Annotated in this window: 53 protein-coding genes (2 of these 53 running past the window's edge); 19 read left to right on the top strand and 34 right to left on the bottom strand. The window is 70.6% G+C overall.

The genetic code is table 11. The features are described 5' to 3' along the window. From H293_RS0133965 to H293_RS0133930, 8 genes are all read right to left on the bottom strand, one after another. On the bottom strand, positions 1-295 hold the 5' end (the start) of the coding sequence (locus H293_RS0133965; protein ID WP_020122276.1) for a PHP domain-containing protein. The gene continues 1,373 nt to the left of window position 1, outside the view; only the first 295 of its 1,668 coding nucleotides appear in the window; the start codon lies at positions 293-295; its stop codon lies off the left edge, out of view. Between the two features lie 23 nt (positions 296-318). After that, positions 319-2,154 (bottom strand): LamG-like jellyroll fold domain-containing protein, encoded by a 1,836-nt coding sequence (locus tag H293_RS0133960; RefSeq protein WP_020122275.1) that lies wholly within the window; start codon positions 2,152-2,154, stop codon positions 319-321. A 48-nt stretch (positions 2,155-2,202) separates the two neighbouring features. Continuing rightward, on the bottom strand, positions 2,203-5,151 hold the full coding sequence (locus H293_RS0133955; protein WP_020122274.1) for a glycoside hydrolase family 2 TIM barrel-domain containing protein: 2,949 nt from the start codon (positions 5,149-5,151) through the stop codon (positions 2,203-2,205). Further along, entirely contained in the window at positions 5,148-6,107 is a 960-nt protein-coding gene (locus tag H293_RS0133950; protein ID WP_020122273.1) for an alkaline phosphatase family protein, read from the bottom strand. The genes H293_RS0133955 and H293_RS0133950 overlap by 4 nt, the downstream gene beginning before the upstream one ends. Before the next feature lie 28 nt (positions 6,108-6,135). Next, positions 6,136-7,005: a carbohydrate ABC transporter permease gene (locus H293_RS0133945; RefSeq protein WP_020122272.1), complete on the bottom strand. Its 870-nt coding sequence runs from the start codon at positions 7,003-7,005 to the stop codon at positions 6,136-6,138. Further along, positions 7,002-7,922: a carbohydrate ABC transporter permease gene (locus H293_RS0133940; protein ID WP_397895757.1), complete on the bottom strand. Its 921-nt coding sequence runs from the start codon at positions 7,920-7,922 to the stop codon at positions 7,002-7,004. Before H293_RS0133940 ends, H293_RS0133945 begins: the two co-directional genes overlap by 4 nt. An 88-nt stretch (positions 7,923-8,010) precedes the next feature. Beyond that, complete coding sequence (locus H293_RS0133935; protein ID WP_020122270.1) at positions 8,011-9,288, bottom strand: extracellular solute-binding protein; 1,278 nt, start codon at positions 9,286-9,288, stop codon at positions 8,011-8,013. 65 nt (positions 9,289-9,353) lie between these two features. Further along, positions 9,354-10,370, bottom strand: a complete 1,017-nt coding sequence (locus tag H293_RS0133930; RefSeq protein WP_020122269.1) for a carbohydrate kinase family protein — start codon at positions 10,368-10,370, stop codon at positions 9,354-9,356. A 128-nt stretch (positions 10,371-10,498) separates the two neighbouring features. On the opposite strand from H293_RS0133930, the gene H293_RS0133925 reads away from it, so the two are divergent. Genes H293_RS0133925 through H293_RS0133910 form a run of 4 tightly spaced genes read left to right on the top strand, consistent with a single transcriptional unit; the run spans position 10,499 to position 16,957 of the window. Continuing rightward, positions 10,499-11,263, top strand: coding sequence for a DeoR/GlpR family DNA-binding transcription regulator (locus H293_RS0133925; protein ID WP_020122268.1), 765 nt, complete (start codon positions 10,499-10,501; stop codon positions 11,261-11,263). Then, a complete protein-coding gene (locus H293_RS0133920) occupies positions 11,260-12,597 on the top strand; it encodes a 6-phospho-beta-glucosidase (protein ID WP_020122267.1) in 1,338 nt (445 codons plus the stop codon). Before H293_RS0133925 ends, H293_RS0133920 begins: the two co-directional genes overlap by 4 nt. Positions 12,598-12,655: 58 nt before the next feature. Beyond that, entirely contained in the window at positions 12,656-15,703 is a 3,048-nt protein-coding gene (locus H293_RS0133915) for an alpha-mannosidase (protein ID WP_020122266.1), read from the top strand. Positions 15,704-15,706: 3 nt separating this feature from the next. Further along, the gene (locus H293_RS0133910; protein ID WP_020122265.1) at positions 15,707-16,957 is read left to right on the top strand and encodes an alpha-L-fucosidase; all 1,251 of its coding nucleotides are present in this window, start codon (positions 15,707-15,709) and stop codon (positions 16,955-16,957) included. Positions 16,958-17,004: 47 nt separating this feature from the next. Here the strand turns inward: H293_RS0133910 and H293_RS0133905 are convergent, their stop codons facing one another. Together H293_RS0133905 and H293_RS0133900 are read right to left on the bottom strand one after the other, a co-directional pair. After that, positions 17,005-18,681, bottom strand: a complete 1,677-nt coding sequence (locus H293_RS0133905; RefSeq protein WP_020122264.1) for a carbohydrate binding domain-containing protein — start codon at positions 18,679-18,681, stop codon at positions 17,005-17,007. 142 nt (positions 18,682-18,823) lie between these two features. Further along, complete coding sequence (locus H293_RS0133900; protein WP_020122263.1) at positions 18,824-19,957, bottom strand: ATP-grasp domain-containing protein; 1,134 nt, start codon at positions 19,955-19,957, stop codon at positions 18,824-18,826. A gap of 263 nt (positions 19,958-20,220) precedes the next feature. Here H293_RS0133900 and H293_RS0133895 point away from each other — a divergent pair, with 263 nt between their 5' ends. Then, positions 20,221-21,081: a metallophosphoesterase family protein gene (locus H293_RS0133895; protein ID WP_020122262.1), complete on the top strand. Its 861-nt coding sequence runs from the start codon at positions 20,221-20,223 to the stop codon at positions 21,079-21,081. Then, the gene (locus tag H293_RS0133890) at positions 21,078-21,758 is read left to right on the top strand and encodes a 4'-phosphopantetheinyl transferase family protein (protein ID WP_020122261.1); all 681 of its coding nucleotides are present in this window, start codon (positions 21,078-21,080) and stop codon (positions 21,756-21,758) included. The genes H293_RS0133895 and H293_RS0133890 overlap by 4 nt, the downstream gene beginning before the upstream one ends. Positions 21,759-21,784: 26 nt before the next feature. Here H293_RS0133890 and H293_RS0133885 read toward each other — a convergent pair whose 3' ends face one another. Beyond that, positions 21,785-22,024, bottom strand: a complete 240-nt coding sequence (locus tag H293_RS0133885) for a hypothetical protein (protein WP_020122260.1) — start codon at positions 22,022-22,024, stop codon at positions 21,785-21,787. A 209-nt stretch (positions 22,025-22,233) separates the two neighbouring features. Here H293_RS0133885 and H293_RS0133880 point away from each other — a divergent pair, with 209 nt between their 5' ends. Further along, positions 22,234-23,256, top strand: a complete 1,023-nt coding sequence (locus H293_RS0133880; protein ID WP_020122259.1) for an alpha/beta fold hydrolase — start codon at positions 22,234-22,236, stop codon at positions 23,254-23,256. 29 nt (positions 23,257-23,285) lie between these two features. On the opposite strand, the gene H293_RS0133875 is transcribed toward H293_RS0133880, so the two are convergent. Together H293_RS0133875 and H293_RS0133870 are read right to left on the bottom strand one after the other, a co-directional pair. Continuing rightward, the gene (locus H293_RS0133875; RefSeq protein WP_028808437.1) at positions 23,286-23,816 is read right to left on the bottom strand and encodes a hypothetical protein; all 531 of its coding nucleotides are present in this window, start codon (positions 23,814-23,816) and stop codon (positions 23,286-23,288) included. Positions 23,817-23,848: 32 nt separating this feature from the next. Further along, positions 23,849-24,505 carry a helix-turn-helix domain-containing protein gene (locus tag H293_RS0133870; protein ID WP_007386039.1) on the bottom strand — a complete coding sequence of 219 codons (657 nt, stop codon included), beginning with the start codon at positions 24,503-24,505 and terminating at the stop codon, positions 23,849-23,851. A gap of 224 nt (positions 24,506-24,729) precedes the next feature. Here H293_RS0133870 and H293_RS0133865 point away from each other — a divergent pair, with 224 nt between their 5' ends. Continuing rightward, positions 24,730-25,380 (top strand): MmyB family transcriptional regulator, encoded by a 651-nt coding sequence (locus H293_RS0133865; protein ID WP_020122257.1) that lies wholly within the window; start codon positions 24,730-24,732, stop codon positions 25,378-25,380. Positions 25,381-25,475: 95 nt separating this feature from the next. Here H293_RS0133865 and H293_RS0133860 read toward each other — a convergent pair whose 3' ends face one another. Together H293_RS0133860 and H293_RS50510 are read right to left on the bottom strand one after the other, a co-directional pair. Next, positions 25,476-26,234 (bottom strand): cache domain-containing protein, encoded by a 759-nt coding sequence (locus H293_RS0133860; RefSeq protein ID WP_020122256.1) that lies wholly within the window; start codon positions 26,232-26,234, stop codon positions 25,476-25,478. Between the two features lie 39 nt (positions 26,235-26,273). Then, positions 26,274-27,014 (bottom strand): FadR/GntR family transcriptional regulator, encoded by a 741-nt coding sequence (locus H293_RS50510; RefSeq protein ID WP_020122255.1) that lies wholly within the window; start codon positions 27,012-27,014, stop codon positions 26,274-26,276. A 121-nt stretch (positions 27,015-27,135) separates the two neighbouring features. Between H293_RS50510 and H293_RS0133840 the strand changes: the two genes are divergently transcribed. The 10 genes from H293_RS0133840 (at position 27,136) to H293_RS0133795 (ending at position 39,268) form a co-directional block, all read left to right on the top strand. Beyond that, a complete protein-coding gene (locus tag H293_RS0133840; protein ID WP_020122254.1) occupies positions 27,136-28,173 on the top strand; it encodes an ABC transporter ATP-binding protein in 1,038 nt (345 codons plus the stop codon). Between the two features lie 13 nt (positions 28,174-28,186). Beyond that, a complete protein-coding gene (locus H293_RS0133835; RefSeq protein WP_020122253.1) occupies positions 28,187-29,392 on the top strand; it encodes an ABC transporter substrate-binding protein in 1,206 nt (401 codons plus the stop codon). Between the two features lie 3 nt (positions 29,393-29,395). After that, complete coding sequence (locus H293_RS0133830; RefSeq protein ID WP_020122252.1) at positions 29,396-30,274, top strand: ABC transporter permease; 879 nt, start codon at positions 29,396-29,398, stop codon at positions 30,272-30,274. A gap of 11 nt (positions 30,275-30,285) precedes the next feature. Further along, positions 30,286-31,101, top strand: coding sequence for an ABC transporter permease (locus tag H293_RS0133825; protein ID WP_020122251.1), 816 nt, complete (start codon positions 30,286-30,288; stop codon positions 31,099-31,101). Positions 31,102-31,171: 70 nt separating this feature from the next. Next, positions 31,172-32,167 carry a LacI family DNA-binding transcriptional regulator gene (locus H293_RS0133820; protein WP_028808433.1) on the top strand — a complete coding sequence of 332 codons (996 nt, stop codon included), beginning with the start codon at positions 31,172-31,174 and terminating at the stop codon, positions 32,165-32,167. Positions 32,168-32,288: 121 nt separating this feature from the next. Further along, a complete protein-coding gene (locus H293_RS0133815; RefSeq protein WP_020122249.1) occupies positions 32,289-33,635 on the top strand; it encodes an ABC transporter substrate-binding protein in 1,347 nt (448 codons plus the stop codon). Positions 33,636-33,638: 3 nt separating this feature from the next. Continuing rightward, positions 33,639-34,595 carry a carbohydrate ABC transporter permease gene (locus H293_RS0133810; RefSeq protein ID WP_020122248.1) on the top strand — a complete coding sequence of 319 codons (957 nt, stop codon included), beginning with the start codon at positions 33,639-33,641 and terminating at the stop codon, positions 34,593-34,595. After that, a complete protein-coding gene (locus H293_RS0133805) occupies positions 34,592-35,452 on the top strand; it encodes a carbohydrate ABC transporter permease (protein ID WP_020122247.1) in 861 nt (286 codons plus the stop codon). Before H293_RS0133810 ends, H293_RS0133805 begins: the two co-directional genes overlap by 4 nt. A 33-nt stretch (positions 35,453-35,485) precedes the next feature. After that, positions 35,486-37,075, top strand: a complete 1,590-nt coding sequence (locus H293_RS0133800; protein WP_020122246.1) for a glycoside hydrolase family 13 protein — start codon at positions 35,486-35,488, stop codon at positions 37,073-37,075. A gap of 54 nt (positions 37,076-37,129) precedes the next feature. Further along, complete coding sequence (locus tag H293_RS0133795) at positions 37,130-39,268, top strand: galactose-binding domain-containing protein (protein ID WP_259294583.1); 2,139 nt, start codon at positions 37,130-37,132, stop codon at positions 39,266-39,268. Here H293_RS0133795 and H293_RS0133790 read toward each other — a convergent pair. From H293_RS0133790 to H293_RS0133700, 19 genes are all read right to left on the bottom strand, one after another. Next, positions 39,237-40,061, bottom strand: coding sequence for an ABC transporter ATP-binding protein (locus H293_RS0133790; RefSeq protein ID WP_199790227.1), 825 nt, complete (start codon positions 40,059-40,061; stop codon positions 39,237-39,239). The two genes, H293_RS0133795 and H293_RS0133790, sit on opposite strands and share 32 nt — an antisense overlap. A 26-nt stretch (positions 40,062-40,087) precedes the next feature. After that, positions 40,088-40,867: an ABC transporter permease gene (locus H293_RS0133785; protein WP_020122243.1), complete on the bottom strand. Its 780-nt coding sequence runs from the start codon at positions 40,865-40,867 to the stop codon at positions 40,088-40,090. Beyond that, the gene (locus tag H293_RS0133780) at positions 40,864-41,637 is read right to left on the bottom strand and encodes an ABC transporter permease (protein WP_020122242.1); all 774 of its coding nucleotides are present in this window, start codon (positions 41,635-41,637) and stop codon (positions 40,864-40,866) included. The genes H293_RS0133785 and H293_RS0133780 overlap by 4 nt, the downstream gene beginning before the upstream one ends. Then, positions 41,634-42,605, bottom strand: coding sequence for an ABC transporter substrate-binding protein (locus H293_RS0133775; protein WP_020122241.1), 972 nt, complete (start codon positions 42,603-42,605; stop codon positions 41,634-41,636). Before H293_RS0133775 ends, H293_RS0133780 begins: the two co-directional genes overlap by 4 nt. Before the next feature lie 126 nt (positions 42,606-42,731). After that, positions 42,732-43,670 carry a PDR/VanB family oxidoreductase gene (locus H293_RS0133770; RefSeq protein WP_020122240.1) on the bottom strand — a complete coding sequence of 313 codons (939 nt, stop codon included), beginning with the start codon at positions 43,668-43,670 and terminating at the stop codon, positions 42,732-42,734. Further along, positions 43,667-43,870 carry a hypothetical protein gene (locus H293_RS0133765; RefSeq protein ID WP_020122239.1) on the bottom strand — a complete coding sequence of 68 codons (204 nt, stop codon included), beginning with the start codon at positions 43,868-43,870 and terminating at the stop codon, positions 43,667-43,669. The genes H293_RS0133770 and H293_RS0133765 overlap by 4 nt, the downstream gene beginning before the upstream one ends. Beyond that, the gene (locus H293_RS0133760) at positions 43,867-44,940 is read right to left on the bottom strand and encodes an aromatic ring-hydroxylating dioxygenase subunit alpha (protein ID WP_020122238.1); all 1,074 of its coding nucleotides are present in this window, start codon (positions 44,938-44,940) and stop codon (positions 43,867-43,869) included. Before H293_RS0133760 ends, H293_RS0133765 begins: the two co-directional genes overlap by 4 nt. A 128-nt stretch (positions 44,941-45,068) precedes the next feature. Further along, positions 45,069-45,791 carry a FadR/GntR family transcriptional regulator gene (locus H293_RS0133755; protein WP_020122237.1) on the bottom strand — a complete coding sequence of 241 codons (723 nt, stop codon included), beginning with the start codon at positions 45,789-45,791 and terminating at the stop codon, positions 45,069-45,071. Beyond that, positions 45,782-46,849, bottom strand: coding sequence for an aldo/keto reductase (locus H293_RS0133750; RefSeq protein WP_259294582.1), 1,068 nt, complete (start codon positions 46,847-46,849; stop codon positions 45,782-45,784). Before H293_RS0133750 ends, H293_RS0133755 begins: the two co-directional genes overlap by 10 nt. Before the next feature lie 7 nt (positions 46,850-46,856). Beyond that, entirely contained in the window at positions 46,857-47,960 is a 1,104-nt protein-coding gene (locus H293_RS0133745; protein WP_020122235.1) for a sugar kinase, read from the bottom strand. Next, positions 47,957-48,598 carry a bifunctional 4-hydroxy-2-oxoglutarate aldolase/2-dehydro-3-deoxy-phosphogluconate aldolase gene (locus tag H293_RS0133740; protein WP_020122234.1) on the bottom strand — a complete coding sequence of 214 codons (642 nt, stop codon included), beginning with the start codon at positions 48,596-48,598 and terminating at the stop codon, positions 47,957-47,959. The genes H293_RS0133745 and H293_RS0133740 overlap by 4 nt, the downstream gene beginning before the upstream one ends. Further along, the gene (locus H293_RS0133735; RefSeq protein WP_020122233.1) at positions 48,595-49,356 is read right to left on the bottom strand and encodes an SDR family oxidoreductase; all 762 of its coding nucleotides are present in this window, start codon (positions 49,354-49,356) and stop codon (positions 48,595-48,597) included. Before H293_RS0133735 ends, H293_RS0133740 begins: the two co-directional genes overlap by 4 nt. Beyond that, a complete protein-coding gene (locus H293_RS0133730) occupies positions 49,353-50,396 on the bottom strand; it encodes a zinc-dependent alcohol dehydrogenase (RefSeq protein ID WP_020122232.1) in 1,044 nt (347 codons plus the stop codon). Before H293_RS0133730 ends, H293_RS0133735 begins: the two co-directional genes overlap by 4 nt. After that, positions 50,393-50,824, bottom strand: a complete 432-nt coding sequence (locus H293_RS0133725; protein ID WP_020122231.1) for an RbsD/FucU domain-containing protein — start codon at positions 50,822-50,824, stop codon at positions 50,393-50,395. Before H293_RS0133725 ends, H293_RS0133730 begins: the two co-directional genes overlap by 4 nt. After that, positions 50,818-51,717, bottom strand: a complete 900-nt coding sequence (locus tag H293_RS0133720) for an amidohydrolase family protein (RefSeq protein WP_020122230.1) — start codon at positions 51,715-51,717, stop codon at positions 50,818-50,820. The genes H293_RS0133725 and H293_RS0133720 overlap by 7 nt, the downstream gene beginning before the upstream one ends. Then, entirely contained in the window at positions 51,710-53,035 is a 1,326-nt protein-coding gene (locus H293_RS0133715; RefSeq protein WP_020122229.1) for an L-fuconate dehydratase, read from the bottom strand. Before H293_RS0133715 ends, H293_RS0133720 begins: the two co-directional genes overlap by 8 nt. A 94-nt stretch (positions 53,036-53,129) precedes the next feature. Beyond that, a complete protein-coding gene (locus H293_RS0133710; protein ID WP_020122228.1) occupies positions 53,130-54,170 on the bottom strand; it encodes an ABC transporter permease in 1,041 nt (346 codons plus the stop codon). Further along, complete coding sequence (locus H293_RS0133705) at positions 54,163-55,728, bottom strand: sugar ABC transporter ATP-binding protein (RefSeq protein ID WP_020122227.1); 1,566 nt, start codon at positions 55,726-55,728, stop codon at positions 54,163-54,165. The genes H293_RS0133710 and H293_RS0133705 overlap by 8 nt, the downstream gene beginning before the upstream one ends. A gap of 47 nt (positions 55,729-55,775) precedes the next feature. Further along, positions 55,776-56,840, bottom strand: coding sequence for a sugar ABC transporter substrate-binding protein (locus H293_RS0133700; protein ID WP_020122226.1), 1,065 nt, complete (start codon positions 56,838-56,840; stop codon positions 55,776-55,778). Positions 56,841-57,292: 452 nt separating this feature from the next. Here H293_RS0133700 and H293_RS0133695 point away from each other — a divergent pair, with 452 nt between their 5' ends. Beyond that, positions 57,293-57,671, top strand: partial view of an alpha-L-fucosidase gene (locus H293_RS0133695; RefSeq protein WP_020122225.1) — the 5' portion only. Its footprint extends 1,853 nt past the window's final position; 379 of the gene's 2,232 nt are visible here — the first part of the coding sequence; its start codon is at positions 57,293-57,295; the stop codon falls past the right edge of the window.

Raw genomic sequence — 57,671 nt, 5'->3', positions numbered from 1 at the left:
AGTCGAGGCCGTACTTCGCGGCGGCCTTCGCCTGCTGGGAGAAGGTGTACTTGGCGTCGTGGCTGTAGACGGAGTGGACGTGGTGGTCGCCGACGAGGTAGGCGAGCCGGGGGTCGTCGCCGCCGAAGCCGGGGCGGCTCGAAGCGGCCAGTGCCGGAGTGGCCGACCCCAGCGTGAACGCTGCGCCGAACAGGCCCGCTCGGCGCAGGAGTCCGCGTCTCGACACGCCCTGGGCGTCGAGATCGGTGGGGGAGACGGAGGGGTCGGCCCAGGAGGGGAGCTGCTGCTCGGTCATGGTGATCCTCGCGAAACAGGGGGTCAGTGAGTCATGAAGGAGGAGACGGGCAGCGCCCGCGACACGATCCGGACGTCGCCGAGCCGTCCGTGGAAGATCTGGTCGATCCTGTCGGCGTAGGTGTAGCCGCCCACCAGCCACGGCAGCCCGACCGAGGTGATCCCGACGGCGGACGCCTTCGGATTGCGGACCACCGGGCAGCCCTGGACGTACAGCGTGGTGTGCCGGCCGTCGTTGACGACGGCGAGGTGCCACCAGGTCTCCAGCGGTGTCTCCTGGCCCCAGTTGGTGGCGATGCCCTCCTGGTTGAGCGGCCGCATGGCCCACTGCGGCTCCCGGTCGTTGGAGAGCGACAGCGTGGCGAGCGGTTCGTCGGGGTCGTCGCCGGTCTTGCCGGCGGCGCCGCCGGTTCCCCGCCGACTGACCAGTCCCGCCCAGGCGTTGTGGTCCGGGTCCCAGTCGGCGGGCATGCGGTAGAACACCTCGATGGTGTAACCGTCCTTGAACACCGCCGAGTTGAGCGGTGCCTTGTCGACCGTCCGCAGATAGGCGCCCTTCAGGGGCGACTTGTAGCCCTGGAACTCCAGGCTGCCGTGGCCGGGCTGGTCGGGGTGGTGGTCCGCGGACCAGCCGAGCGAGCCGCCGCCGACCGACACCACGGTGAGGTCGTTGCCCTTGCCGGACTGGTCGCGGACCGTGCCGGAGAGCGCGGAGTCGAAGCGCCAGTAGGCGGCCGTGCCCGGGATCAGCAGGCGGGACGCGGGGCGGGCCGCGCGGGCGGGCACCGGGTCGAAGCCGGCGAAGCGCGTCGCGAAGTCGATGTCGACCGAGAACCGGTCGGCGTCGCCGCTGAGTTCGATCTCCTGCCGCTCCAGCTCGTTGAGGCCCTTCCCGGCCCGGCCGAGGATCCACGGGGAGACCGTCTCCACGTCGATCACGCCACGGTCGAGGTCGAAGCGGTACAGGCGGATCATGGCCGCCCCGCCGAAGTACCGGTTCTGGTAGTTCGTCAGGTGCAGGTGGACGTCGTGGCCCGCCGTGTTCGTGCGGGTCGCCCGGCCGGCGGGCCAGTAGTGGCCGTTGAGGGTGAGGAAGATCTGGTCGTGGTCCTTGACGAGCTGGTCCCACAGCTGCTGACCGTAGTCCGAGAGGCTGTCGTCCTCGACGACCAGCTCGTGCGTGGTCAGGATCACCGGGGTCTTCGGGTGGGCGGCCAGGACGCTCTTCGCCCAGGCGTACCCCTTGTCCGACAGCCGCCAGTCCAGGGCGAGCACCATCCACTCGCGGCCCGCGGCCTTGAACAGGTGGTACGTGTTGTAGCCGTCCGCGGAGGCGCCCCCGAACGACTTGTGGCCCTTGAAGCGGTCCGGACCGAACACGTCCAGGTACGGTGTCGCACCGCGCTGGTCGGTGGTGGACGACTTCACGTCGTGGTTGCCCGCGAGGACGCTGTAGCCGACCCCGCGCCGGTCCAGCAGCCTGAACGCCTCGCCGATCGCGGCGAACTCGGGCGCCGCGCCGTTCTGGGTGAGGTCGCCGAGGTGCGACAGGAAGACGATGTTCTCGTCGTTCTCGTCCTTGCAGTGCTCCAGCAGGTAGCGCAGCGAGGCCTCGACCGGGGCCTTGTCGATGCTCGGCCCGTCGAAGAGGTACTGGGTGTCGGGCATGACGGCGAGCGTGAACCGCCGGCTCTCCGTGTCAGGACGCCAGGACGCACCCGAGGCGGCCTCGGCCACCGTGGGCAGCGCGACCCCGGCCGTGGCGGCCGCGCCCAGCAGCGCCGTCGCCCGCAGGAAACCGCGTCTTCCGGCACCGGCCTGCGCGGCCTCGGCCTGATTCTGGTCATGCGAAGTGCACACGTGTGCTCCGTAGCGAGGACGTCGAGGAAGTTCGGAGATCGGGGGGGATCAGAGCGCGCGCAGGGTCCAGCTCCAGCGATGGACGCCCGGCGCGACGCGATAGGAGGCGAAGGTGTCGGGGCCGCACGAGGCGGTGCCGAGGCCGCGGTGGGCCGCGTCGATGTGCACCACACAGCCCGCCCCGGGGACGAGCTCGTCGTGGTGCGCCACAGCGGTGAGGTCCGCCGCGCGGTACCGGGTCACGCCGACCTGCCGCGGTTCGTCCAGGGCGACCGCGAGGCCGGTGGCGTCCGGCGCGGACAGCGTGAAGTGCCGGACCCCGTGCCGGCCGCCGCTCTCCTGCGGGCGCAGATAGGGGGTGAACAAGTCGTCCACCGGTACCGCGTGGTGGCCGACCGGCGCCCCGAAGCTGCGGTCCGGATACGACTCCCAGGGGCCCTGTCCGTACCACTCCATCAGGTCGAGCCCGGCGACCGTCTCGAACACGCAGCCGACCCGCGCCACGTCGTCGAGCTGGTCCGGCAGCTCCGCGGACTCCTCGACGTGGACACCGCCCTCGACGGCCGTGAAGACCTGCGCATGACGTACGACTCCGGCCTCGCAGGCGTACTCGGCATGGACGGTGACCCGTCCGGGGGTCCGCCGTACGTCGGTGACCTTGCGCACCAGCGCGTCGAGCCCCCAGTCGCGCCAGCGCGGTGCCATCCCGCCGAGCTCGTCGTTGTCGGTGGGCGCCCGCCACAGGGAGAGCGTGGGGGCGCGGGTGAGCAGGGGGTGGACCAGGAGACCGTCGTCGTCGACCTCGACGAAACGGTTCCGCACGGCCATCGGCGCTTGCGGCACCGCCTCCCGCAGCCGCACCTGCGGCACGCACAGCACCGTCCCGCGCGGGGCCCAGGGCTCGTCCCCGGCCGTGCTCACCCGCAGCGTCAGCCACGCCTCGCCGCCGTCCTCGGGCAGGTCGAACGGCAGCGGCACGGCCGCCGTCTCCCCGGGCCGCAGATCGGGCAGTTCGGCGGGCGCGGTCAGGGTGCGGCCGTCGGCCAGGGACAGCTCCCACTCGCCGGCCAGCCAGGCCAGGCCCCGGAAGTGCTGGTGGTTGCCGAGCACGATGCCCTCGTGCCGGAAGCACTCGATGCGCACCGGTGCCGCGATCTCCCGGTGCTCGTACATCACCGGCTTGGGCGTGCGGTCGGGGAGGACCACGCCGTCCGCGATGAAGGCGCCGTCGTGCAGGGCCTCACCGAAGTCGCCGCCGTACGCCCAGCGATGTCCGGGCGCGGCGACACCGTTGTCATAGAGCCCGACGCCCCCACGTCCGACCGGTCTGCCGTCGTTCACACGCTGGAGAATGCCGTGGTCCCAGAACTCCCAGATGAACCCGCCCTGAAGCCCCGGCGTTGACTCGATGGCCGCCCAATGGTCCGCGAGCGTGCCGTTGCTGTTGCCCATGGCGTGCGAGTACTCGCACCAGATGAGCGGCTTGGTCTGCCGCCCGGACAGGGCGTGGTCCACGCACTCCTCCAGCGAGGCGTACATGGGGCAGGCGATGTCGGTGGCGTCGCCGGTCGCCGCCCAGTCGAGCTTCGCCGCCCCCTCGTACTGGACCGGCCGCGTCGGATCGTGACGGCGCACCCAGCCCGCGGCCGCGTCGTGGTTCGCCCCGTAGTCGGACTCGTTGCCCAGCGACCAGACGATGACCGACGGATGGTTCTTGTCCCGCAGCACCATCCGCGAGACCCGGTCCACGAAGGCGTTCAGATAGCGCGGGTCGTCGGCGATCTCGTGGGCGTGGTCGTGCGACTCGATGTCCGCCTCGTCGACGACGTAGAGACCGAGCTCGTCGGCGAGGTCGTAGAGTGCGGGATCGCCGGGGTAGTGGGAGGTGCGGATCGCGTTGAACCCGAACCGCTTCAGCGTGACCAGGTCCGCGCGCAGGTCGTCGTAGGACACGGTCCGCCCGGTCAGCGGGTGGAAGTCGTGCCGGTTGACGCCCCGGATGAAGACCCGCTCGCCGTTGACCAGCAGATCCCGGCCGGTGATCTCGACGTCCCGGAAGCCGATCCGGTGCCGAGAGGTGTCGGCGACCGTGCCGTCGGCGCGGTGCAGCCGGACGGTGAGGTCGTACAGCTCGGGCTGCTCGGCGTTCCAGGTGCGGACGTCCGCGACCGTCGCGGTCAGACGTGCCTCGCCCAGGAAGTCCGAGACCCGCTCGTCCTCCTGGTTGAACCGGTCGAACTCCGCGTCCTGCGCGAGCAGTCGGCCGTCCAGCTCCCCGCTGACGTACCACCCCTCGGGCAGTGCCCCGCCCGCGTCCCGCACCCGGCAGTCGACCCGCAACGAGCCGTCGAAGGAGGCCCGCACGGTCACATCCGACAGATGCAGCGGATCCGTCGCGTACAGCAGCACCGAGCGGGTGATCCCGCCGTGCCACCACTGGTCCTGGTCCTCGATGTGCGAGGCGTCCGACCACTTGACCACGGTCAGCCGTACGACGCTCCGCGCGCCGGCGCGCACCAGCCCCGTCAGGTCGAACTCGGCCGCGAGATGGGAGTCCTTGGAGACCCCGACGGGCCGCCCGTCCACGTGCACGAGGAGCACGCTCTCGGCGGCCCCGACCTGGAGGACGATCCGGCGTCCGGCCCACTCTGCGGGGACGTCCACCTCACGCTCGTAGACCCCTGTCGGGTTGGCGGCCGGGGAGTGCGGCGGGAACTCCGGGAACGGCATACGGACGTTGAGGTACTGCGGCAGGTCGTCCGTGCCCTGCATCGTCCAGACGCCGGGGACGTACGCCGAGGACCAGGCACCGCCGACCGGCGCGTCCGGAGTGGGCAGCAACTGGAAACGCCAGTCGCCGTCCAGGGGGAGTGTTCCGGAGCGCCGGTCGACGGCGTTCATGGGCAGCCGCCCCCAGGAGGTCACCTCGGGTGCCTCCCAGGGGCGCAGGGCGACGAGGGGGTCGGTGGGGCGGGGGCCGCGGGGTGCGTCGGTCATGACCGTTCCGAAGTCGGTGGCGGGGTGGGTGGTGCCGGGATGTGGCAGGACCGTCCGTGGCCGTGCAGGACCCGGCCCTGCAGGCCCCAGGCCGGGTCGACGGGGACGCCGAGCCGGTCCAGGACGGTGGGGGCGATGTCGATGAGCCGCGGGGTGTCGAGCCGGGTGCCGCCGGGCATGCCGGGCTCGGCCAGGACGACGAACACCTCGCGCTCGGCGCGGGTGTCGCCGCCGTGGCCGCCGGTGTCGAGGTGCCCGTGGTCCGTGGTGACCAGCACGGTCCAGCGCTCCCGCGCGCGGGCGGGGTCCGAGCGCCGGGCGTCGATGGCCGCGAGGAGCCACCCGAGGTGGGTGTCCTGCGTGAGCAGGGCCCGGTCGTAGGCCAGGCTGTGCGGGCCCATGGCGTGGGCGGCCTCGTCGGTGGCGCCGAAGTACACGAACACGGCGTCGGGATCGTCCTGGCCGATCCAGCGCTCGGCGGTGCGGGCGGCAAGGCGGTCCGCGGTGCCGTAGCCGTCCGTCTCGCCGTCGTAGCGCACCCGGCGGCCGATGGCGGGACCGAGGGTGCCGCGCCGGATCAGCTCCGGCCAGGACACCACGGCCGCGGTGCGCAGCCGGCGCCGGGCGGTGACGGCCCGGCTCAGGAAGTCGGGGTAGCGGCCGTACTCGGCACCGGCGAAGTCATTGCCGCGCACGCCGTGCCGGTCGGGCCACACCCCGGTCAGCACGCTCGACCAGCCGGGCCCGGAGTCCGTGTAGGCCATGCTGGTGGACGGACCGTCCGGGGCCTGGCCGTCCACCTCGCCGTAGGGCAGCAGGCTGGTGCCGTGGGCGCCCGCCGCCATCAGTGCGTGCAGCACCGGTGCCGTGGCCGGCGAGCGGGTCAGCAGGTCGTAGCGCAGCCCGTCCATGCCCACGACGAGCACCTTCCCGGGCCCGCCGATGTCGTACGTCACCGCCCACCCCCTTTCTCACGGCACCGGGTCAGGAGCCCTGTACCGCTCCCTCGGTGGCGCCCGCGATGAACCCGCGGGCGAAGATGCTGAAGACGATGACCAGCGGGAGCGCCGCCATCAGGACACCGGCCATGACCATGCTGTAGTCGGTGGTGTGGCCGACGTTGAGCTGGGCGAGCTCCACCTGGAGGGTCACGTGACCCGGGTCGGTGAGCACGACGAGCGGCCAGATGTAGTCGTTCCAGCAGTTGACGAAGGCGAAGATGGCGAGGAACGACAGCGCGGGCCTGATCATCGGCAGCGCGATGTTCCAGTACTGACGGAAGAACCCGGCGCCGTCGATGCGGGCGGCGTCGAGGAGTTCGTCGGGCACGCCGTTCTGGATGTACTGGTGCAGCCAGAAGATGCCGAAGGCGTTGGCGAGGGAGGGCAGGGCCAGTGCCTTGAGCATCCCGACCCAGCCGATCTTCGACATGAGGATGAACTGCGGCAGGATCGCCAGCTGCAGCGGCAGCATCATGAACAGCAGCAGCGTGCCGAAGAGCAGCTTGCGTCCGGGGAAGTCGAACTTGGCGAAGGTGAAGGCCGCCAGGGAGTCGATGAACAGCACCAGGACGGTGGTGACGGTCGCGACCATCACCGTGTTGAGCATCGACCCGAAGAAGTCGATGGTGTTCAGCACGTGCCGGATGTTCTCCAGCAGATGGGAGCCGAAGGTGAACTTAGGCGGGCTCTTGTAGATGTCCTGCGTGGTGTTGGTCGCCATGACGATCGTCCACGCGAAGGGGAAGACCGAGAGCAGGACGGCCACGATGAGGATGATGTGCGCGGTCAGGCCCTTGGGGCGGCGTCGCTTCCTGCCGCCCGTGGTCGGCCGTGCGGTGTCGATCGCCGTCATGCCTTCCTCCCTCGTGTGGTGATGCGCCAGTTGACGGCGACGAGGACGATGATCAGTACGAAGAAGGCCCACACGATGGCCGCGCCGTAGCCGTAGTCGTTGTTGAGGAAGGCCGACTGGTAGAAGTACAACAAGGTCGTCAGACCCGCCTGGCCCGGGCCGCCGAGGTTGGCGTTGGCGGCGTTGCTGGCGAACAGGACCTGCGGTTCGCTGAAGCTCTGCAGGCCGTTGATGGTCGAGATGATCACCGTGAACAGGATGATCGGCCGCATGATCGGGATGGTGATCTGGAAGAAGGTGCGCACGGGCCCCGCGCCGTCCATCTTCGCCGCCTCGTAGATCGAGGTCGGGATCGCCTGCAGACCGGCCAGATAGATGATCATGTTGTAGCCGGTCCACTGCCAGGTCATCAGCAGCGAGATGACCACCTTGATCAGCCACGGGTTGCTCAGCCACGGGACCGGCGAGATGCCCACCACGCCCAGGATCGCGTTGACCAGACCGAAGTTGTTGCTGAACACCGCGCCGAAGAAGATCGCCACGGCGACGATCGAGGTCACGTTCGGCACGTACAGCGCGATGCGGTAGAAGCCCTTGAAGCGGCGCACCGAGTGCAGCAGCGTCGCCAGGACCAGGGCACCGAACAGCGTCGGCACGGTGGACAGCACCCAGATGACCAGGGTGTTGCGGATCGACAGCCAGAAGACCGGGTCGTCCCACAGGAACCGGAACTGCTGCAGGCCCACGAACTGCATGGTGCCCATGCCGTCCCAGCGCTGGAAGGCCAGGTACAGCGAGTAGAAGACCGGGAAGAAGGAGAACGCGGCGAAGATCAGGTAGAACGGGGAGATCGCCAGGTACTGCCGCCAGTACGACAGCGGTCCCCGTCGCTTGGGCCGAGCGGTACCCACGGGCACGGCGCGCCGCGGGCGGAACCGGGCCGGGCCCGGCCCGCCGCGGTGCGAGGGCACCGCGGCGGGGCCGGTGACCGGAGGTGACGTCACCTCAGTTCACCCCCTGCCGCCGGGCGATCTGCTTGGCCTGGCTGACCGCGTCCTTCCATGCGTCGTCGGGCTTCTTGCCCTTGGCCTCGATGTTGGTCAGTTCCGTCTTGTAGGGGGCCATGACGGCGGCGTCGGCCGGGGCCTCGTACGCGATCGGCACGGCCTTGGCGGCAGGACCGAAGACCTCGATGATCTTCTGTCCGCCGAAGAAGGCGTCGGGGCCCGTCATGGCCGGCATGGTGTAAGCGGCCGGGGCGGCGGGGAAGATGGCGGCGTCGGTGAAGCCGCGGGCGTCGTTGGCGGGGCTGAGGATCCAGCTGATGATCTTGAACGCCTCTTCGGGGTTGCGGCACTGCTTGGGCAGGGCCAGGTAGGAACCGCCCTGGTTGGCCGGTCCGACGGGCATCGGGCACACCCGCCATTTGCCCTTGGTCTGCGGGGCGGCCTGCTCGATGTCCAGCGCGTGCCAGGCCGCGCCGAGTTCGGTGAGGAGGTTCTTGCCGACGGCGGCGTTCCAGGTGTTGTCGTTGATCTTGGCGTCGAGACCGAGGGTGTAGGGGCGCACCGACGTGGTCCACGCGGCGCGGATGTGGTCCTGGTCGCCTATGAAGTGGTTGTTCTTGTCGATGAACCGCTGGGTGCCCTGACCGACGGTCATGTCGAACATCGAGCCGAGGTTGTTGACCAGATAGGTGCCGGGGTTCTTCCCCTGCAGCTCGGTGCCGAGCTGGAAGTAGTCCTCCCAGGTCTTGACCAGGGCGGCGACCTTGGCGGGGTCGGTGTCCACCCCGGCCTTGGCGAACAGGTCCTCGCGGTAGAAGAGCGCGGTGGGGCCGATGTCGATCGGGAAGCCGATCTGCTTGCCGTCCTCGGTCTGGGCGAGCTTGGTCTTCCAGTCCAGGTACTGCGAGGAGAGCTTCTTGAAGCCGAGGTCGTTCAGGTCGAGGAAGCGGTTCGCGTTGGGCAGGAAGGACGCGATGTCCTCGCCCTTGATGCCGGTGATGTCGGGCACCGAGGTGCCCGCCGCGAGGGTGGTGGTGAGCTTCTGCTTGAAGTCGCCGCCGATGGAGGCCGTGGTCAGCTTGATCTGGCTGCTGAAGTGGGTCTTCGCCTCCGCGACCACCTTGTCGCTGAGCGCGCCGCCCCAGTACCACAGGGTGAGGTTCTTGCCGTTCTTGGTGCCGCCCGAGCCCGAACCGCCGCCGCAGGCGACGGTCAGTCCGGAGGCGGCCGCGGTGAGCGCGGCGGCCTGGAGGAAGCCTCTACGTGAAAGGTCCACGGGTCACTCCTGTTGTTCCTGTTCGTGGTGGAGAGGGGTGTCGGACTGTGGGGGCGTTGTGAGGGTCAATGCGGCCGGGGCGGGGTGACCGGGGCGTGGCGCACCGGTGGGCCGACGTCCGCCGGCAGGCGGTCGGCCAGGAAGCCGTACGCCTTGCGCAGGTCGGGATCGGTCAGGGAGCGCCACCAGTGGTCGACGCCGTACCAGCCGGGGGCCGCGAGGGCGCCGCCGTGGTGCCGGACGGACAGTCCGGCCGCGAGGACGGCGAACCGCAGCCGTTCCTCCAGCGGCCAGCCGCCCAGCGAGGCGGCGACGAACGAAGCGCCGAAGACGTCACCGGCGCCCGTGGCGTCGAGCACGTCGACGGGCAGGGCCGGGACGTCCGCGTACTCGCCGGTGACCTGGTCCACGGCGATCGCGCCGTCCCCGCCCCGGGTGACGACGGCGACCGGGACCAGCTCGGAGAGCGTGCCGAGGGCCGCGACCGCGCTGTCGGTGCGGGTGTAGGCCATCGCCTCGCCCTCGTTGGGCAGGAAGGCGTGGCACAGGGCCAGCTGGTCGAGGAGGTCCTTGGACCACTCCTGGGTGGGGTCCCAGCCGACATCGGCGTAGATGTGCGTGCCGTTCGCGGCGGCCTTGGCGAGCCAGGCACGCGGCTCGGCCTCCAGGTGGACGAGGGCCGTGCGCGCCTCGGGCGGGTCGCCCATCAGCGTGTCCTGGGAGTACGGCGGTTCCCGGCCGTGGGTGACCAGGGCCCGGTCGTGACCGTGAGCGAGCGCGACGGTGACGGGGGTGTGCCAGCCGTTCGCGACCTGGGAGAGCGAGAGGTCGACACCTTCCTGACCTGCGAGGATCTCCTGGCAGTAGGCGCCGTAGAAGTCGTCGCCGAAGACCGTGGCCAGGGAGGTCCGAAGGCCGAGGCGGGACGCGGCGACCGCCAGGTTGGCGATGCCGCCGGGGCCGCAGCCCATGCCGGCCGTCCAGATCTCCTCGCCGGGCGTCGGCGGCTTCCCGAGCCCGGTGAGGACGAGGTCGTAGAAGAGCAGCCCGGTCAGGAGCACGTCGGGCCTGTCGTCGTCCACGCGATGAGCCTCTCGTCAAAACTCGTCAATTTCGATGACGGGAATCGTGCGCTGCTCCGGGAGATTGGTCAATACCCGAGCAGAACTGAGCATAGATTTGATTGAAGATGACGAGTAGTGTTCACGCCGTGCTGGCAGAACGACGACACCAACTCATCCTGCGGGCCCTGCGCTCCGGTGGCCCCGCGTCCGTGACCGATCTCTCCGAGCAGCTGGGTGTGAGCCCCGCCACGATCAGGCGCGACCTGGTCAGACTGGAGGAGGACGGGCTGCTCACGCGTGTCCACGGCGGCGCCGTCGTGGAGGAGGGCGACCAGCCCTTCGCCGAGGTCGCCGAGGTGCGCGTGTCCGAGAAAGACGCCATAGCCGAGCGCGCCGCCGCCATGGTCGCCGACGGCCAGACGGTGCTGCTGGACATCGGCACCACCGCCTTCCGGCTCGCCCGGCAGCTGCACGGCCGCCGCCTCACCGTGATCACCAGCAACCTGGTGGTCTACGAGGAGCTCGCCGACGACGAGGGCATCGAGCTGGTGCTGCTCGGCGGCATGCTCCGCCGTGAGTACCGCAGCCTGGTCGGCTTCCTCACCGAGGACAACCTGCGCCAGCTGCACGCCGACTGGCTCTTCCTCGGCACCAGTGGAGTGCGCCCGGGTGGGCAGGTGATGGACACGACGGTCGTCGAGGTGCCGGTGAAGCGAGCCATGATCAAGGCCGGCGACAAGGTCGTCCTGCTCGCCGACGCCGCCAAGTTCCCGGGGACGGGCATGGCGAAGGTCTGCGGTCCCGAGGAGCTGGACGTGGTGGTCACGAACGCCCCGGCCGACCCGGTGACCCGCTCCTCCCTGGAGGAGGCGGGCGTCGAGGTGGTCGAGACAGGAAAGGTGCAAGAGTGAAGCTGACGATTCTGGGCGGCGGCGGGTTCCGCGTGCCGCTCGTGTACGGCGCCCTCCTGGGCGACCGCCGCGAGGGCAGGGTCACCGAGGTCGTGCTGCACGACCTGGACGCCGGCCGGCTGTCCGCGGTGACCCGGGTCCTCGCCGAGCAGGCCGCCCAGGTCGAGGACGCCCCACGGGTGAACGCCACGACCGACCTCGACGAGGCCCTGCGCGGCGCCGACTTCGTCTTCTCGGCGATCCGCGTCGGCGGCCTGGAGGGCCGTGCCGAGGACGAGCGGGTGGCCCTCGCGGAGGGCGTCCTCGGCCAGGAGACGGTCGGCGCGGGCGGCATCGCCTACGGCCTGCGCACGGTCCCCGTGGCCGTGGACATCGCCCGGCGTGTGGCCCGGCTGGCCCCCGACGCCTGGGTCATCAACTTCACCAACCCGGCGGGCCTGGTCACCGAGGCCATGTCCCGCCACCTCGGCGACCGGGTCATCGGCATCTGCGACTCCCCGGTCGGCCTCGGCCGCCGTATCGCCCGTGTGCTCGGCGCCAACCCCAACGAGGCCTGGATCGACTACGTCGGCCTCAACCACCTCGGCTGGGTCCGCGGCCTGAAGATCGCCGGCCGCGACGAGCTGCCCCGGCTGCTCGCCGACCCCGACCTGCTCGGTTCCTTCGAGGAGGGCAAGCTCTTCGGCGTCGACTGGCTCCAGTCCCTCGGCGCGATCCCGAACGAATACCTGCACTACTACTACTTCAACCGCGAGGCCGTCCGCGCCTACCAGCAGGCCGAGAAGACCCGCGGCGCCTTCCTCGCCGACCAGCAGGCGCGGTTCTACGACGAGGTCGGCGCCCCCGGTGTGAAGGCGCTGGACGTCTGGGACCGCACGCGGGCCGAGCGCGAGGCCACCTACATGTCCGAGAACCGGGAGACGGCCGGCGCCGGCGAACGCGACGCCGACGATCTCTCCGGCGGCTACGAGAAGGTCGCCCTCGCCCTGATGCGGGCCATCGCGCGCGACGAGCGCACCACCCTCATCCTCAACGTCCGCAACCAGGGCACGCTCTCGGTGCTGGACAGCGACGCCGTCATCGAGGTGCCCTGCCTGGTCGACGCCAACGGCGCCCACCCGGTCTCGGTCGCCCCGCTGCCCGACCACGCCACCGGCCTGGTCTGCTCGGTCAAGGCGGTCGAGCGGGAGGTGCTGGCCGCCGCCGAGTCGGCCTCGCGGGCGACCGCGGTGAAGGCCTTCGCGCTCCACCCGCTGGTCGACTCCGTCAATGTCGCCCGCAAGCTGGTCGAGGGGTACACCTCGGTGCATCCGGGGCTCGCGTACCTTAAGTAGCGCCCGCTTCCTGGAAAGCGCTTTCTCGAAGCCCTTTCGCTCTCTCTGGAGACCTTTCATGCACGACGAACGCAACCGCATCGAGGAGCGCGTCCAGCGCGCGCACGACCAGCGCATCAAGCCCGCGATCTACGCGGCCACCGTCCCCTTCGAGGTCGAGGCCTGGCAGGCGCCGGGTGAGCCGGTCTCCTTCGAGGAGGCCGCGGCCGCCCGCTACACGCCCTTCGCGATGGACACCCCGTGGGGCCCGCCCTGGGGGACCACCTGGTTCCGGATGCGCGGCCAGGTGCCCGCCGAGTGGGCCGGGCGGCGCGTCGAGGCCGTCATCGACCTCGGCTTCGTCGGCGACTGGCCCGGCAACCAGGCCGAGGCCCTGGTCCACCTGGCCGACGGCCGCCCCCTGAAGGCCGTCAACCCGCTCAACCAGTACGTCCCCATCGCGAACCCGGCGAACGGCGGCGAGCAGATCGACTACCTGGTCGAGGCCGCCTCCAACCCGGACATCCTCAAGGACAACTTCTCGAAGATCACGCCGATGGGCGACAAGCTCACGGCCGGCTCCGCGCCGCTCTACACCTTCCAGCGCGCCGACCTCGCCGTCCTCGACGAGGAGGTCTTCCACCTCGACCTGGACCTTCAGGTGCTGCGCGAGCTGATGGTCCACCTCGCCGAGCACGAGCCCCGCCGCCACGAGATCCTGCACGCCCTGGACCGGGCCATGGACGCCCTCGACCTGGACGACGTCGCCGGCAGCGCGGCCGCCGTCCGCGAGGTCCTCGCGCCGGTACTGGCCAGGCCCGCCCACGCGAGCGCCCACACGATCTCCGGCGTCGGCCACGCGCACATCGACTCGGCGTGGCTGTGGCCCATCCGCGAGACCAAGCGCAAGACGTCCCGCACCTTCTCCAACGTCACCGCGCTCGCCGACGAGTACGACGACTTCATCTTCGCCTGCTCCCAGGCCCAGCAGTACGAGTGGGTGCGCGACAACTACCCGCACGTGTGGGCCCGCATCCAGGACTCGGTGAAGAAGGGCCAGTGGGCGCCGGTCGGCGGCATGTGGGTCGAGGCCGACGGCAACCTGCCCGGCGGCGAGGCCATCGCCCGCCAGCTCATCCACGGCAAGCGCTTCTTCATCGAGCACTTCGGCGTCGAGACCAAGGGCGTCTGGCTGCCCGACTCCTTCGGCTACACCGCCGCTTACCCGCAGCTCGCCAAGCTGGCGGGCAACGACTGGTTCCTCACCCAGAAGATCTCCTGGAACCAGACCAACAAGTTCCCCCATCACACCTTCTGGTGGGAGGGCATCGACGGCACCCGCATCTTCACGCACTTCCCGCCCGTCGACACCTACAACGCCCGCTTCAGCGGCGAGGAGATGGACCGCGCGGTCCGCAACTACAACGAGAAGGGCGGCGGCTCCCGCTCACTGGCCCCCTTCGGCTGGGGCGACGGCGGTGGCGGCCCCACCCGCGAGATCATGGAGCGCGCCCGGCGCCTCGCCGACCTGGAGGGCTCGCCCAAGGTCGTCGTCGAGCACCCCGACGAGTTCTTCGCCAAGGCCCGCGAGGAGTACCCGGACGCCCCCGTCTGGGTCGGCGAGCTCTACCTGGAGCTGCACCGCGCCACCTACACCTCCCAGGCCCGGACCAAGCAGGGCAACCGCCGCTCCGAGCACAAGCTGCGCGAGGCCGAGCTGTGGGCGACCACGGCCGCGCTGCACGCGCCGGGCTACTCCTACCCGTACGAGAAGCTCGACCGGCTGTGGAAGACGGTCCTGCTCCACCAGTTCCACGACATCCTGCCCGGCTCCTCGATCGCCTGGGTGCACCGCGAGGCCGAGGCCGAATACGCCCGTGTGGCCGAGGAGTTGGAGGCCCTGACCGCCGAGGCCGTGGCCGCGCTCGGGGCCGGCGGCACGCGGGCCTTCAACACCAGCCCGTTCGACCGGGCCGAGGTGGTCCGCACGTCCGAGGGCGCTCTGGCGTACGTCGAGGTGCCCGCCAACGGCAGCGCGCCGCTGGCGGGCGCGGAGCCCGCCCGGCCCGTGAAGGCCGAGGGCCGCGTCCTCGACAACGGCCTGGTGCGCGTCGAGGTGGCGGAGGACGGCACCCTGTCCTCCGTGTACGACCTGCGTGCCCGGCGCGAGGTCCTGGGCGACAAGGGCAACCTGCTCCGCCTGCACACCGACCTCCCGAACTACTGGGACGCCTGGGACATCGACAAGCACTACAACAACCGCTACACGGACCTGCTGGAGCCCACTTCGGTCGAGCTCGTCTCCGAGGACCCGCTGCTCGGCGCGATCCGCGTGACCCGGTCCTTCGGCAAGGGCTCGACGATCACCCAGACCATCACCCTGCGTGCCGACAGCCCCCGGATCGACTTCGAGACCGACATCGACTGGCACGAGGCCGAGAAGATCCTCAAGGCCGCCTTCCCGGTGGACGTGCGCGCCGCGCACTCCTCCGCGGAGATCCAGTTCGGCCACATCCAGCGGCCCACGCACACCAACACCAGCTGGGAGGCGGCCCGTTTCGAGGTCTCGGGCCACCGCTGGGTGCACGTCGGCGAACCCGGCTACGGCGTCGCCGTGCTGAACGACTCCACCTACGGCCACGACGTCTCCCGCACGGTCCGCGAGGACGGCGGTACGACGACCACGGTCCGGCTCAGCCTGGTCCGCGCCCCGCGGATCCCGGACCCGGAGGCCGACCAGGGCAGGCACCGCTTCACGTACTCGCTGCTGCCCGGCGCGAGCATCCAGGACACCGTCGCCGAGGGCTACTCCCTCAACCTCCCGCTCCGGGTGGCGGACGCGGCAGGCGCCCCCGACCCGGTCGTCTCGGTCGACGGCGAGGGCGTGACCGTCGAGGCGGTCAAGCTCGCCGACGACGGCTCCGGTGACGTGGTGGTCCGCCTCTACGAGTCGGGCGGCGGCCGCGCCCAGGGCGTCCTGCGCACCGGCTTCCCGCTGGCCGGCGCCCAGGTCACCGACCTGCTGGAGCGCCCGCTCGAGGACGAGAGGGCCGAGCTCGCCGACGGCGGGGTCGCGGTCTCGCTGCGCCCCTTCCAGGTGCTGACCCTCCGGCTGCGGAGGGGCTGACCCGTGCCGATGCAACGCTGGTTCACCGACGCCAAGTTGGGGATCTTCGTCCACTGGGGCATCTACGCGGTGGACGGCGTCCAGGAGTCCTGGTCGTTCTACGACGACATCGTCCCGCACGACCGGTACATGTCCCAGCTGGAGCGCTTCACCGGCGCCCGGTACGACCCGCGTGCCTGGGCGGACCTGTTCGCCCGGGCCGGCGCGAAGTACGCCGTCCTGACGAGCCGGCACCACGACGGGGTGGCCCTGTGGGACACGGAGTTCGGCGACCTCAACCTCGGCAGGGACTACCTGGGCCCCTACGCCGAGGCCCTTCGGGAGAAGGACCTGAAGGTCGGCCTCTACTACTCGCACTCCGACTGGAACCACCCCGACTACGCCTCCACGCGCAAGCCGGGCCGCCCGCCGGAGCAGGAGGACAACCGCTACTCCGAGGTCGCCGCCGAGGACGAGGACCTGGAGGCCTGGAAGCGTTTCATCGCCTACCGGGACGGCCAGATCCGGGAGCTCGCCTCCCGCTACCGGCCCGACCTGCTGTGGTTCGACGGCGAGTGGGAGCGCAGCGAGGAGCAGTGGCGCATCCCCGAACTGGCCGCGCTCGTACGGTCGTACGTGCCGGACGTCGTCTTCAACGCGCGCATGCTCGGTGAGGGCGACTACGCCACCCCCGAACAGGGTGCTCCCATCGAACCGCCCGACGGCCCCTGGGAGTTGTGCCTGACGATCAACGACTCGTGGGGGTACCAGCACCACGACCACAACCACAAGTCGCTCGCCCAGCTGATCCGCTACTTCACCGAGACCATCGGCGGGGGCGGCAATCTGCTGCTGGACGTCGGTCCGAGGGAGGACGGCACCATCCCCGAGCCGCAGGTGGAGCGGCTCGAAGGGCTGGGGGAGTGGATCGGCAAGCACTCCGTGGCGGTGTACGGGACCCGGCGCGGACTGCCCGCCGGGCACCACTACGGTCCCAGCACCCTCTCCGCGGACGGCCGGACGCTCCACCTGGTCCTCTTTGACGCGCCGCGCGCCGAGATCGGCCTGCGCGGACTGGTCACTCCGGTCCGCAAGGTCACCGTCCTCGGTACCGGCACGGAACTCGGCCACCGGATGGTGGGCGGACTCCACGACGCCGTGGGCATCGTGTGGATCGACCCGCCGGCCGCGGCGGACCTCGACCCGTACGCCACGGTCCTCAAGGTCGAACTGGACGGGGAGCTGGAGCTGTACCGGGGTTCCGGCCGGTTCTGACGACAGGGCGGTGCCTGCCGGTTGAGGGACCGGCAGGCACCGCTCGCTCAGCCGGTGAAGCCGGCCGTGATCGACGTGAACTGCCAGGTGCTCTGGCTGATCCCGGAGCAGTTGCTGACCACGCCACCGCCCGGGCACGGCCGGTCGCGGTTGACCGACCAGAACGCGAGCCGGGCGATGTGATGCGAGTTCGCCCAGTCGCGGATCTGGGTCCAGATCGCCGGGGTCGTGTTCTCCTGCTGGTCGGAGAGCCCGTTCATGCCGGAGATGCCGATGTGCGAGTAGGCCGTGGCGTCGTCCCAGCCGAACGTCGACTTCAGCTTGGCCTTCAGGCCCTCCGTGGCGTTCACGGTGCTGCCGTACATGTCGGAGCCGCCGCCGAAGTCGAACGGCATGATGGTGAAGACGTCGATGTTCGCGCCCAGCGACTGGGCCTGCTCGATGAGCCGGTTGCCGTAGTAGGTCGGGCCGGTGGTCGAGGTGCCGAAGGTGACGATGGTCCTCAGGCCGGGGTTGTTGGCCTTGACCGTCTTCAGCGCGGTCAGGATCCTCGCCTGCACGGCCTCGTTCTCGAACTCGTCGGTGTTCTCGATGTCCATGTCGATCGCCTTGAGCGAGTAGGCGTCGATCACCTTCTGGAGGGCGGCCGCGAGCGCGCTCGCCGAGGAGCAGTTGGCGCCGAGCTTGCTGCCCTGCCAGCCGCCGAACGACGGCACGATGTCACCGCCGGCGGCCCGGATCTGGTTGATGGCGGTCTGGTCGACACCGCCGGTCAGCGGCCGGCTGCCGTCCCAGGCGGGATTGCAGCCACCGGAGTCCAGCATGAACGCCATCGTGAACCACTTGACGCCGGTCGCGCTCATCACCGTGCTCGGGCTCGGCGGATCACCCCAGCCCTCGTACAGATACGGCGCGGCCTGCTTGAAGCCGGTGGGGTTCCCGCTGCCCGCGTCGGTCGTCACACTCACGGAGTTGGAGGCCCCGGAGGTGTTCCCGGCCGCGTCGCGTGCCCTGACGGTGAAGGTGTACGCCGTGCTGGGCGAGAGCCCGCTGACGGTGGCGGACGCACCGGAGACGGTGAGGACCTTGTTGGAGCCGCTGTAGACGTCGTACCCCGTGACACCCGTGTTGTCCGTCGAGGCGTTCCACTTCAGCGACACGCTCGACGACGTCTTGCCCGTGGAGGCCAGCCCGCTCGGAGCGCTCGGCGCCTGGGTGTCCGAGCCCCCGCCCCCGGGCCCGTCGAGGCTGATGTCGTCGGCGTAGTAGGTGCCCTGGGCGTACCAGCCGTGGACGTAGATCGTGGCGCTGGTCTGCGAGGCGCCGGTGGTGAAGGAGACGGACAACTGGCTGTACGCCGACGGCGAGGTCGTCCAGGTGGAGGCCCCGCCGTTCACGCCGAGGTAGACGTAGGAGCCGCGCACCCAGCCGCTGAGGCTGTAGGTGGTGTTCGGCTGCACGGAGACGGTCTGGCTGCACTGCGCGTTGTCGCTCGAACTCACCGCCCCGGCAAGGGCTTTGGAGCCGCCGTGGACGGGCGAGGAGACGACCGAACCGAGGTTGCCGGTGCAGGTCCAGGGGGAGAGGCTGCCGGATTCGAAGCCGGGGTTGGTCAGGACGTTGGCCGCCTGAGCAGTGCCGGGGAGGGCGACGGCTCCGGCCAGCGCGAGAACGGCGGAGCCGAGGAGAGCGACAAGTCTGGGACGTCTGAGTGGGTTGCGCACGCGATCTCCCTGGAGAAATGGGGATGTTCGGGAGTGCAGAGAGGTGGTGCAGGGGGTGCGCAACCAAGTTGGTATGGACCAATCGGCCTGTCAAGATGAGCGGCAGAATTGGTCCATACCGGTGGGGGTGAGGTGAGGCGACCTAAAGCGGCAGTACCTGACCCGCTGCCTGGACGACTACCGCCTCGGCGGCCGCAGGCGACGGCACGGCGGGCAACGGTTCCGGCACCTCGGCCCGCTGAGCCGGGATCGACACCGGCCGCAACTGCCTCGGCCCCGAGACCACCGTGTAGTCCTGTCCCAGGAACGGCGGCTCGATCACTCCGGTGTCCTCACCCAGCGCCAACTGCACAGCGGCCCACGGCACGTTGACCCCGCACAGCGACAGCTGGTGCAGGCCGCCCGCCGGACGCGTGTTCACGTCCATCAGCACAGGACGGTCGCCCAGCATCCGGAACTGGATGTTGGACAGGTAGTGCAGCCCGAACCCCTCCGCGATCAGCCGCGCCGGCTCCAGCCACTGCTCGTGCTGCGTGAACCCGCGACGCCGACCGTTCTTGGTGCGGCCGATCGCGAGCCGCACCCGGTTGTCGGGTCCGGTGAGCGTGTCCACCGAGACCTCCGGCTGCTCCAGGCGCGGCATGACCAGCCAGTCCACCTGCTCGTCGGCCTGCGCGAGGGCCTCGACGACCGTGTCGAGCGAGACGTAGGGGCTGGGGAACCCGTTGAGCTGCGCGAGCGAGAAGGGCGCGCGGGTGATGATCCGGAAGCCCACCCCGCCCGCACCGGACGCGGGCTTGAAGCAGGCCTTGTGTCCGTCGGCCTCCAGCTCCTCGACGGCCGTGACCAGCTCGTCCGCGGTCCGCACCCGCCACCACGGCGGCACCGGGACACCGACGGCCTGGACCGCCTCGTAGGCGATCACCTTGTCGTGGAAGACGGCGACGGCCTCCGGCGGCGGCGCGAGCAGCGCCGTGCCGAGTGCGGCGAAGTCGGCGCGGTGGGCGACGATCGCCGCCTGGTGCAGCCGGGGCACGAACACGTCGATGCCGCGCTTCTGGCACTGGTCGAGGGCGAACTCGACGTAGGCGGCCGGGGACAGCCCCTCCGGCTCCAGCTCGGCGGTGTCGGCGGCGGCCAGCACGGGCGAGTCGGCGTCACCGTGCGTCGCATGGATCTCGACGGCTCTGTCGCTGGGATTTCGCCGCAGCTGATCCATGAAGAACACGTTCTCCGCGTACGTGCGGTTGAGCCAGACGCGTACGCGAGAGTGCATTCAGGCCGCCTTTCGGGGTTTTCGGGCACGGCGAAGCGGGCCCGTGCCCGGGCAGGGTGATTGGAGGGACACCAAACCGCCCTTGCGAAGGGAAGTTCACTGCGGTGGTGTTGGGGCGATCATACGGCTTTCAATGGGCCACGCGTGCAACGCCCGTGTTACGGAATTCCCGATCATGGAACTCCGTCGCCCCGGGCCACTCTTGTACCGGGCAAACTAATGTGATCTCGTGGTCCCACTGGGGTGATCGGAGGGGGCGAGAGGTGACGTCTACGGCCGGTGGCACGGCACAGCTTCTGGCCGTCAGCGACCTGCACATCGGATATCCCGAGAACCGCTCCCTCGTCGAGCGGATGCGCCCCGGCACCGACGAGGACTGGCTCCTGGTGGCCGGTGACGTCGCCGAGACCGTCGCCGACGTCCGCTGGGCCCTGGAGACCCTCGCCGGCCGCTTCCGCCAGGTCGTCTGGGCCCCCGGCAACCACGAACTGTGGACCCACCCGAAGGACACCGTCACCCTGCGCGGGGTCGCCCGCTACGAGCACCTCGTCGACATGTGCCGGCAGCTAGGCGTCCTCACCCCCGAGGACCCCTACCCGGTCTGGGACGGCCCCGGCGGGCCCGTCGCCGTCGCCCCGATGTTCCTGCTGTACGACTACTCCTTCCTGCCCGCCGGCTGCGCCACCAAGGAGCAGGGCCTGGAGTACGCGCACGGCACCGGCATCGTCTGCAACGACGAGTTCCTGCTCCACCCCGACCCCTACCCGTCCCGCGAGGCCTGGTGCCGGGCCCGGGTCGCCGAGACCGAGCGCAGACTCGCCGCCCTCCCCGACGACCTGCCCACCGTCCTGGTCAACCACTACCCGCTGGACCGGCACCCCACGGACGTCCTGTGGTACCCCGAGTTCGCCATGTGGTGCGGCACCGCGCTGACCGCCGACTGGCACCGCAGGTTCCGCGTCGAGACCATGGTCTACGGCCATCTGCACATCCCGCGGACCACCTTTCACGAGGGCGTCCGCTTCGAGGAGGTGTCGGTGGGCTATCCGCGGGAGTGGCGCAAGCGGACGGAGCCGCCCGGCCGGCTGCGCCGGATCGTGCCCAGGGAGGTCGGCGCGCTGTGATCGAGGAACTCCTGCCGGACTCTGTGGTGGCCGTCGAGGTCCACGGCCACGACGAGCCGGGGAACGCCGCGCTGTACCCCGAGGAGGCCGCGCTCGTCGCGCACGCCGTCCCCAAACGCCGCCGTGAGTTCGCCGTCGTGCGGACCTGCGCCCGCCGGGCCATGGAGAAGCTCGGTGTGCCGCCGCAGCCGGTCCTCCCAGGGGAACGCGGCGCCCCGCGGTGGCCCGCCGGGCTCACCGGCAGCATGACCCACTGCGACGGCTACTGCGCCGCCGCCCTGGTCCGCTCCGCCGACCTGGCCTCCCTCGGGATCGACGCCGAACCCCACGGGCCGCTCCCGGAGGGCGTGCTGGAGAGCGTCTCGCTGCCGGGGGAGCGGGTCAGGCTGCGGGAACTCGCCGGGGCCTACCCCGCCGTCCACTGGGACCGGCTGCTGTTCAGCGCCAAGGAGTCCGTCTACAAGGCGTGGTTCCCGCTCACCCGGACGTGGCTGGACTTCACCGAGGCCGACATCGACATCGTCGTCGCCCCCGGACCGCCCGTCAGCGGCACGCTCCGCGTCGAACTCCTCGTCCCCGGCCCGCTGGTGGGCGGCGAGCGGCGCGGCGTCCTCCAGGGCCGCTGGATGGTCCGGGACGGCCTGGTGGCGACCTCGGTGACCGTGCCGCACGCCTGAGCGCACGGCACGCCCCTTCCTTCCCGCTAGAACTCCGGCGGGCACCAGCTCTTCAGCAGCCTGAAGAACGCCTCCTCGTTTCCCGCGAGGCCGGCGTCCGCCAGGGCCTGTTCGGCCTCGGCGAGGACCGCCGGCGGGACGACCGGTGGCCGGGCGGTGTCGGGCGGGCCGGACGCGGTGTCGAAGGCGGCTCGGACCGTGTGCAGCAGCCGCAGATACGCCTGGACGGCGGTGCGCTCACGGTCGGTCAGTACGGCGGTGGGCATCGGCGGCTCTCCCCAAGTCGTTGTCGGTCATACGGGTGTGCATCTCCAGCTTGCCGCCCACCACTGACAATCCGGCTTCCGCGCAGGTTCGTTCGCCCGCTTAGCGGAGGCGAAACCTCACCGAAATCACCGTGCGGAAAGCAGCCCTACGCTGGGAGGAAGGGCTTGCTGCCGCCGAGCGGCGGCCAGGAGAAGGGGAGGGTGAGCACGTGGTCGACGACCCACTCCGGCGCCCGGTGCGCGCGGTCCGGCTGCGCTCGGTGGGCGAAGCGGAACTCGCGTTGCAGTACCGCGTGGTGCACGGTTACCGCCGGGCCTTCCGCAGGGCGGGCGAAGGGCCGCCGCTCGTCCTCATCCACGGCATCGGCGACTCCTCGGCGACCTGGGCGGAACTGATCCCCGACCTCGCCCGCACCCACACCGTGATCGCCCCCGACCTGCTCGGCCACGGCGACTCCGACAAGCCGCGCGCCGACTACTCGGTGGCCGCGTACGCCAACGGCGTCCGTGATCTGCTCACCACCCTCGGCATCGAGTCGGCCACCCTGGTCGGGCACTCGCTGGGCGGGGGAGTGGCCATGCAGTTCGCCTACCAGTTCCCCGAGCGCACCGAGCGGCTCATCCTGGTCAGCGCGGGCGGGGCGGGCCGTGAGGTCAACCCGGTGCTGCGGCTGGTGTCCCTGCCCGGCGCCCACCTGATGCTGTCCTCACTGCGGCTGCCCGGCATGCGGCTCCAGGTCGGCCTCGCCGTGCGCCTGATGAAGCTCCTGGACACCGATCTCGGCCAGGACGCCCCGGACCTGCTGAACCTCGTCGACGCCCTGCCCGACGAGACCGCCCGCAACGCCTTCATCCGCACCCTGCGCGCGGTCGTCGACTGGCGCGGCCAGGTCGTCACCATGCTCGACCGCTGCTATCTCACCGAGGGCATGCCGACCATGCTGCTGTGGGGCGACCGGGACAGCGTGGTGCCCGTACAGCACGCCTTCGGGGCGCACGAGGCGATGCCCGGCAGCCGTCTGGAGATCTTCGAGGGCGCGGGCCACTTCCCCTTCCACACCGACCCGGCCCGGTTCGTCTCCCTGGTCGAGGAGTTCACGGCCACCACGGCCCCGGCGGACTGGAGCCGGGAGCACTGGCGGGAGCTGTTGCGGGAGGGCAACCCCGGGAGCGCGTGGGCACCCGGTGGGGAGCGGGAGCTGAGGGAGGCCAGCGAACGCAGTGCGACCTGACGCTCGGTGAACCCTCAGCCCTTGCACCCTCAGCCCTGCGGCCCCAGATACCCCAGCGAGGCCTCGATCCGCCCCGCCAGCCGGTCCCGCTGCACCGGCCCGCGCAACGGTGAACCCGCGAGCCAGGTACGGCACTTGCTGGCCAGCAGCAGCCCGAAGCTCTCCGCCTCCCGCTCGTCGTCGAGCTCGAAGCGGCTGCGTGCGGCGACCTTGCGCACGGTGGCCTGGAGATCGGCGTCGTCGTGGAGGAGGCGGGCGGCGACCGCGGCGCCCTCGACGTGGTGGGAGCAGTGGCCGGCGTTCATGTGCCACAGCTCGTGGCCGAGGATGACCAACTGGTGGTCGGGGGCGGTGCGTTCCTCGATCACGACGAGGTCCTGGTCGGCCATGTCGAGCCACAGCCCGCTGGCCGTGCCGGGCGGGAAGGGCGCCGTACGGAAGTGGACCGGGCGGCCCCGGCGTCTGCTCATCGCGTCGCACAGGGCGCCGTAGAGGTCCTCGGGGCGTGCCGGGGTGTCCAGTTCCAGCTCCGCCACCAACTCGCCGCTCAGGCGGCGCATGTGCTTACCGATGCCCACAGTTGTCTCCCGGATCAGGACTCGGGCCGCTTGACGCTCTCCAGGAGCATGTCCAGCCACTCGGCGACCTTGTCACGGTGCTGGTCGGTCGGCAGCTGCGCGGCCCGCCAGGCGATCCCGCGCACACCGTGGTCCTGCAGCAGCCGCTCCAGCGGGTCGCGGGCGGCCGCCGCGGCCTCCCGTTCCCGGTCGGCGAGCTTGTGCAGGAGCTCCTGCTCGGTGTGCTGCAGCGCACCCGCGAGCGCCTCGGGGTCCTCGGCCGTGAGGAAGCCGGCGTGCACGCGGAAGAACCGCTGGATGGCGTCGCAGTGCTCCATGGTGGGGCGCCGGTCGCCGTTGATCAGGGCGCCCGCCTGCTGCCGGGACATGCCCGCCCCGTCGGCGATCTCCTGCTGGGTGTACTTGCGCCCGTTGGGCTTGAGCCGGGTGCGGCGCAGCAGGTCGAGCCGCTGCAGGAACCGCGCCTGGACGTCCGGTTCACCCGCCGGGCGCCCGCTCAGCAGGGCCTTGACCACGGGTTCGGGGACACCGGAGGCGACGGACAGCCGGCCGGTGTCGAAGACCTGCGCGTGCGGCACGCCGAGCCGGTCGGCGAGTGCGGTGACGCGGGCGACGACGGCCGTCAGCACGACCGTTGCCGCGTCGTCCGGGCTCTCGAAGCCATCCGACACCGACAGATCTCCTACGTCTCTCACCCGACTTCTCACAGGCGGTCGCCGTGAACTTCCCGGAGAGTAGCCCGTTGTTCGAACTCACATCCAGGTCTCGCCACAACTGTGGCCAATTTCAGCCGTCAACCGCTGCGGAATGCCACGATAGTTGACACGACTTGCTCCGGGACAGCAGGATCAAGGGGCCGCGTGAAGGCCGCATAGGCAAGAGGGGTGACCTCCCGATGGCATATCAGGCAGGTGGGCAGCGGTCGGAACTGCGGCCCGTCCCCGAGGGGCTCGAAGCCCGGGCGTATCTTCAGGACTACGCCACGCTCCTGGAAGCCGTCCCCTTCCCGTCCGTCGTCCTCGACCACCGCTGGGACGTCGTTCTCGCCAACACCGCTTTCGCGTCACTTTTCCGTGCCGTGGGCCCGCATCCGACGGCCATGCCCGGTGACAACTTCCTGCGCTTCGTCCTCTTCCACCCCGACGCGAGCAGTGTCCTCGGCGAGCACGAGTCGCGCTGGTGTCTGCCGATGCTCGCGCACTTCGCGGCAGCGGTGGAGCGCCACGGCCACGACCACGGCCTCCAGGCGATCCGCCGGGACATCGCCCAGGACCCGATCATGGACGCCGCCTACCGGCACGGCCTGCCGCACTGGATCCGCGCGGTCGGCGAAGAGGCCGTGGAGCACGACGGCTCCGTACGCCCGCTCGTCCACCCGGACCCGCGCTGGGGCGCCACCGACTGCCGGATCGTCGACGAGACCCCGCGCACTCTGCGCGACCTGGGCTACACCCGCCTGACGCTGGTGCTCCGCCCGGCTCCCACCAGGCGCCGTCCGCGGCGCGCCACGGCTCATCTCACGGTGGTGCCCACCCCCAAGGCCTGACGGGCACCGTCGGCGTTCAGGTCGTCGACGGCGCCTCGTCAGTAATCGTCGGTCCCCGTGGAGCAAGGGTGTTCCACGGGGCCGCCCGTCTCGGCTCACTCCGTCACCACCAGCACCAGCGGCACCCCCGCGCAGGGGATCAGCCGCACCCCGTCGGCCCGCGCGGTCCGGCCCGTCGCCAACGCCCCGGCGAAGTCCGGACCTTTGTCGAGGGAGCCGACCAGATGCCGCGGATCGCTGGACGCGGCGACCCGGCCGCGGGCGTTCACCAGACGGGCGGGGCCCGGCAGTTGGTGCAGCATCGGCATGACGGCCGCCTCGAAGTGCCGTAGGTACACATCCGCGGCGGCCACTCCGGCGAACCGGCCCGCCATCTCGACCGGCGCCGACAGCGTCAGGCTGTACTCGTCGGAGCAGAGGTAGTCGACGTACGGTCCGGCCACCGCCCGCTCCCCGGTGTCACGGGGGAGCGCGAACCAGTCCCAGTGCGTGTAGTCGGCGTACGCCGAGTGCTCGGGATCCAGGTCGAGCAGCAGGGGCCGTACGTCCCCCTCCGCGCCGGTCTGCCACCACTCCAGCCACGCGGGTACGTCCGTCAGCAGTCCCGGCGCGGCGACGAAGCCGACACCGGACACCAACGCGTGCCGGGCGAGCCGTAGATGAAGACCCGGGCGCAGGGCGGCCAGGTCGACGGTGGCCGGGCGGCGGCCCTCGGCGGCCACGCGTGCCAGCAGGGCCGTGGTGTCCGCACGCGTCGCGGCCACGGCCTCGAAGACCGTCTCGACGGCCGAGCGGACCCGCGCCGCGACCGACTCCTCCGGCGCCTTGTCGAGCATTGCCGTCACGAGGCCCATGGCTGCCCTCCGGGAGACGGGGACCGTCGAGCGACGCGGCTACAGCGTCAGACGCAGGGCGATCAGCCGTGCCGTCGACTCCCGGACGCAACGCTCGGCCGGCTCCCTGGCCGATTCGTGGGCCCCATCCTGCACGGCCGAGATGACGAATCGCAGTCGCTCGGACACCTCTTCACGATATTCGCCGTCCCCGAGCACAAGACACAGCAGCGCCCCGACCTCCGTCTGGAGCGCCACCTGCTCCCGCGTCAGGCGCGCCGACTGCGCGGCCGCCGCCAGCTCCACATGGAAGCGGCCGTAGAGGCGACTGCACGCCGCCGCCTCGTCGGCCTGTGCCAACTCCGCTGCGGTTCGCCGCAGTTGTACGAGGTCCTCGGGTTCCGTGCGCTCGGCCGCGAGCCGCGCCGCGGCACCGGAGAGGGCGGCCCAGTGGTCGCCCAGGTCGCGCAGTTCCTCGGTGCTCCAGCCGCGCAGACGGGCCTTGAGCCGTTCCTCGCCCGGGACTTCGGGCAGCGAGACGAAGGAGCCGCCGCCGCGGCCCCGGCGGGTGGTGACGAGCCCCTGCTGGCGCAGTGCCATCAGCGCCTCCCGCAGGGTCACCGTGGACACCCCGAGCTGACCGGCCAGTTCGCTCTCGCCCGGCAGCTGCTCCCCGTCGCCGAGCAGCCCGAGCTCGATGGCGTCGCCGATCCGCCGCACGACCGCGTCCACCCGTGCCCGGTTGTCGACCGGGGCGAAGACGGCTCTGCGGGCGCCGCCGTCGATGCGCTGCTGATTCACGGCCACCACCTTGCACGTTGACTCAAGCTTTACCCCGAGGGGGCCTTGAGCTTTGAACTATGACTTCATATGTTTTTGTTCAATCGGTCAACGCCCGAGCGAGCCAGAAAGGTTCCCGCCGATGGAGGGAAGCGCGATCCGGCTGTCGGGTCTGCGAAAGTCGTTCGGGGAGACGACCGCCGTGGCCGGGGTCGACCTGGAGATCCGGGACGGCGAGTTCTTCTCGGTGCTCGGCCCCTCCGGCTCCGGCAAGACGACGGTCCTGCGCCTGATCGCCGGCTTCGAGACCCCCACCGAGGGCCGCGTCGAGCTCGCCGGGCAGGAGGTCACCGGCCTCGCGCCCTTCGAACGGGACGTCCACACCGTCTTCCAGGACTACGCCCTCTTCCCGCACATGAGCGTCGAGCAGAACGTCGCCTACGCCCTCAAGGTCCGCGGGGTGCCCAAGGCGGAGCGGCTGGTGCGGGCCCGCAAGGCGCTCGGCGAGGTACGCCTCGAGGGCTTCGGCAGACGCCGGCCGGCCCAGCTCTCGGGCGGGCAGCGCCAGCGCGTCGCCCTCGCCCGGGCGCTGGTCGGTCGTCCCCGGGTGCTGCTGCTGGACGAGCCGCTCGGCGCGCTGGACCTGAAGCTGCGGGAGCAGATGCAGGTCGAACTCAAGGCGCTCCAGCGGGACGTCGGGATCACCTTCGTCCTCGTCACCCACGACCAGCAGGAGGCCCTGACGATGAGTGACCGCATCGCCGTGTTCCACCGGGGCCGCATCGAACAGGTCGGCACCCCGGCCGAGATCTACGAACGGCCCGCGACCCCCTTCGTGGCGTCCTTCGTCGGCACGTCCAACCTCCTCGACGGGGACATCGCCCGGCGGATCGTCGGCGCGCAGGGCACCTTCAGCGTGCGGCCCGAGAAGATCCGGGTGCTGAAGGAGTCCGCGGACTCCGGGGAGCCGGAGCACGCCGGCGTCACCGGGACCGTCGCCGAGGTGGTCTACCTGGGGGACGCCACCCGCTTCCTGGTCGACCTCGACGGCGGCGGCCGCCTCACGGCGCTCCAGCAGAACCTGGAGACGTCGTCCGAGGACGTGGCCGCGTACCGGGGCGCCCGGGTGCGGCTGCAATGGCACCGGCGGCACGCCGTCGCGGTGCCCACCACCGACTGACCCCTTCTCGCGGATGGAGTACGTCGTGCGCCTCACCCTCAAAGCGGCTGTGGCCGTCACCCTCCTGCTCGCCACCACCGCCTGCGGCTCCTCCGGCTCCGGCTCCGGCGCCTCCTCCTCCGGCCTCAACCCACCCGACCTCAAGGCGCCCGCCGCACTGGGCGCCACCGAGGGGCAGGTCGACCTGATCGCCTGGGCCGGCTATGTCGAGGACGGCTCCAACGACCCGAAGGCCGACTGGGTCAGCGACTTCGAGAAGCAGACCGGCTGTCAGGTCCACTCCAAGACCGCCGCCAGCTCCGACGAGATGGTCAAGCTGATGAAGACGGGCCAGTACGACGCCGTCTCCGCCTCCGGCGACGCTTCCCTGCGCCTCATCGCCTCCGGGGACGCGGCCCCCGTCAACACCGACCTCGTGCCCAACTACCGGGACATCTTCAGCGGATTGAAGGACGGCGCCTGGAACTCCGTCGACGGGCGGATGTACGGCATCCCGCACGGCCGGGGCGCCAACCTGCTGATGTACAACACCGCGAAGGTCAGCCCGGCCCCCACCTCCTGGTCCGCGGTGTTCGACGACGCGTCCAGGTACAAGGGCCACGTCACGGCGTACGACTCACCGATCTACATCGCCGACGCGGCCCTGTACCTCAAGGCCACCGAGCCCGACCTCGGCATCAAGGACCCCTACGCGCTGGACCAGAAGCAGTTCGACGCCGCCGTCTCGCTGCTCAGGAAGCAGAACGCGAACATCGGGGAGTACTGGAGCGACTACCTCAAGGAGATCTCCGCGTTCAAGAGCGGTGACTCCGTGATCGGCACCACCTGGCAGGTCATCGCCAACCTCACCGCCGACGAGGGGGCCGAGGTCAAGGCATTCGTCCCCGAGGAGGGTTCGACCGGCTGGTCCGACACCTGGATGGTCTCCGCGAAGGCCAAGCACCCCAACTGCGCCTACAAATGGCTCGACTGGATCGTCTCACCGAAGGTGAACGCCCAGGTCGCCGAGTACTTCGGGGAGGCACCCGCCAACTCCAAGGCCTGCGAGCTCACCAGTGACAAGAACTTCTGCACGACCTACCACGCCTCCGACGAGACCTACTGGAAGAACATCGCCTTCTGGAACACGCCCATCGAGCAGTGCCTGGACGGCCGCACGGACGTCAAATGCGTGCCGTACGCCAAGTGGGTCCAGGCCTGGACCGAGATCAAGGGCTGAGGCATGGCCCCGCAGACACGGACCGTGTCGACGCGGACCGCGGGGGCGCTGCACCGCCGCCCCCGCCTGCGGCTCGCCCTGCTCCTCGCGGCCCCGCTGCTGTGGCTGGCGGTGCTCTATCTCGGCTCGCTGACCGTGCTGTTCGTCTCCGCGTTCTGGACGACGAACTCCTTCACCTCCGAGGTGGTGAAGGTCTGGTCGACCGACAACTTCCGCGAGCTGTTCACCACGCCGGTCTACCGGCAGGTGATCCTGCGGAGTGTGGGCGTGGCGCTGGCGGTCACCGTCCTGTGCGCGGTGATCGCCTTCCCGGTCGCCTTCTGGACCGCACGCGTCGCGCGGCCCCGGTGGCGGCCGCTGCTGGTCGTCGCCATCCTCACCCCGCTCTGGGCGAGTTACCTGGTCAAGGTGTACGCCTGGCGGCTGATCCTCTCCGAGGGCGGGCTCGCCGACTGGATGCTGAGGCCGTTCGGGCTGAGCGGTCCGGGGTACGGGCTGACGGCGGCCGTGCTGACACTGACGTACCTCTGGCTGCCGTACATGATCCTTCCGGTCCACACGGCGCTGGAGCAGCTGCCCGCCAACCTGTTCGACGCGTCCGCGGACCTGGGGGCGCGGGCCGGCCGGACCTTCCGCTCGGTGGTCCTGCCGATGGTGCTGCCGTCGGTGGCGGCCGGGTCGGTGTTCACCTTCTCGCTGAGCCTCGGTGACTACATCACCGTGCAGATCGTCGGCGGCAAGACCCAGCTGATCGGCAACCTCGTCTACTCCAACATCGAACTCAACCTGCCGATGGCGGCCGCGCTCGGCACGGTCCCGGTGGTCGTCATCGTGCTGTACCTGCTGGCCGTGCGCCGCACGGGTGCGCTCAGCAGTCTGTAGAGGAGCCCGTCGTGCAACTCTCCCGTCCGGCGCGGATCGCCCTGCGCGTCGCCGCCGGCCTCGGCTTCGCGGTGATCTACGTCCCGCTCGTGCTCGTCCTCGTCAACTCCCTGAATCCCGACCGGAGCGCGAGCTGGCCGCCGCCGGGCCTGACCCCGCACTGGTGGTCGGTGGCCTGGGAGAACTCCGGCGCGCGAGCCGCCCTGTGGACCTCCGTCAAGGCGGGACTCGGTGCCACGGCGACCGCACTGGTCCTGGGCACGCTCATCGCCTTCGCCGTGGCCCGGCACCGCTTCTTCGGCCGGAACGCCCTGTCCTTCGTGGTCGTCCTGCCGATCGCACTGCCGGGGATCGTCACGGGCATCGCCCTCAACTCGGCGTTCAGTACCGTACTCGAGCCGCTGGGCGTCGGCCTCGGCCTGTTCACCGTGGTGGTCGGCCATGCCACCTTCTGCATCGTCATCGTCTTCAACAACGTCGTGGCCCGTCTCCGCCGCACCTCCGGCTCCTACGAGGAGGCCGCCATGGACTTGGGCGCGAACACCTTCCGCGCCTTCGTCGACATCACCTTCCCCCTGGTCCGCTCGGCCCTGCTCGCGGGCGCCCTGCTGGCCTTCGCCCTCTCCTTCGACGAGATCGTGGTGACCACTTTCACCGCGGGCCCGGGCGTCCAGACCCTTCCCCTCTGGATCTTCGACAACATGACCCGCCCGCAACAGGCACCGGTGGTGAACGTGGTGGCGGCCGTGCTCGTGCTGCTGTCCGTGATCCCGATCTACGTCGCCCAACGACTGTCGGCGGACACGCCGACGGGGGGCCGGGTGTGACCGCAACCTTTCCGTGGCGTCTGACGCGATTACGCAAGCGGCTTGCGCAGCTTGCGCTATTCTTGCGTTCATGACGCGACGACTTGCCGAGGTAGCCAAGAAGGTCGGGGTCAGTGAGGCCACGGTCAGCCGGGTGCTCAACGGCAAGCAGGGGGTCTCCGAGGGCACCCGGCAGGCGGTGCTGTCCGCGCTGGACGTGCTCGGGTACGAGCGGCCCACGCAGCTGCGCGGGGAGCGGGCGCGGCTCGTGGGGCTGGTGCTGCCGGAGCTCCAGAACCCGATCTTCCCGGCCTTCGCCGAGGTCATCGGCGGGGCGCTGGCCCAGCTGGGGCTCACGCCGGTGCTGTGCACCCAGACCAAGGGCGGGGTGTCCGAGGCCGACTACGTCGATCTTCTGCTCCAGCAGCAGGTCTCCGGTGTCGTGTTCGCCGGCGGCCTCTACGCCCAGGCGGACGCGCCGCACGACCACTACCGGCGGCTCGCCGACCGCAACATCCCGGTGGTGCTGGTCAACGCGTCCATCGACGACCTCGGCTTCCCGCGCGTGTCCTGCGATGACGCGGTGGCCGTCGAGCAGGCCTGGCGGCACCTCGCCTCCCTGGGCCACGAGCGGATCGGACTCGTGCTGGGGCCCGCGGACCACGTGCCCTCGGCGCGCAAGCTGGCCGCCGCCCAGGGGCTCGGCGAGCTGCCCGACGAGCGGGTCGCGCGGGCCATGTTCTCCATCGAGGGCGGGCACGCGGCGGCCGCCCGGCTCATCGACCGCGGGGTCACCGGCTTCATCTGCGCCAGCGACCCCCTCGCGCTCGGCACCATCCGGGCCGCCCGCCGCAAGGGACTCGACGTGCCGGGCCAGGTGTCGGTCGTCGGCTACGACGACTCCGCCCTGATGAACTGCACCGAACCCCCGCTGACCACCGTCCGTCAGCCCATCGAGGCCATGGGTCGAGCCGCCGTGGAACTGCTGAACGCGCAGGTCGGCGGCAGTGCCGTAGCACCCGAGGAACTGCTCTTCGAGCCCGAGCTGGTGGTCCGGGGGTCCACCGCGCAAGCCCCTCGCGACTGAGATCCACTCCTCTGCCATCGCTCTGTCGAATAATTACAGATTCTGCGCGACATCTTGCGGACGGATGTCGGCGGTGCTTGAGTGTGCGGCGCCCACCGCTCCTGCCACGAGGGGTCCACCGATGAGAAGCACCGGGTACCGCCGTACCTTCGCCGCGCTCAGTGTCTGTTCCCTTGCCCTCGCCGTCTCCGCCTGCGGATCGGGCGGCGACACGGCGAGCGGCAAGACCCGCATCACGGTCAACTGCATGCCGCCCAAGAGCGGCAAGGTCGACCGGACGTTCTTCGAGCAGGACAGCGCGTCCTTCGAGAAGCAGCACCCGGACATCGACGTCGTCGCGCACGACGCCTTCCCCTGCCAGGACCCCAAGACCTTCGACGCCAAGCTCGCCGGCGGGCAGATGGAGGACGTCTTCTACACGTACTTCACCGACGCCAGGCACGTCGTCGACATCCACCAGGCCGCCGATCTGACCCCGTACGTCAAGGAGTTGAAGAGCTACGGCACCCTCCAGCAGCAACTCCGCGACATCTACACGGTCGACGGGAAGATCTACGGCATCCCGCGCACCGGCTACTCGATGGGCCTGATCTACAACAAGAAGCTCTTCGAGAAGGCCGGGCTCGACCCCGAGCAACCCCCAGCGACCTGGGAGGAGTTGCGGGCCGACGCCAAGAAGATCGCCGCGCTCGGCGACGGCACCGTCGGGTACGCCGACTACAGCGCCCAGAACCAGGGCGGCTGGCACTTCACGGCCGAGCTGTACTCCCAGGGCGGCGACGTCGTGAGCGCCGACGGCAAGAAGGCCACCATCGACACCCCCGAGGGCCACGCCGTCCTGCAGAACCTCCACGACATGCGCTGGACCGACGACTCCATGGGCAGCAAGCAGCTCCTCGTCATCAACGACGTCCAGCAGATGATGGGTTCGGGCAAGCTCGGCATGTACCTCTCCGCCCCGGACAACATCCCGATCCTGGTCAAGGAGAAGGGCGGCAACTACAAGGACCTCGCCCTCGCTCCCATGCCCGGCGGCAAGGGCACGCTCATCGGCGGCGACGGCTACATGGTCAACAAGAAGGCGAGCCCCGACCAGATCAGGGCCGCCCTGAAGTGGCTCGACCACATGTTCCTCACCCCAGGTGCCGGCTTCCTCGGCGACTACGCCCGCGCCAAGAAGGCCGACGCCCCGGTCGGGCTGCCCGAACCGCGCCTGTTCACCGGCGCCGCCGACGCCAAGGACCAGCAGGTCAAGAAGGCCAACGCCAATGTGCCCGTGGAGAACTACCAGGCATTCCTCGACGGCAACCAGAGCCTGAAGATGAAGATCGAGCCGCCGGACGCCCAGCAGATCTACTCCGTCCTCGACGGTGCCGTCTCCGCCGTCCTCACCAAGAAGGACGCCGACATCGACCAGCTCCTGAAAGACGCCTCCGGCAAGATCGACGGCATCCTGGCCCGGGGCTGACCCGTGAAGACGCTGGAAAGCCCGCCCCACGAGGCCGCCGCCACACCCCTCGTGCAGGCGCCGCCCCCGGCAGGGGACCGGAGGCGGCGCCGCCTCGCCGACCAGGCCCGCGCCTACGGCTTCCTGCTCGGCGGGCTCGTCTGCTTCGCGCTCTTCTCCTGGTACCCGGCGATCCGCGCCGTCGTGATCGCCTTCCAGAAGTACACGCCGGGCTCCGAACCCGAATGGGTCGGCACCGCCAACTTCACCCGCGTCTGGCACGACCCGGAGTTCACCGCCGCCTGGCGCAACACCCTCACCTTCACCCTGCTGGCCCTGCTCATCGGCTTCGCGGTCCCCTTCGTGATGGCTCTGGTGCTCAATGAGCTCAGGCACGCGAGGGCGTTCTTCCGGGTGGTGGTCTACCTGCCCGTCATGATCCCGCCGGTGGTCAGCGCCCTGCTCTGGAAATGGTTCTACGACCCGGGCGCCGGCCTCGCCAACGAAGTGCTGCGCTTTGTGCACCTGCCCACCTCGAACTGGTCCAACGGCGCCGACACCGCCCTCGTCTCCCTGGTGATCGTGGCGACCTGGGCCAACATGGGCGGCACGGTCCTGATCTACCTGGCCGCCCTGCAGTCCATCCCCGGCGAGCTGTACGAGGCCGCGGAACTGGACGGCGCGAACCTCCTCCAGCGCGTCCGCCATGTCACGGTCCCGCAGACCAGGTTCGTGATCCTGATGCTGATGCTCCTTCAGATCATCGCGACCATGCAGGTGTTCACCGAGCCGTTCGTGATCACCGGGGGCGGCCCGGAGAACGCCACGGTCACCGTCCTCTACCTGATCTACAAGTACGCCTTCCTCTACAACGACTTCGGCGGCGCCTGCGCGCTGAGCGTCATGCTCCTGGTACTGCTGGGCACCTTCTCCGCCGTGTACCTGCGGCTGACCCGGTCCGCGGAGGGTGATCCCGCATGAGCACCCGCACGCTGATCTCACCGGCGACGCTCGCCCGCCCGCGCGGCAGGGCCGCCTACTGGACCGTCTTCACCACGGTCGTCGTTCTCTTCGCGCTCGCGTTCCTCTTCCCGGTCTACTGGATGGTCACCGGAGCGGCGAAGTCGCCGGACGAGGTCACGCGGACCCCGCCCACCCTCGTGCCCGAGCACTGGCACCTCGACGGCTACACCGACGCCTGGGACCTCATGCAGCTCCCGCGGCACCTGTGGAACACGGTGGTCCAGGCCGCCGGCGCCTGGGCGTTCCAGCTGGTCCTGTGCACGGCCGCCGCCTACGCCCTGTCCCGGCTGAAGCCCGTCTTCGGCAAGGTCGTCCTCGGCGGCATCCTCACCACGCTGATGGTCCCGGCCCAGGCCCTGGTCGTACCCAAGTACCTGACCGTGGCGGACCTGGGACTGCTGAACGACCCCCTGGCCATCTGGCTGCCGGCCGTCGCCAACGCCTTCAACCTGTACCTGCTCAAGCGGTTCTTCGACCAGATCCCGCGCGATGTGCTGGAGGCCGCCGAGATCGACGGCGCCGGGAAACTGCGCACCCTGTGGTCGATCGTGCTGCCCATGTCGCGGCCGGTCCTCGGGGTGGTGTCGATCTTCGCCCTGGTCGCCGTCTGGCAGGACTTCCTCTGGCCGCTGATGGTCTTCTCCGACACCGACAAGCAGCCCATCAGCGTGGCACTCGTCCAGCTCTCGCAGAACATCCAGCTGACCGTGCTCATCGCCGCGATGGTGATCGCCAGCATCCCGATGGTCGCCCTGTTCCTCGTCTTCCAGCGGCACATCGTCGCCGGGATCAGCGCGGGCAGCACGAAGGGCTGACACCGACCGTCCGACTGCAGAAGGGACCCCCCCGTGGGACAGCCCACCGAGTGGTGGCGCTCCGCCGTCATCTACCAGGTCTACGTCCGCAGCTTCGCCGACGGCGACGGGGACGGCACCGGCGACCTCGCAGGAGTGCGCGCCAGGCTGCCGTATCTCGCCGAACTCGGCGTGGACGCGCTGTGGTTCAACCCCTGGTACCTCTCCCCGATGAAGGACGGCGGCTACGACGTCGCCGACTACCGTGCCATCGACCCCGCCTTCGGCACCCTCGCCGAGGCGGAGAAACTCATCGCGGAGGCACGGGAGCTGGGCATCCGCACGATCGTCGACATCGTGCCCAACCACGTCTCCGACCAGCACCCCTGGTTCCGGGCCGCACTCGACGCGGGCCCCGGCAGCCCCGAACGCGAGCTGTTCCACTTCCGGCGCGGCCGCGGGAAGAACGGTGAACTCCCGCCCAACGACTGGCCGTCGCAGTTCGTCGGCTCCGCCGAGCCCGTGTGGACGCGGCTGCCCGACGGCGACTGGTACCTGCACCTGTTCACCCCGCAGCAGCCGGACCTCAACTGGGCCCACCCGGCCGTCCGCCAGGAGCACGAGGACATCCTGCGCTTCTGGTTCGAACGGGGAGTGGCGGGCGTCCGCATCGACTCGGCCGCCCTGCTCGCCAAGGACCCCGACCTGCCCGACCTCGCCGACGGACCCGGCCCGCACCCCTTCGTCGACCGCGACGAACTCCACGACGTCTACCGCTCCTGGCGGGCCGTCGCCGACGAGTACGACGCGGTGTTCGTCGGCGAGGTCTGGCTCCCGGACACCGAACGCTTCGCCCGCTACCTGCGCCCCGACGAGCTGCACACCGCCTTCAACTTCTCCTTCCTGTCGTGCCCCTGGGACGCGGAACGCCTGCGCACCTCGATCGACACGACCCTCGCCGAACACGCCCCGGTCGGCGCCCCCGCCACCTGGGTGCTGTGCAACCACGACGTCACCCGCACGGTCACCCGCTACGGCCGTGACGACACCGGGTTCGACTTCGCGGCCAAGGCCTTCGGCACCCCGACCGACCTGGCCCTCGGCACCCGGCGCGCCCGGGCGGCGGCCCTGCTCACCCTCGCCCTGCCCGGAGCCGTCTACGTCTACCAGGGCGAGGAACTCGGCCTGCCCGAGGCGGACATCCCCCGCGACCGCATCGAGGACCCGATGCACTTCCGCTCCGGGGGCACGGACCCGGGGCGGGACGGCTGCCGGGTGCCGCTGCCGTGGGCGGCGGAGGCGCCCTGTGCGGGCTTCGGCTCCCACCAGGAGCCCTGGCTGCCGCAGCCCGCCGACTGGCCGTCGTACGCGGTCGACCGGCAGGCCGTGGATCCCGGATCGATGCTCAGCCTGTACCGCGAGGCCATCCGGATCCGGCCGGTCTTCGGCGAGGGCCCGCTGAGCTGGCTGCCCGCACCCGAGGGCGTCCTCGCCTTCACCCGCGCCGGCGGGGCCCGGTGCGTGGTGAACCTCGCCGACACCCCGGCCGACCTCCCCGCGCACGCCGAACTGCTGCTCACCAGTGGGCCCTTGGACGAGCGGGGCCGACTGCCGAAGGACACCGCGGTCTGGCTGCGGGGTTGAGACCGCAGCACCCCCACCCGAAGGGATCAGTACATGCGCAGATCTGTCAGGAGCATGTCAGCAACGGTCACCGTGGCCCTCACCACCGGCCTCCTCACGGCCATCGCGCCCACCGCCCACGCGGCCGCGGGCGCCACCCTCCCCTTCACCTCGGTCGAGGCCGAGTCCGCCACCACGACCGGCACGAGGATCGGCCCCGACCACACCCAGGGCACGCTCGCCTCGGAGGCGTCCGGGCGGCAGGCGGTACGGCTCGGCTCGGGCCAGCGCGTGGAGTTCACCGTGCCGCGCGCGGCCAACGCCGTGAACGTCGCCTACAGCGTCCCGGACGGCCAGTCCGGCACGCTGAACGTCTACGTCAACGGCACCAGGCTCGCGAGGACGCTCCCGGTGACCTCCAAGTACTCCTACGTCGACACCGGTTGGATCCCCGGCGCCAGGACCCACCACTTCTTCGACAACGCCCGCCTCCTGCTTGGTCAGAACCTCCAGGCGGGCGACAAGGTCGCCTTCGAGTCGACCGGCACCCAGGTCACCGTCGACGTGGCCGACTTCGAGCAGGTCGCGGCGGCCGCCGGCCAGCCCGCCGGGTCCGTGTCCGTGACCTCCAAGGGCGCCGACCCCACCGGAAACGGCGACTCCACCCAGGCCTTCCGCGACGCGATCTCCGCCGCGCAAGGGGGAGTGGTCTGGATCCCGCCGGGCGACTACCGGCTGACGTCCGCCCTCGGCGGCGTCCAGAACGTCACCCTCCAGGGCGCCGGAAGCTGGCACTCCGTCGTGCACTCCTCCCGCTTCATCGACCAGTCCGGCTCTTCGGGGGGCGTCCACATCAAGGACTTCGCGGTCGTCGGCGAGGTCACCGAACGCGTCGACTCCAACCCGGACAACTTCGTCAACGGCTCTTTGGGGCCCGGGAGTTCGGTGTCCGGGATGTGGCTCCAGCACCTCAAGGTCGGCCTCTGGCTGACGGGCAACAACGACAACCTGGTCGTGGAGAACACCCGCTTCCTCGACATGACGGCCGACGGCCTCAACCTCAACGGGAACGCTCGCGGAGTGCGTGTGCGGAACAACTTCCTGCGCAACCAGGGCGACGACGCGCTCGCCATGTGGTCGCTCTACGCCCCCGACACGAACAGCAGCTTCGAGAACAACACCATCACCCAGCCGAACCTCGCCAACGGCATCGCGATCTACGGCGGCACCGACATCGCGGTGCGGAACAACCTGGTCTCCGACACCAACGCCCTCGGCAGCGGCATCGCGATCTCCAACCAGAAGTTCCTCGACCCGTTCTCCCCGCTGGCCGGCACCATCACGGTCGATGGCAACACCCTGGTCCGCACCGGCGCGATGAACCCCAACTGGAACCATCCGATGGGGGCGTTGCGGGTCGACTCGTACGACAGCGCCATCAATGCCACGGTGAACATCACCAACACGACCATCACCGACAGCCCGTACAGCGCCTTCGAGTTCGTGTCCGGCGGGGGACAGGGCTACCCGGTCCGCAACGTCACCGTGGACGGCGCGACCGTCCGCGACACCGGCACGGTCGTCGTGCAGGCGGAGGCCCAGGGCGCGGCCACCTTCCGCAACGTCACGGCCGGCTCGGTGGGCGCGGCCGGCGTCTACAACTGCCCCTACCCGGCGAGCTCCGGCGCCTTCACCCTCACCGACGGGGGCGGCAACTCCGGTTGGAGCAGCACCTGGTCGGACTGCTCGACCTGGCCGCAGCCGGGGCAGGGCAACCCCGACCCGGACCCGAACCGCAACCTCGCCAAGGGCGGCCCGGCCAGCGCGACCGGCTCGCAGGACGTCTACACGCCCGGCAAGGCGGTCGACGGGGACGCGAACAGTTACTGGGAGTCCGCCAACAACGCGTTCCCGCAGTCCTGGACGGTGGACCTGGGCGCGGCCGAGCCGGTGCGCAGGCTGGTGCTGAAGCTGCCTCCGCAGAGCGCCTGGCAGGCCCGCACCCAGACCGTCACCGTGCTCGGCAGCACCGACGGCAGCACCTACACCACCGTCGTCGGCGCCCAGGGCTACCGCTTCGACCCGGCGACCGGCAACACGGCCACCGTCAGCCTGCCCGGCACCAGCCTGCGGTATCTGCGGCTGTCGGTGAGCGCCAACACCGGCTGGCCGGCAGGGCAGTTCAGTGAAGTGGAGGCGTATCGGACTTCGTGACCGCAGCGTCCCGCACGACCCCGCGCTTGGCCGCCTGGATCTGCTCGTACACATGGGTGCGCAGTTCGGCGAAGCGCGGGGCCACCCGCGTGTGCAACTGGTCCCGCTCGTCCGGCAGATCGACCTTCAGCTGCTCCTGCACGACCGTGGGGGAGGCGGACAGCACGATCACCCGTTCGCCCAGGTACACGGCCTCGTCGATGTCGTGGGTGACGAACAGGATCGTGATGCCGCGCTCGCGCCACAGCCGTCGTACGAGATCCTCCAGGTCGGCGCGGGTCTGGGCGTCCACGGCCGCGAACGGCTCGTCCATCAGCAGGACCTCGGGCTCGTACGCGAGGGCGCGGGCGATCGCGACGCGCTGCTGCATACCGCCGGAGAGCTGCCAGGGATACGCCCCGGCCGCCTCCGCGAGGTCCACCGAGTCCAGCGCGTCGGTCACCAGCTCACGGCGTCGCGCCTTCGTCAGGCCCTTCTGTTTCAGGGGGAGTTCGACGTTGTCGGCGACCCGCATCCAGGGAAAGAGGCTGCGGCCGTACTCCTGGAAGACGAAGGCCATCCCGGGCGGGGGGCCGCTCACCTTCCGGCCCGCCAGGTGGACTTCGCCGGCCGTCGGGGTGAGCAGGCCGCCCATGCATTTCAGCAGGGTCGTCTTGCCGCAGCCGGAGGGGCCGACCAGACACACGAGTTCACCCGCCTCGACGGTGAAGGTGAGATCGCGGACCGCCTCCACCCGGCGCCCTGACCCCTCGTAGACCTTCTTCAGGCCGGATACGCCAAGAAGCGCGTGCATGGACCGCCCTTTCGCGTTCGGGTGATTCACGGGGACCGCCGGGCCGAGGCGCGCAGGCCGTGGTACCAGGCGAGGACCCGCCGCTCGACCAGCTGGAAGAGGACGGAGAGCAGGAAGCCGAGCAGACCGAGGACGAGGATCCCGGTCCACATGTCGGGGACCGCGAAACTGCGCTGGAACTGGACGATGGTGAAGCCGATGCCGTTGCTGGCCGCGAACATCTCGCTGATGACCATCAGGATGATGCCGATGGACAGCGCCTGGCGCAGGCCCGCGAAGATCTGCGGACTCGCCGAGCGCAGCACGAGGTTGCGCAGCCGCGACTGGCCCGTGATGCCGTAGGAGCGGGCCGTCTCCAGCATCACCGGGTCGACCGCGCGTACCCCCTCGACGGTGTTGAGCAGGATCGGCCAGACGCAGCCGCTCGCGATCACGGTCACCTTCATGGTGTCGCCGATGCCCGCGAACAGCATGATGACCGGGATCAGGACCGGCGGGGGGACCGCCCGCAGGAACTCCAGGACCGGTTCGCACACCGCCCGCACCCGCCGGTAGGAGCCGATGACCGTGCCGACGGCGACCCCGGCGCCGGCCGCGAGCGCGTAACCGGCCGTGAGCCGCCAGATGCTGGGCAGGACGTCGTCGCGCAGGCGATCGGCGGTCCACACGTCCGGGAAGGTCCGCAGGATCGTGCGCAGCGGCGGCCAGAAGACGTCGGTGCTGCTGTCGGAGGCCAGCCACCAGACCACGACCAGCAGTGCGGGCAGCGCGAGGACGAGGACCAGCCGCAGCAGGAGCCGCTTCACACCGCCACCTCCCCGCGCACCGACTGGTGCCAGGCCAGCGCCCGTCGCTCCACGGTACGCGCGCCGACGTTGATGAGCAGCCCCAGAATGCCGGTCACCACGATCAGCGCGTACATCTCCGGCACCGCCTGCGAGTTCTGCGCCACCGCGATCCGGGCGCCCAACCCCGGTGCGCCCATGACGAGTTCACCGGTGATGGCGAGGATCAGCGCGACAGCCGCGGCCAGTCGCACGCCGGTCATCACATACGGCAGCGCGGTCGGCCACAGCACGTGCCGGATCCGCGCCCAGGTGCCCAGACCGTAGGACCGTGCCGTCTCGTCGGCGACCGGGTCGACGTCCTGGACGCCGTAGAGCGTCTGGATGAGGACCTGCCAGAAACTGGCGTACACCACGAGCAGCAGCACCGAGCGCAGTTCGCTGCCGTACAACAGCACGGCCAGCGGGATCAGGGCGACCGAGGGGATCGGGCGCAGGAACTCGATCGTCGAGGCGGTCGCCTCGCGCAGATACGGCACGACCGAGACGATCACCCCGATGACGATCCCCGCCGAGGCGGCGATGGCCAGGCCCAGGGCCCAGCCGGTGAGGGTGTCGCCGAGCGCCGTCCAGAAGGTGCCGTCGGAGAGCTCGTCGGCGAAGGCACGCGCGATCCGGCTGGTCGGCGGGAAGTACTCCTCCTTGACCAGACCGAGCCGTGGCACCGCCTCACCCAGGGCGAGGAAGGCCGCGAGCCCGGCGGCGCCCAGCGCCGCGTTCTGGAGTCTCACGGAAGCAGCGCGTCCACGTCGGGGGCCTTCTTGAAGAACCCGTCCTTCTCGCCCAATGTCGCGAGTGCCTCGACGGATTCCTTGTTGGGCTCGGCCGGCCACTTCGGCAGGGTCACCTGCGCCAGCACCGAGGCCGGGATCTTGGTGTACGTCGTGATGATCTGGCGTGCCTCGTCGGGATGGGCGTCGGCGTACGCGAGGGACTCGGCGGTGGCCTCCTGGAACTTCTTCACCACGTCGGCGTTCTGCTGCCGGTACCGCGTCGAGGTGAAGTACAGGGCGACCGTGGTGTCCTTGGCCACGTCCACCAGCGGGGAGGCGATCACCTGGCCGCCCTGGCTCTTGATGGTGGCGAGCGCGGGCTCGACCGCGCAGGCCGCGTCGACCTGGCCGCCGTCGAGAGCGGCCGGCATCTGGTCGAAGGCCAGTTCAACGAACTTCACCTTGTCCGGGTCGCCGCCGGCTTTGCGGAGCGACTCGCGCACCGCGGACTCGTTGATGTTCTTCAGCGTGTTGATGGCGACCTTCTTGCCCTCCAGGTCCTTCGCGGACTTGATCGAGCTGCCCTTCTTCACCGCGATACCCGCGAAGTCCTTGCCGGCCACGCCTGTTGAGGCGATGCCGTTGGAGACCGCCTGGACCGGTACGCCGGAGGACTGGGCGATCAGGAGGGAGGTGACGTTGGAGAAACCGAACTGGAACTGCCCACTGGCGACCCCGGGCACGATCGCCGCACCACCGGAGGCGGTCGATATCTCGAGCTTCAGCCCGCGCTTGCCGTAGAAGCCTTTCTTCTGGCCCAGATAGATCGGTGCGACATCGACGATCGGAATGAGGCCGAGCTTGACGGTGGTGGTGCCGCCGGACGACGATCCCGAATCCGGGGCCCCCGAGTCGCCGGACGAACCACAGGCCGACGCGGTGACCAGTAACGCTCCGGCCGCGAGGGTGACGAGCAGACGACGCATGGCTCCTCCTGTGCAGACTTCGTTGTTCCGACAGGCTGTGCGCAGACCGCACGGTACAACGTCAGCGTCACGCCGGCCCAGATCGCCGACCCGCATCCGGAGCAACTGGTCGAGAACACAAGGGAGCTACAGGTCCAGCACCAGCCTCTTCCCCCGGCACCGGGACACACAGATCATCATCGTCTCCCCGGCCTCCCGCTCCTCGTCCGTGAGCACCGAGTCCCGGTGGTCCGGGGTGCCGTCGAGGACGTCGGTCTCACAGGTGCCGCAGGTGCCCTCGGTGCAGGAGAACAGCACCTCGACCCCCGAGGCGCGCACGGCGTCGAGCACGGAGACGTCCGGAGCGACGGTGACCGTCGTGCCGGTCTGCGCCAGCTCGACCTCGAACTCCGTGTTCTCGCCCTCCGGTTGCTCTTTGGGCGCGAACCGCTCCACGTGCAGCAGCCCGGCCGGGCAGCGCTCCTCCACCGCGTCGAGCAGCGGACCGGGCCCGCAGCAGTACACGAGGGTGCCCTCGGGGACGCCGTCCAGCACCGAGGCGAGGTCCAGGAGACCGGCCTCGTCCTGGGGAGCGACGGTGACACGGTCGCCGTAGCGGCTCAACTCCTCGGTGAACGCCATGGATTCACGGGTCCGTCCGCCGTACAGCAGGGTCCACTCCGCGCCCTCGGCCTCCGCCGCCGCGAGCATGGGGAGGATCGGGGTGATGCCGATGCCGCCCGCGATGAAGCGGTAGCGGGGCGCGGGCCGCAGCGCGAAGTGGTTGCGCGGTCCGCGCACCCGGACCTTGCCGCCCTGCCTCAACTGCTCGTGCACATGCGCGGATCCGCCGCGCCCCGCGGGCTCGCGCAGCACGGCGATCCGCCAGGCGGTGCGGTCGGACGGGTCGCCGCACAGGGAGTACTGCCGCTCCAGGCCGGGGCCGAGCACCACGTCGATGTGGGCGCCGGGCTCCCATGCCGGGAGCTGTTCGCCCAGCGGGTGGCGCAGGGTGAGGGCGAGCACGCCGTCGGCCGCCGGGTCCCTGCGGTCGACGACGAGTTCGGCTTCGTACGCGTCACTCATGAACGGTTCCCTCGCGGCTCGTTTCCTCGCGGGGCGTTTCCTTGCGGGGTGTGCCCGTTCGGGTGGGCGAGCATCCACTCCCACATCTCGATCGGGTCCTGCGAGGTGTGCTCGCGGCCGCAGTGACAGGTGCCGTGCAGGGTGTCCGTGCCCGGCAGCCAGTCGATGCGGTAGATCTCCCCGGTGGGTGCGGCACTCACAGGACCTTCTCCACGGGCTTGTCGCCCTCCTCGACCAGGCGGGCGAGGATACGGCGGGCGGCGAGACCGCCGGTGTCGATGTTGATGCTGAGCTCCTGGTAGCCGGAGCGCTCGGTGCCGAGGGTCCGCTGGAGCAGGTTGAGCGCGTCGACGTCCTGCATGACGACGGTGTGGTTGTTGCCCCGCAGGAACTCGGTGACCTCGGCGTCCTCGGTCGCCCAGTCCCGCGAGACCATCCAGAAGTCGTACACGTGACCGTCGCTCGACGGCGTGATGGCGTACGTGATCTCGGTGTGGAAGCCGTTCGGGTCGCTGCCGTCGGCTTCGGGGAGCACGCCCACCGGGGCGATGCGGCTGTGCAGCAGATACAGACAGGGCGCGTGGTACTCGATGTCCTGCCAGCGGGTGATCCGGCCCTCGATGCCGGTGGACTTGGCGTAGAACGGCGGGCACGCGGCGTCGTCCATGTGCCGGCTCACCCGTACGATGCCCGCGCCCTCGTCGACCTCCGTGGTGATCGGCGTCTCGGCGACCTCGGGGGTGCCGATGTAGCCGCCGTGCAGATAGGTCTCGTGGGAGAGGTCGAGGAGGTTGTCGACCAGCAGGCCGTAGTCGGCGTCGATCGGTTCCATGCCGCGGACGGTGACCCAGCCGGGGGAGTCGAGGTGCCTGGCCCGCGGGATGGTGTCGGCGTCGGCGAGCGCCGGGTCGCCGATCCACACCCAGACCAGGGAGTCCAGTTCGACGACGGGGTAGGAGGCGACGCGCGCGGTACGCGGTACGCGCTTCTGACCGGGCACGTACACACAGGTGCCCGTCGTGTCGTACGTGAACCCGTGGTACCCGCACACGAGCCGGTCGCCGTCGAGCCGGCTCGGCCTCTCGTGCAGCGGGAACCGGCGGTGCACACACCGGTCGGCGAGGGCGACGGGCGTGCCGTCCTCCTCCGTCCGGTAGAAGACGAGTGGCTCACCGAGGATCGTCCGGCCGAGCAGCTCCTCACGCCCCACCTCATGGCTGTAGGCGGCGACGTACCACTGGTTCCTGGCGAAGGCGGTCGTGTGAGGCATGGGGTTCCCGTCCCTGTCGGCGGGGCGTCGTCGCCCCGCGTGCCGTGGTTGGGAACAGGTTCCTGACGCCGGTGGTGGCTCCGCAAGGCGGCTTCTGCCAGACGGAAGCGCGTCTGGGGAAGGGCTGGTCAGGCCCCTGTGGTCACGCCCCACGGGAGGGCTTCTCCCGAACGCAGGTGGTCCTTGAGCCACAGCTCGGTGTTGCTGACGTGCAGCAGTGCGGCGGCTTGGCCGAGGGAGGCGTCGCGGACGGACAATGCCCAGAAGATCGCCTCGTGTTCGGCGAGGGTCCGGCCGGAGGCCTGGGTGTCGACCAGGCCGCGCCAGATGCGGGCGCGCAGGGTGCGCCCGGAGATGCTCTCCAGGAGCGTCAGGAGCGTTTCGTTGCCGGTGGCCGAGATGACGGCGCGGTGGAACGCCGCGTCGTGAGCGTTGAGCCGCTCCACGTCGTCCTGGGCCTCGCGCATGGCGTCCAAGTGCCGCTTCACCTCGGCCAGCTGCTCGTCGGAGATCCGGGTGGCGGCCAGCGCGGTGGCGACCGGTTCCAGGAGCCGCCGTACCTCCATGAGGTCCTGCAGCGCGGCGGAGTCGCCCTGCAGCAGTTCCACCGCACCGCCGAGTCCCTCCAGGAGCAGGCTCGGCTGCAGGCTGGTCACATAGGTGCCGTCACCCCGCCGGACCTCCAGGACCCGGGCGACGGCCAACGCCTTCACGGCCTCCCGGGCGAGGTTGCGGGACAGGCCCAGCTGGGCGGCCAGCTCCGGCTCCGGCGGGAGCTTCGACCCCGGCGGCAGCGCACCGGACCGGATCAGCTCACGGATCTGCACGATGGCCTTGTCCGTCAGAGACACCGCTCACCACTCCCCCCACCGTGCGCCGCGGGCACGTCCGACCTGATGAGTTCCCGGGCGCGGAGATCGTCCCAGAGACCGTCGGGGACGTACCGGCGGTGGAGTTCTGCGTTCCGTACGACCTGCTGCGGATTTCGCATACCGAGGGTGACGTTGACGACGCTGGGATGCGTGGAGGGGAAGGCGATCGCGGCGGCCGGCAGGGTGGTGCCGTGGGCCGCGCAGACGTCGGCGATCGCCCGAGCGCGGTCGAGCAGCTCCGGCGGGGCGTCCTGGTAGTCGTACTTCATGCCCTCGGTGGGGTGGTCGCGGGAGAGCAGTCCGGAGTTGAAGACCCCCACCGCCACCACGCTCTTGCCGAGTTCCTCGGCGGCGGGCAGGACGTCGTCCAGGGCCGACTGGTCGAGGAGGGTGTACCGGCCGGCCAGCATCACCACGTCGGCCGCGGTCTCGCGCAGGAAGCGGGCGAGCATGGCCGACTGGTTCATTCCGGCGCCGATCGCGCCGATCACTCCCTGGTCCCGGAGCTCCGCCAGGGCCGGCATGGCCTCCTCGGCCGCCTGCCTCCAGTGGTCGTCGGGATCGTGCAGGTAGACGACGTCCAGGCGGTCCAGGCCGGTGCGTTCCAGGGTGTCCTCGATGGAGCGGAGCACCCCGTCCCGGCTGAAGTCCCACTGCCGGCGCAGGTCGTCGCGGACCACGAAGCCCTCGGTGTCGGTGCCGCGCGGGTGCTCGTTGGGCACGAGCAGGCGGCCGACTTTGGAGGACACGACGTACGCGTCGCGCGGGCGGGCTTTGAGTGCGGCGCCCAGGCGGCGCTCGGAGAGACCGAGCCCGTAGTGCGGTGCGGTGTCGAAGTACCGGATGCCCGCTTCCCAGGCCGCCTCCAGTGCGGCCTGCGCGTCGTGGGCCGGGGTGACTCTGTAGAGGTTGCCGATGACGGAGGCCCCGAAGCCGAGTCCGGTGAGCTCGACCGGGGTGCTCGCGACCTTCCGGCGCCCGATGCTGTGCGGTGTCAACTGTGCTCCTTCAAAAGCGGCGACGGCGTGAGCGCTCATGGGCCCGTCACCTTCTGACGGCGGCCGAGCCGCCTGCCATGAGTGCCTCGACCTCGGCGAGCGAGGCCATGGACACGTCGCCGGGGGTGGTCATGGTGAGGGCGCCGTGCGCGGTGCCGTAGGCCAGGGCGCGGCTCAGTCCGGCGGTGTCGAGGTCCGCGACGGGCGCGGCAGGGACCGCCGGTCCGGCCTCGCCACCGCCGAGGGTCAGCAGTGCGTAGATCAGGCCGGCCGCGAAGCCGTCGCCCGAGCCGATGCGGTCCAGGACGTGCAGGCCGGGCAGTTCCGGGCCGCGGACGAAGCCGGTACGGGGCGACCAGGCGGCCGAGGACCAGTCGTTGACGCCGGCCGAGGGCACGCCCCGCAGGGTCGTCGCGAGCACCTCGGCCCGGGGCAGCAGCGCGGCCACCTCGGCGAGGGCGTCCCGCACCTCGTCCGCCGCGACGCGTACCGCCCCCGGGTACTGCCCTGCCAGGCCCAGGGCGCCCACCACGACGTCGGCGTGGCGGGCGAGCCGCAGGTCGACCTCGCGGGCGGCGTCGGCGCCGCCCCTGCCGGCCCAGAGACTGGGACGGTAGTTGGGGTCGTAGGAGACCGTCACGCCCTGCCGTCGCGCGGCCGCCATGGCCTCGTCCGCGACGTCCACGGTGGTGTCCGACAGGCCGGCGAAGACGCCGCCGGTGTGGAACCAGCGCGGCCCCGTCGAGCCTGGGGCGAAGACCGCGTCCCAGTCGACGTCCCCCTTGCGCAGCTGCGAGACGGCGGTGTTCGCGCGGTCGCTGACGCCCACCGCGCCCCGGATGCCGTAGCCGCGCTCGACGAAGTTGAGGCCGTTGCGGGCGGTGCGGCCGATGCCGTCGTCGGGCACCCAGCGGATCAGGGAGGTGTCGACGCCGCCCTGGAGGATCAGGTCCTCGACCAGCCGCCCCACCTGGTTGTCGGCGAGGGCGGTCACGACGGCCGTACGCAGGCCGAAGCAGCGCCGCAGTCCGCGGACGACGTTGTACTCGCCGCCGCCCTCCCAGACCTGGAAGGTGCGGGCGGTGCGGATCCTGCCCTCGCCCGGGTCGAAGCGGAGCATCACCTCGCCGAGGGCCACCACGTCGCTCACGTCGCGCTCCCGTGCACGGCCTCGGCGGTCAGCCGGCGGATCTCGCCGTACTCGCCCCGCTCCAGATGGGCGGGGGTGGCCATCCAGCTGCCGCCGACGGCGAGGACCGCCGGGACGGCGAGGTAGGCGGGCAGGCGCGGAGCGTCGATGCCGCCCGTCGGCACGAACCGTGCCTGAGGGAAGGGGGCCGCGAGGGCGCGCAGCATCGGGATGCCGCCGAGCGGTTCGGCGGGGAAGAGCTTGACGGTGTCCAGGCCCGCCTTCAGGGCGCGCATCAGCTCGGTGGCGGTGGCGATGCCCGGCACGACCGGGACCCCCAGCTCGCGGCACTTGGCGACGACGTCCTCGTCGAAGCCGGGGGAGACGACGAAGCGGGCCCCGGCCGCCACGGCACGCTCCGCCTGCTCGGGGGTGAGGACCGTACCGGCGCCGACGGTCAGCCCTCCGTGGGCGGCCATCGTCTTGAGCACCTGCTCGGCGTCGGGGGTGCGGAAGGTGACCTCGGCGCACCGGGCGCCGCCCGCCGCGAGCGCGTCGGCCAGTGGGCCGGCGGTCGCGGCGGAGGGCACGGTCAGCACCGGCAGCAGACGGGCCCCGTCCAGCACGGCGGCCAGGCCGGTGGTTTCGGTGGCACTCATCGGCCGAGCCATCCGCCGTCGACGGGCAGGACGACGCCGTGGACGTAGGCCGCGGCGTCCGAGGCGAGGAACACGGTGGCGCCCGCGAGATCGTCGGCGCTGCCCCAGCGGGCGGCCGGGATGCGGTCCAGGATCGCCTTGCTGCGGACGGGGTCGTCCTGGAGGGCCTGGGTGTTGTCGGTGGCGATGTAGCCGGGGGCGATGGCGTTGACGTTGACGCCGTGCGGAGCCCACTCGTTGGCCAGGGCCTTGGTCAGTCCGGCGATGCCGTGCTTGGCGGCGGTGTAGCCGGGGACGGTGATGCCGCCCTGAAAGCTGAGCAGCGACGCCGTGAAGACGATCTTTCCGCGGCCGCGGGCCACCATCGACGCGCCGACCGCGCGGGACAGGGCGAACTGCGCGTTGAGGTTGACCTGGAGCACCAACTCCCAGTCCTCGTCGGTGTGTTCGGCGGCCGGGGCGCGGCGGATGGTGCCCGCGTTGTTGACCAGGATGTCGACCGGCCGCTCGCGTCCCGCCAGGTCTCTGCCCAGGGCGCGGACGGCGTCGGGGTCGGCGAAGTCGGTGCGGATCGCCTCGAAGGTGCGGCCCGCGGCCAGGACGTCCTTCTCCACGTCGCTGCCGGTCTCCTCCAGTTGGGCGCTGACGCCGATGACGTCCGCGCCGGCCTCGGCGAGGGCGCGGGCCATGGCACGGCCGATGCCGCGCCGGGCCCCGGTGACGACGGCGAGCCTGCCGGTCAGGTCGAAGGCGTTCACTGGGCGGCTCCCTGGGAGTCGTCGGTGCAGTCCACGAGGATCTTCATCACGTCGCCGCCGCCCTCCAGGGCCTCGAACGCGTCGGGCGCCTGTGCCATGGGGACGACCTTGCTGATCAGCTGCTGGGCCGGAACGGTGCCGTCGGCCACCAGGGTCACCGCCCGCTCGAAGTCGGTGCGGTCGTACAACCGGGCGCCCACGAGCGTGAGTTCGCGCCAGAAGAAGCGGTGCAGGTTCACCTCGCGGGGCCGGGGGTGGATGGCCACGAGGCACAGCCGCCCGCGCACACCCAGCACGTCGACCGCCGTGTCCACCCCGCCTTGCGCGCCGGAGACCTCGAAGGCCACGTCCGCGCCGGCGTCGCCGGTCCACTCACGGACCAGCCCGGGCAGGTCGTCGGCGGCCGGGTCCCAGGTCGTGAGTCCCAACTTCTCGGCGAGCCGCCGCCGGTGAGAGCTCAACTCCACGACTCGGACCTCGGCTCCGGCGGCGCGGGCGACCAGGGCGATGAGGATGCCGACGGGACCGCCGCCGACCACGACGGCCTTCTCGCCCGCGCGGACCTGGGCCCGGCCCACGTCGTGCACCGCGACCGCGGTGGGCTCCACGAGGGCCGCGTGGTCGAGGGGGAGGGAGCCGGGCAGCCGTACGAGGGTCGTGGCGGGCACGGTCCAGCGCTGCTGCATCGCGCCCGGGGAGTCGATGCCGATGAAGTCCAGGTGCTGGCAGATGTGCTGGTGGCCGGCGCGGCAGGCCGGGCAGGTGTCGTCCCAGCGCAGCGGCATCACGGTGACCGCGTCACCGGGCGACCAGTCCTCCACTCCCGCGCCCACCCGCACGATCCGGCCCGACATCTCGTGGCCGAGGACGGCGGGCGCGGCGACCCGGGCGTCCATGTCGCCGTGGAAGATGTGCAGATCGGTGCCGCAGATACCGACGTAGGCGGGGGCGATCTCCACCTGGCCGGGGCCGGGGGGCGGGTTCTCGGCGGGCGCGGTGTCCAGGGTGCGGGCGGCGAGATAGCGGACGGCGAGTGTCATCTCAGGGTCCCTTCGGCGCGGACGCCGATCGTGAGCAGCAGGTTGGCGTAGGTGCGGATGTCGGCGGTGACGACGACGAGGGCCAGGTCGGGCGAGCGGGCGGCGTCGTAGAACGCGAAGCGGTCGAGCGTCTCGACGGGGACGGGCGCCAGCATCGAGCGGTACTCGGCGATGGCCGGGGGCTCCGGCTCGCCCTCGGGCGGCACCATCACGTGCGCCGACTCGACGGGCAGAGCCCGCAGCAGGACGTCGAGCACGGTGGTGACGTCCAGCAGACCCGGCGCCAGGTTGAGGTGGACGGTCCTGGCACGCGGGCCGGTGGCGGTACTCGCCGGATAGTGGCCGTCGGCGAGCAGCACCCGGGCGCCGTGCCCGGCGCCCGCCAGGGCTTCGAGGATGCCCGGGTGCAGGAGTTCGGTCATCAGCATGCGGTGCGCTCCTTCCTTCGAGCGGGGCCGAGGCCGTAGAACGTGGTGGCGGTACCGGCGAGGACCGCCTCGGTCTCGGCGGCGGAGCAGCCGTCCAGGAGTTCCTCGACGGTGGCGGCCCAGCGGTTCCAGCCGCCGGCGAGGACGCAGACCGGCCAGTCCGAGCCGAACATCAGCCGGTCCGTGCCGAAGGCCGCCAGCAGGACCTCCCACACCGGCCGGATGTCGTCGACGGACCACTTCTCGTGGTCGGCCTCGGTGACCAGGCCCGACACCTTGCACCGCACCTGGGGATGCGCGGCCAGCCGCCGCACGCCCCGCTCCCAGTCGCCCAGGTCGCCTTGGGCGATGGGCGGTTTGCCGGCGTGGTCGAGGACCAGGGGAAGGCCGGGGAGGCGTTCGGCCAGGCGGATCGCCTGGGGGAACTGGTGGTCGCGGATCAGCAGGTCGTACCCGAGACCCCGTTCGGCCACCGCCCGCAGTCCCCGCTCCGCCGAAGGCCGTTGCAGCCAGGCGGCAACGGACTCGCCCTGGACGAGGTGACGTACGGCCCGCAGATACGTACCGCCGGGCCCGGCGCGCAGAGCGTCGAGTACGTCGCCGATCGCCGGGGACGTGAGGTCGGCCCAGCCGACGACCGCGCCGATGAGCGGGTCGCCGTCGGCGAGGGCGAGGAACTCGCGGGTCTCGTCGACCGAGGCCACGCACTGGACGAGCACCGTGCGCTCCAGCCGCCGGCCCGCGATCGGCCTGGTCGCGGCCGTGCGCAGGTCCTCGGTGCCGAAGCTGCGGCTGATCGGCTCGTGTCCGGGCTCGTCGAGCCAGGACTGCGGCCGGATGTCCAGGTCCCACACGTGGTGGTGGGCGTCGACGAGGGTGTGGGCGTCAGACACGGGCCGTCCACACGGGGCCGTCGGGGTAGGTGTACTCCTTGAGGGACGCGGGGTGCATCTGCGCGCTCAGCCCGGGCAGGGCGGGCGCGAGGTAGTGGCCGTCGCTGATGCGGACCGGGTCGACGAAGTGCTCGTGCAGGTGGTCGACGTACTCGATGACGCGGTCCTCGGTGGTGCCGGAGACGGCGACGTAGTCGAACATCGACAGGTGCTGGACCATCTCGCACAGGCCCACCCCTCCGGCGTGCGGACAGACCGGCACGCCGAACTTCGCGGCGAGCAGCAGGATCGCGATGTTCTCGTTGACGCCGCCGACCCGGGCGGAGTCGATCTGCACGATGTCCACCGCGCCGGCCTGCAGGAGCTGCTTGAAGACGACCCGGTTGGCGATGTGCTCACCGGTGGCGACCTTGACCGGGCTGACGGCCTTGCGGACGGCGGCGTGGCCGAGGATGTCGTCGGGGGAGGTGGGCTCCTCGATCCAGTACGGGTCGTAGGGGGCGAGGGCGCGCATCCAGTCGATGGCGGGCTGGACGTCCCATCTCTGGTTGGCGTCGACGGCGATGCGGATGTCCGGGCCGACCGTCTCGCGGGCGGTGCGCATGCGCCGTATGTCGTCCTCCAGGTCCGCGCCGACCTTCAGCTTGATCTGGGTGAAGCCGTCGGCGACGGCCTCGCGGGCGAGGCGGGCCAGCTTCTCGTCGGAGTAGCCGAGCCAGCCGGGGGTGGTGGTGTAGGCGGGGTAGCCGCGCTCCAGCAGACGGGCGACGCGCTCCTGGCGGCCGGGCTCGGCACGGCGGAGGATCTCCAGCGCCTCCTCGGGGGTGAGGGCGTCGCTGAGCCAGCGGAAGTCGACCTGCGCGACCAGGTCCTCGGGCGACATCTCGCCGAGGAACCGCCACACGGGCAGGCCCGCGCGCTTGGCGGCCAGGTCCCAGGCGGCGTTGACGACCGCGCCGGTGGCCATGTGGATGGCGCCCTTCTCCGGGCCCAGCCAGCGCAGTTGGGGATCGTGCACGAGGGAGCGGGAGAAGGCTCCGAGGTCGGAGCAGACCTCCTGGACGGACAGGCCCACCACGTGCGGGGCGAGGGCCGCGATGGCGGCGGCCTGGACATCGTTGCCGCGGCCGGTGGTGAACGCGAGGGCGTGGCCCTCCAGTCCGTCGCCGGCGTCGGTGCGCAGCACGACGTAGGCGGCGGAGTAGTCGGGCTCGGGGTTCATCGCGTCCGAGCCGTCGAGGTGTTCGGAGGTGGGGAACCGCACGTCCAGGACGTCCAGGGCGGTGATGCGGGCGGATGCGGGCGGGGTGGAGGACATGGCGGCAACTCCTGTGACGGCAAGGGGGAATCGGGCCCCTTGCGACGAGCGGTGAACGCGGCGCGGGACGGGCGGCCGGCGACGGCCGCCCGGGTCAGTCCTGGACCTTGCCGCCGGTGATCCGGGAGATGGCGAGGGCGACCAGGATGATCAGGCCGTTGAGGGCGCCGATCCACTGGGCGGGGACGCCGCCCAGGGTGAGCACGTTCTGGATCATGAAGAGCAGCAGGATGCCGCAGAACGCGCCGAACATGGTGCCCTTGCCGCCGTTGAGGCTGATCCCGCCGATGACGGCGGCGGCGAAGACGGTGAAGATGTAGCCGTTGCCCTGTGCGGAGGCGACGGAGGCCAGGCGTCCGGAGAGCAGCAGTCCGGCGACGGCGGCGAGCACGCTGCCGGTGACGATGACGATCCACAGCACCCGGTCGGTGCGGATGCCGGCGGCCTTGGCCGCGTCGACGTTGCCGCCGATGGCGTACAGCGAGCGGCCGAAGCTGGTCCAGCCGAGGACCACGATGGCGACGGCGAACAGGGCCAGGCAGATCCAGATGGAGGCGGGCATCCCGAACCACTGCGCGGTGCCGGGGTAGAGCATCGACTGCGGCAGCTGGAAGAACGTCTGGCCGCCGGAGATGCCGGTGAGGATGCCGCGCAGCACGATCAGCATGCCGAGGGTGACGATGAAGCCGTTGAGGCCGAAGCGGATGATCAGCAGCGAGTTGATCACGCCGACCAGCGCGCCCACGGCCAGGGTGACGGGGATCGCCCAGCCACCGGAGAGCAGGCCGAGTCCGTGTCCGGCGCCGGCCGGGACGACCAGCCAGGCCGCGACACCGGGGGCGAGGCCCATGGTGGACTCCAGCGACAGGTCCATCTTCTTGACGATCAGGATCATCGTCTGGGCGAGGACCAGCAGGGCCATCTCGGACATGGTCTGCAGGACGTTGATGAGGTTGTCCGTCTGCAGGAAGACCGGGTTGACGATCTGGCCGACGATCGCGATGACGACGATCGCGGGGACGAGGGCGAGGTCGCGCAGCCGGGCCAGGGGGATCCGGCCGCCGAGCAGCGCGGTGCGCCTCTGCTTCGGTTCCGCGGCCTTGGCGGCTGTGTCCGCGAGGACGGTTTCAGGCATTGAGGTCCACTCCTTCCATCGCGGCCACGAGGTCGTGGTCGTGCCAGCCGCGGGCTATCTCGGTCGTGACCCGGCCCTGGAACATCACCAGGATCCGGTCGCACATCCGCAGGTCGTCGAGTTCGTCGGAGGCGATGAGCACTCCGGTGCCGGTCCGGGCGGTCTCCTCGACCTTGCCGAGGAGGAACTCCTTGGAGCGCACGTCCACGCCCGCGGTCGGGTTGATCAGGACCAGCAGCCGCGGGTCGTCGGCCAGGGCGCGGGCCATGACGACCTTCTGCTGGTTGCCTCCGGACAGGGAGGAGACGGGCAGCTCGGGGCCCGGCGTCTTGATCGCCAGCTTCTCGATCATGTTGTCGGCGAGCCGGTCGCGTCGGTCACGGCTGAGGAGGCCGTTCCTGCCGAGCCGGTGGGGCACGGACAGGGTGGCGTTGTCGGCGATCGACATGTCGGGCACGAAGCCCTGGTGGTGCCGGTCCTGGGGGACGAACCCGGCGCCGGCGGCGAGCGCGGCGGGCACGCTGCCCGGCCGGGGCCGCCGCCCGGCGATCTCCACCTCGCCGGTGGCGGCCGCCCACAGCCCTACGACGGTCTCGGCGACCTCGGTGCGTCCGCTGGCGGCGGCACCGGCGAGGCCGACGATCTCGCCGGCGCCCACCTGGAAGGTGACGTCTTCGTATGTGCCGTCACCGCCCAGATCCCGCACGGACAGCGCGGGGGCGGCGGCGGGGTCGACGGTGCTCGACCGCGCCTGTTGCCGGTCGGCGGCCGCCTCGCCGGTCATGGCGGCGACCAGCTCGGTGCGGGGGAGGTCCGCGACGGGGGCGGTGACGATGTGCCGGGCGTCGCGGAACACCGTCACCATGTCGCAGATCTCGTAGACCTCCTGCAGGTGGTGACTGATGAACAGGAAGGTCACGCCCTGGCGTTGCAGTTCGCGGATGCGGTCGAAGAGCCGGTTGATGGCCGCCGCGTCGAGCTGTGCGGTGGGCTCGTCGAGGATGATGAACCGGGCCCCGAAGGACAGCGCCCGGGCGATCTCGACGAACTGCCGCTGCTCGACGCTGAGTTCGCCGGCCGGGGACTGCGGATCGACGTCCACCGACCAGGTCGAGAGGAGCTCCTGCGCCCGGCGGCGCACGCCGGTCCAGCTGATCAGCCGGTTGGGGCCGTGGTGGTGACGGTTCAGGAAGAGGTTCTCGGCGACGGTCAGCGTGGGGATGATCGTCGACTTCTGGTAGACGCAGGCCACGCGCCGGCGCCAGGCGTCGCGGTCGCTGAGCCGGGGGGCGGGGTCCCCGCCGAAGGTGACCGTGCCCTCGTCGGGGGCGTGCAGGCCCGTCAGGACGGAGACCAGGGTCGACTTGCCGGCTCCGTTGCGGCCGACGAGTGCGTGGGTCTCGCCCGGCCTGATGGTGATCCGGGCGCCGTTCAGGGCCACGGTCGGTCCGAATCGTTTGACTATGCCCGTCGCCTCGACGACGGGCGGGGTCGCGGGGGCCCGTCCGTCGTCCGCCGGGGCGGGCGCGGGGGTGACTGCTCGCTCCCCGTCGCTCATTTCAACCGCCTTGTAGTGGTGAGCCGTTGGATGCCCGAGAGGGCAGGTCAGCCGAGGTTGTTGCCCCACAGGGAGGTGTCGTCGCTCTTGACGCTGGGCACGCCGCCGTAGGTGCCGCCGTCGACGGTGACCAGGGGAGCGGAGAGCTGGTCCTCCAGCAGTCCGTCGCGGACCTGGATGATGGTGCTGTCGTGGTCGGTCTTGCCGGGCTTGAAGGTCTTTCCGTCGATCGCGGCCTTGAGGTAGTACAGGGCGTACTTGGCGTACAGGTCCGCGGGCTGGGAGACGGTGGCGTCGATGTGGCCGGCCGCGATGTCCTTGAGCTCCTCGGGGATGCCGTCGTTGGACACGACGAAGACGTGCTTCTTGTCCTTCGGGTCGACCAACAGGCCCTTCTGCTTGAGGACCTGGAGCGTGCCGGCCAGGGCGAAGCTGGACTGCATGTAGACGCCCTTGATGTCCGGGTTGGCGGTCAGGTCCGTCTGGAGCTTCTGTGCGGCGACCGCGCCGTCCCAGTTGGTGGCCTCGCCGAACACCTTGATGCCGGGGTAGTTCTTCTTCATGCAGTCGTTGAACGCCTCGGTGCGGTCACGGCCGTTGATGGAGTCGAGGCCGCCCTCCAGCATCACGACCTTGCCCTTGCCGCCGAGCTTGGTGCCGAGGTACTGGCAGGCCTTCTCGCCGTAGGCGCGGTTGTCGGCCCGCACCACCATGAACACCTTGCCGCTGTCGGGCCGGGTGTCGACGGTGACGACCGGGATCTTCTTGGCCTCCAGCTGCGCCAGCGTCGGCGCGATGGCGGCGGTGTCCTGCGGAGCCATCGCGATGCCCTTGACGCCCTGGCTGATGAACGTCTGCGCGTTGGCGGTGAGCTTGGCGACGTCGTTCTGGGAGTTCGTGGTCTTCAGGTCCAGCCCCAGCTCCTTGGCCGACTGGGGCGTGTACTTGATGTACGAGTTCCAGAAGTCGGTGTCGGACCGCGGGTAGTCGACGCCCACGAGCGGCTTGCCGCTCGACGAGGCGGTGGTGCCGGAGCCGCTGCTGCAGGCGCTGAGCAGCGTCAGTGCGCAGACGACGGAGGCGGTGGAGCCGAGTGCGGTTCTCAGTCTCATGGGTACTTCCTCGCGCTGGTCCCGGAGCGGGGTTGTTACGCCGATGCGACGGTTATGTGTCGTCGGCGGAGAGATGGGATGTTTATAGAGCGGGAGAAAGGCGGTTGTCTAGTGGGTGCGGCAAAAGTGCTGGAGATGGCTTTCCTGGGCAGTAGATCCATCCCATCAATGATGCGCACTCGTGATGGACTGACGGCTTGCCTGCGGGCCGCGCATGTGGTGCTGCGCCCTTCGCCGAGCCCCTAGACATTCCATGTTTGCCTCTACAGCAATGCACTGATAGCGCCTATACAGGGACAAAAGCTGCTGGTGATACGGGTTTTCATCCCTGCACGCCCGTTGACATCAGTGCGTCACATGGTCGAACTTCATGCGTAACCTCCGACGCTCCAGGACCGTCGGCGTTCCGCGTCTCCCCCCGTCCCCCTTGCCCCTACCTCAGGGATGTCCTCATGTCGCGTTCGCTCAACAGACGCCAGTTCCTGTCCGCCGCAACCTGTGTGGCGGCGGCAGCCATAGCCGGCGGTGGCCTCGGCGCCGGCGTCGCCCAGGCGGCACCGAGCACGTATACGCCCGACTGGAACTCGGTCGACCAGCACCCGCCGGCTCCGGAGTGGTTCCAGGACGCGAAGTTCGGGATCTACTTCCACTGGGGCGTCTTCAGCGTTCCCGCCTTCGGCAACGAGTGGTATCCGCGGTCCATGTATCACGCCGGCGACAGCGTGAACCAGCACCACATCGCGACCTACGGCCAGCCCTCGGCATGGCCTTACCACAACTTCATCAACGGGGCGAACGACCTGGCGGGCAACTTCGTGCAGTTCGCGCCGA

It is taken from the genome of Streptomyces canus 299MFChir4.1 (genome assembly GCF_000383615.1).
In the GTDB taxonomy this organism is placed as follows: Bacteria; Actinomycetota; Actinomycetes; order Streptomycetales; family Streptomycetaceae; genus Streptomyces; species Streptomyces canus_C.
The sequence above is the reverse complement of the archived record's forward strand: the minus strand, read 5'-3'. Positions and strand labels throughout refer to the sequence as shown.

What these genes read in the sequence shown, in the direction of transcription:
- H293_RS0133955 (WP_020122274.1), bottom strand. Translation starts at nt 5,151, where the DNA reads ATGACCGACGCACCCCGCGGCCCCCGCCCCACCGACCCCCTCGTCGCC.
- H293_RS0133945 (WP_020122272.1), bottom strand. Translation starts at nt 7,005, where the DNA reads ATGACGGCGATCGACACCGCACGGCCGACCACGGGCGGCAGGAAGCGA.
- H293_RS0133915 (WP_020122266.1), top strand. Translation starts at nt 12,656, where the DNA reads ATGCACGACGAACGCAACCGCATCGAGGAGCGCGTCCAGCGCGCGCAC.
- H293_RS0133900 (WP_020122263.1), bottom strand. Translation starts at nt 19,957, where the DNA reads ATGCACTCTCGCGTACGCGTCTGGCTCAACCGCACGTACGCGGAGAAC.
- H293_RS0133885 (WP_020122260.1), bottom strand. Translation starts at nt 22,024, where the DNA reads ATGCCCACCGCCGTACTGACCGACCGTGAGCGCACCGCCGTCCAGGCG.
- H293_RS0133875 (WP_028808437.1), bottom strand. Translation starts at nt 23,816, where the DNA reads ATGCGCCGCCTGAGCGGCGAGTTGGTGGCGGAGCTGGAACTGGACACC.
- H293_RS0133865 (WP_020122257.1), top strand. Translation starts at nt 24,730, where the DNA reads ATGGCATATCAGGCAGGTGGGCAGCGGTCGGAACTGCGGCCCGTCCCC.
- H293_RS0133860 (WP_020122256.1), bottom strand. Translation starts at nt 26,234, where the DNA reads ATGGGCCTCGTGACGGCAATGCTCGACAAGGCGCCGGAGGAGTCGGTC.
- H293_RS0133840 (WP_020122254.1), top strand. Translation starts at nt 27,136, where the DNA reads ATGGAGGGAAGCGCGATCCGGCTGTCGGGTCTGCGAAAGTCGTTCGGG.
- H293_RS0133835 (WP_020122253.1), top strand. Translation starts at nt 28,187, where the DNA reads ATGGAGTACGTCGTGCGCCTCACCCTCAAAGCGGCTGTGGCCGTCACC.
- H293_RS0133830 (WP_020122252.1), top strand. Translation starts at nt 29,396, where the DNA reads ATGGCCCCGCAGACACGGACCGTGTCGACGCGGACCGCGGGGGCGCTG.
- H293_RS0133820 (WP_028808433.1), top strand. Translation starts at nt 31,172, where the DNA reads ATGACGCGACGACTTGCCGAGGTAGCCAAGAAGGTCGGGGTCAGTGAG.
- H293_RS0133815 (WP_020122249.1), top strand. Translation starts at nt 32,289, where the DNA reads ATGAGAAGCACCGGGTACCGCCGTACCTTCGCCGCGCTCAGTGTCTGT.
- H293_RS0133805 (WP_020122247.1), top strand. Translation starts at nt 34,592, where the DNA reads ATGAGCACCCGCACGCTGATCTCACCGGCGACGCTCGCCCGCCCGCGC.
- H293_RS0133795 (WP_259294583.1), top strand. Translation starts at nt 37,130, where the DNA reads ATGTCAGCAACGGTCACCGTGGCCCTCACCACCGGCCTCCTCACGGCC.
- H293_RS0133790 (WP_199790227.1), bottom strand. Translation starts at nt 40,061, where the DNA reads ATGCACGCGCTTCTTGGCGTATCCGGCCTGAAGAAGGTCTACGAGGGG.
- H293_RS0133775 (WP_020122241.1), bottom strand. Translation starts at nt 42,605, where the DNA reads ATGCGTCGTCTGCTCGTCACCCTCGCGGCCGGAGCGTTACTGGTCACC.
- H293_RS0133770 (WP_020122240.1), bottom strand. Translation starts at nt 43,670, where the DNA reads ATGAGTGACGCGTACGAAGCCGAACTCGTCGTCGACCGCAGGGACCCG.
- H293_RS0133760 (WP_020122238.1), bottom strand. Translation starts at nt 44,940, where the DNA reads ATGCCTCACACGACCGCCTTCGCCAGGAACCAGTGGTACGTCGCCGCC.
- H293_RS0133750 (WP_259294582.1), bottom strand. Translation starts at nt 46,849, where the DNA reads ATGAGCGCTCACGCCGTCGCCGCTTTTGAAGGAGCACAGTTGACACCG.
- H293_RS0133740 (WP_020122234.1), bottom strand. Translation starts at nt 48,598, where the DNA reads ATGAGTGCCACCGAAACCACCGGCCTGGCCGCCGTGCTGGACGGGGCC.
- H293_RS0133730 (WP_020122232.1), bottom strand. Translation starts at nt 50,396, where the DNA reads ATGACACTCGCCGTCCGCTATCTCGCCGCCCGCACCCTGGACACCGCG.
- H293_RS0133725 (WP_020122231.1), bottom strand. Translation starts at nt 50,824, where the DNA reads ATGCTGATGACCGAACTCCTGCACCCGGGCATCCTCGAAGCCCTGGCG.
- H293_RS0133715 (WP_020122229.1), bottom strand. Translation starts at nt 53,035, where the DNA reads ATGTCCTCCACCCCGCCCGCATCCGCCCGCATCACCGCCCTGGACGTC.
- H293_RS0133710 (WP_020122228.1), bottom strand. Translation starts at nt 54,170, where the DNA reads ATGCCTGAAACCGTCCTCGCGGACACAGCCGCCAAGGCCGCGGAACCG.
- H293_RS0133705 (WP_020122227.1), bottom strand. Translation starts at nt 55,728, where the DNA reads ATGAGCGACGGGGAGCGAGCAGTCACCCCCGCGCCCGCCCCGGCGGAC.
- H293_RS0133700 (WP_020122226.1), bottom strand. Translation starts at nt 56,840, where the DNA reads ATGAGACTGAGAACCGCACTCGGCTCCACCGCCTCCGTCGTCTGCGCA.